Annotated in this window: 45 protein-coding genes and 1 pseudogene (1 of these 46 running past the window's edge); 19 read left to right on the top strand and 27 right to left on the bottom strand. The window is 69.2% G+C overall.

Going from position 1 to position 52,011, the window contains the following annotated elements; translation table 11 throughout:
* The 6 genes from tuf to FOZ76_RS19105 form a co-directional block, all read right to left on the bottom strand.
* Entirely contained in the window at positions 1-1,191 is a 1,191-nt protein-coding gene (gene tuf / locus FOZ76_RS19130) for an elongation factor Tu (RefSeq protein WP_143949884.1), read from the bottom strand.
* Positions 1,192-1,353: 162 nt separating this feature from the next.
* Entirely contained in the window at positions 1,354-3,459 is a 2,106-nt protein-coding gene (gene fusA, locus FOZ76_RS19125; protein WP_143949883.1) for an elongation factor G, read from the bottom strand.
* 147 nt (positions 3,460-3,606) lie between these two features.
* Positions 3,607-4,077 (bottom strand): 30S ribosomal protein S7, encoded by a 471-nt coding sequence (rpsG, locus tag FOZ76_RS19120; protein WP_143949882.1) that lies wholly within the window; start codon positions 4,075-4,077, stop codon positions 3,607-3,609.
* Positions 4,078-4,273: 196 nt separating this feature from the next.
* The gene (gene rpsL, locus FOZ76_RS19115; RefSeq protein ID WP_143949881.1) at positions 4,274-4,651 is read right to left on the bottom strand and encodes a 30S ribosomal protein S12; all 378 of its coding nucleotides are present in this window, start codon (positions 4,649-4,651) and stop codon (positions 4,274-4,276) included.
* Positions 4,652-5,202: 551 nt separating this feature from the next.
* Complete coding sequence (locus FOZ76_RS19110; protein ID WP_143949880.1) at positions 5,203-5,742, bottom strand: cob(I)yrinic acid a,c-diamide adenosyltransferase; 540 nt, start codon at positions 5,740-5,742, stop codon at positions 5,203-5,205.
* A 119-nt stretch (positions 5,743-5,861) separates the two neighbouring features.
* Positions 5,862-6,677: a GntR family transcriptional regulator gene (locus tag FOZ76_RS19105; RefSeq protein WP_143949879.1), complete on the bottom strand. Its 816-nt coding sequence runs from the start codon at positions 6,675-6,677 to the stop codon at positions 5,862-5,864.
* 136 nt (positions 6,678-6,813) lie between these two features.
* Between FOZ76_RS19105 and FOZ76_RS19100 the strand changes: the two genes are divergently transcribed.
* The 5 genes from FOZ76_RS19100 to FOZ76_RS19080 are packed head-to-tail and all read left to right on the top strand — an operon-like array spanning position 6,814 to position 11,853.
* Positions 6,814-7,677: an isocitrate lyase/PEP mutase family protein gene (locus FOZ76_RS19100; protein ID WP_143949878.1), complete on the top strand. Its 864-nt coding sequence runs from the start codon at positions 6,814-6,816 to the stop codon at positions 7,675-7,677.
* On the top strand, positions 7,674-9,077 hold the full coding sequence (leuC, locus tag FOZ76_RS19095) for a 3-isopropylmalate dehydratase large subunit (RefSeq protein WP_143949877.1): 1,404 nt from the start codon (positions 7,674-7,676) through the stop codon (positions 9,075-9,077). Before FOZ76_RS19100 ends, leuC begins: the two co-directional genes overlap by 4 nt.
* Positions 9,074-9,709, top strand: a complete 636-nt coding sequence (gene leuD / locus FOZ76_RS19090; RefSeq protein WP_143949876.1) for a 3-isopropylmalate dehydratase small subunit — start codon at positions 9,074-9,076, stop codon at positions 9,707-9,709. The genes leuC and leuD overlap by 4 nt, the downstream gene beginning before the upstream one ends.
* A 41-nt stretch (positions 9,710-9,750) precedes the next feature.
* Positions 9,751-10,728 (top strand): Bug family tripartite tricarboxylate transporter substrate binding protein, encoded by a 978-nt coding sequence (locus FOZ76_RS19085; RefSeq protein ID WP_143949875.1) that lies wholly within the window; start codon positions 9,751-9,753, stop codon positions 10,726-10,728.
* A 12-nt stretch (positions 10,729-10,740) separates the two neighbouring features.
* On the top strand, positions 10,741-11,853 hold the full coding sequence (locus tag FOZ76_RS19080) for a TauD/TfdA family dioxygenase (protein WP_143949874.1): 1,113 nt from the start codon (positions 10,741-10,743) through the stop codon (positions 11,851-11,853).
* A gap of 34 nt (positions 11,854-11,887) precedes the next feature.
* On the opposite strand, the gene FOZ76_RS19075 is transcribed toward FOZ76_RS19080, so the two are convergent.
* The 4 genes and pseudogenes from FOZ76_RS19075 to argS form a co-directional block, all read right to left on the bottom strand.
* Entirely contained in the window at positions 11,888-12,664 is a 777-nt protein-coding gene (locus tag FOZ76_RS19075; RefSeq protein ID WP_143949873.1) for an SDR family oxidoreductase, read from the bottom strand.
* Positions 12,665-12,701: 37 nt separating this feature from the next.
* Complete coding sequence (locus FOZ76_RS19070; protein ID WP_170235538.1) at positions 12,702-13,337, bottom strand: thiol:disulfide interchange protein DsbA/DsbL; 636 nt, start codon at positions 13,335-13,337, stop codon at positions 12,702-12,704.
* A gap of 107 nt (positions 13,338-13,444) precedes the next feature.
* The gene (locus FOZ76_RS19065) at positions 13,445-14,119 is read right to left on the bottom strand and encodes an SPOR domain-containing protein (protein WP_143949871.1); all 675 of its coding nucleotides are present in this window, start codon (positions 14,117-14,119) and stop codon (positions 13,445-13,447) included.
* 140 nt (positions 14,120-14,259) lie between these two features.
* Positions 14,260-15,942, bottom strand: a pseudogene (argS, locus tag FOZ76_RS19060) (arginine--tRNA ligase); the annotation flags it as partial.
* 149 nt (positions 15,943-16,091) lie between these two features.
* Between argS and FOZ76_RS19055 the strand changes: the two are divergent.
* The 3 genes from FOZ76_RS19055 to FOZ76_RS19045 all read left to right on the top strand — a co-directional run bounded on the left by FOZ76_RS19055 (position 16,092) and on the right by FOZ76_RS19045 (position 20,056).
* Positions 16,092-16,586 carry a sigma-70 family RNA polymerase sigma factor gene (locus FOZ76_RS19055; protein WP_143949869.1) on the top strand — a complete coding sequence of 165 codons (495 nt, stop codon included), beginning with the start codon at positions 16,092-16,094 and terminating at the stop codon, positions 16,584-16,586.
* Positions 16,573-17,532 carry a DUF4880 domain-containing protein gene (locus FOZ76_RS19050; RefSeq protein WP_143949868.1) on the top strand — a complete coding sequence of 320 codons (960 nt, stop codon included), beginning with the start codon at positions 16,573-16,575 and terminating at the stop codon, positions 17,530-17,532. Before FOZ76_RS19055 ends, FOZ76_RS19050 begins: the two co-directional genes overlap by 14 nt.
* A 79-nt stretch (positions 17,533-17,611) precedes the next feature.
* A complete protein-coding gene (locus FOZ76_RS19045) occupies positions 17,612-20,056 on the top strand; it encodes a TonB-dependent siderophore receptor (RefSeq protein ID WP_143949867.1) in 2,445 nt (814 codons plus the stop codon).
* A 63-nt stretch (positions 20,057-20,119) separates the two neighbouring features.
* Here the strand turns inward: FOZ76_RS19045 and FOZ76_RS19040 are convergent, their stop codons facing one another.
* Positions 20,120-24,046 (bottom strand): phospholipase effector Tle1 domain-containing protein, encoded by a 3,927-nt coding sequence (locus FOZ76_RS19040; protein WP_143949866.1) that lies wholly within the window; start codon positions 24,044-24,046, stop codon positions 20,120-20,122.
* 244 nt (positions 24,047-24,290) lie between these two features.
* Here FOZ76_RS19040 and FOZ76_RS19035 point away from each other — a divergent pair, with 244 nt between their 5' ends.
* The 9 genes from FOZ76_RS19035 to FOZ76_RS18995 all read left to right on the top strand — a co-directional run bounded on the left by FOZ76_RS19035 (position 24,291) and on the right by FOZ76_RS18995 (position 32,765).
* Positions 24,291-24,623, top strand: coding sequence for a DUF1840 domain-containing protein (locus FOZ76_RS19035; RefSeq protein WP_143949865.1), 333 nt, complete (start codon positions 24,291-24,293; stop codon positions 24,621-24,623).
* Positions 24,624-24,640: 17 nt separating this feature from the next.
* Positions 24,641-24,946: a hypothetical protein gene (locus tag FOZ76_RS19030; RefSeq protein ID WP_246129636.1), complete on the top strand. Its 306-nt coding sequence runs from the start codon at positions 24,641-24,643 to the stop codon at positions 24,944-24,946.
* A 55-nt stretch (positions 24,947-25,001) separates the two neighbouring features.
* Positions 25,002-25,385, top strand: coding sequence for a COG4315 family predicted lipoprotein (locus FOZ76_RS19025; RefSeq protein WP_143949864.1), 384 nt, complete (start codon positions 25,002-25,004; stop codon positions 25,383-25,385).
* Between the two features lie 602 nt (positions 25,386-25,987).
* Complete coding sequence (locus tag FOZ76_RS19020) at positions 25,988-27,028, top strand: LuxE/PaaK family acyltransferase (protein ID WP_246129639.1); 1,041 nt, start codon at positions 25,988-25,990, stop codon at positions 27,026-27,028.
* Complete coding sequence (locus FOZ76_RS19015; RefSeq protein ID WP_143949862.1) at positions 27,025-28,614, top strand: acyl-CoA reductase; 1,590 nt, start codon at positions 27,025-27,027, stop codon at positions 28,612-28,614. Before FOZ76_RS19020 ends, FOZ76_RS19015 begins: the two co-directional genes overlap by 4 nt.
* Positions 28,615-28,728: 114 nt before the next feature.
* Positions 28,729-29,502 carry an ABC transporter permease gene (locus FOZ76_RS19010; RefSeq protein WP_143949861.1) on the top strand — a complete coding sequence of 258 codons (774 nt, stop codon included), beginning with the start codon at positions 28,729-28,731 and terminating at the stop codon, positions 29,500-29,502.
* A complete protein-coding gene (locus tag FOZ76_RS19005; RefSeq protein WP_143949860.1) occupies positions 29,499-30,488 on the top strand; it encodes an ABC transporter substrate-binding protein in 990 nt (329 codons plus the stop codon). Before FOZ76_RS19010 ends, FOZ76_RS19005 begins: the two co-directional genes overlap by 4 nt.
* A 20-nt stretch (positions 30,489-30,508) precedes the next feature.
* Complete coding sequence (locus tag FOZ76_RS19000; protein WP_143949859.1) at positions 30,509-31,276, top strand: 3-oxoacyl-ACP reductase; 768 nt, start codon at positions 30,509-30,511, stop codon at positions 31,274-31,276.
* 214 nt (positions 31,277-31,490) lie between these two features.
* The gene (locus tag FOZ76_RS18995; protein WP_143949858.1) at positions 31,491-32,765 is read left to right on the top strand and encodes an acetyl-CoA hydrolase/transferase family protein; all 1,275 of its coding nucleotides are present in this window, start codon (positions 31,491-31,493) and stop codon (positions 32,763-32,765) included.
* 29 nt (positions 32,766-32,794) lie between these two features.
* Here FOZ76_RS18995 and FOZ76_RS18990 read toward each other — a convergent pair whose 3' ends face one another.
* From FOZ76_RS18990 to FOZ76_RS18945, 10 genes are all read right to left on the bottom strand, one after another.
* Positions 32,795-33,478 carry an SDR family NAD(P)-dependent oxidoreductase gene (locus FOZ76_RS18990; protein ID WP_143949857.1) on the bottom strand — a complete coding sequence of 228 codons (684 nt, stop codon included), beginning with the start codon at positions 33,476-33,478 and terminating at the stop codon, positions 32,795-32,797.
* A gap of 107 nt (positions 33,479-33,585) precedes the next feature.
* Entirely contained in the window at positions 33,586-34,377 is a 792-nt protein-coding gene (locus tag FOZ76_RS18985; RefSeq protein ID WP_143949856.1) for an IclR family transcriptional regulator, read from the bottom strand.
* Positions 34,377-35,192, bottom strand: a complete 816-nt coding sequence (locus FOZ76_RS18980; protein ID WP_211366324.1) for an IclR family transcriptional regulator — start codon at positions 35,190-35,192, stop codon at positions 34,377-34,379. Before FOZ76_RS18980 ends, FOZ76_RS18985 begins: the two co-directional genes overlap by 1 nt.
* 114 nt (positions 35,193-35,306) lie before the next feature.
* Positions 35,307-36,512, bottom strand: coding sequence for an acetyl-CoA C-acetyltransferase (locus FOZ76_RS18975; RefSeq protein ID WP_143949855.1), 1,206 nt, complete (start codon positions 36,510-36,512; stop codon positions 35,307-35,309).
* 310 nt (positions 36,513-36,822) lie between these two features.
* Positions 36,823-37,755, bottom strand: a complete 933-nt coding sequence (locus FOZ76_RS18970) for a fumarylacetoacetate hydrolase family protein (RefSeq protein WP_143949854.1) — start codon at positions 37,753-37,755, stop codon at positions 36,823-36,825.
* Between the two features lie 18 nt (positions 37,756-37,773).
* Positions 37,774-38,742 (bottom strand): Bug family tripartite tricarboxylate transporter substrate binding protein, encoded by a 969-nt coding sequence (locus tag FOZ76_RS18965; protein WP_143949853.1) that lies wholly within the window; start codon positions 38,740-38,742, stop codon positions 37,774-37,776.
* Positions 38,743-38,797: 55 nt separating this feature from the next.
* Positions 38,798-39,550 (bottom strand): SDR family oxidoreductase, encoded by a 753-nt coding sequence (locus FOZ76_RS18960; protein WP_143949852.1) that lies wholly within the window; start codon positions 39,548-39,550, stop codon positions 38,798-38,800.
* A 99-nt stretch (positions 39,551-39,649) separates the two neighbouring features.
* Positions 39,650-41,185, bottom strand: a complete 1,536-nt coding sequence (locus FOZ76_RS18955) for a class I adenylate-forming enzyme family protein (protein ID WP_143949851.1) — start codon at positions 41,183-41,185, stop codon at positions 39,650-39,652.
* A 7-nt stretch (positions 41,186-41,192) separates the two neighbouring features.
* Positions 41,193-42,362, bottom strand: coding sequence for a thiolase domain-containing protein (locus FOZ76_RS18950; RefSeq protein WP_143949850.1), 1,170 nt, complete (start codon positions 42,360-42,362; stop codon positions 41,193-41,195).
* A gap of 13 nt (positions 42,363-42,375) precedes the next feature.
* A complete protein-coding gene (locus FOZ76_RS18945) occupies positions 42,376-43,164 on the bottom strand; it encodes a 3-hydroxybutyrate dehydrogenase (protein ID WP_143949849.1) in 789 nt (262 codons plus the stop codon).
* Between the two features lie 116 nt (positions 43,165-43,280).
* Between FOZ76_RS18945 and FOZ76_RS18940 the strand changes: the two genes are divergently transcribed.
* On the top strand, positions 43,281-44,207 hold the full coding sequence (locus tag FOZ76_RS18940; protein WP_143949848.1) for a LysR family transcriptional regulator: 927 nt from the start codon (positions 43,281-43,283) through the stop codon (positions 44,205-44,207).
* 50 nt (positions 44,208-44,257) lie between these two features.
* Entirely contained in the window at positions 44,258-44,986 is a 729-nt protein-coding gene (locus FOZ76_RS18935; protein WP_143949847.1) for a TetR/AcrR family transcriptional regulator, read from the top strand.
* A 265-nt stretch (positions 44,987-45,251) separates the two neighbouring features.
* Here the strand turns inward: FOZ76_RS18935 and FOZ76_RS18930 are convergent, their stop codons facing one another.
* The 6 genes from FOZ76_RS18930 to FOZ76_RS18905 form a co-directional block, all read right to left on the bottom strand.
* On the bottom strand, positions 45,252-46,988 hold the full coding sequence (locus FOZ76_RS18930; protein ID WP_246129635.1) for a CocE/NonD family hydrolase: 1,737 nt from the start codon (positions 46,986-46,988) through the stop codon (positions 45,252-45,254).
* 83 nt (positions 46,989-47,071) lie between these two features.
* Positions 47,072-47,935, bottom strand: coding sequence for an NAD(P)-dependent oxidoreductase (locus FOZ76_RS18925; protein ID WP_143949846.1), 864 nt, complete (start codon positions 47,933-47,935; stop codon positions 47,072-47,074).
* Between the two features lie 11 nt (positions 47,936-47,946).
* Positions 47,947-48,906, bottom strand: a complete 960-nt coding sequence (locus tag FOZ76_RS18920; protein WP_143949845.1) for a Bug family tripartite tricarboxylate transporter substrate binding protein — start codon at positions 48,904-48,906, stop codon at positions 47,947-47,949.
* A gap of 18 nt (positions 48,907-48,924) precedes the next feature.
* Positions 48,925-50,073 (bottom strand): alpha/beta hydrolase family protein, encoded by a 1,149-nt coding sequence (locus FOZ76_RS18915; RefSeq protein ID WP_143949844.1) that lies wholly within the window; start codon positions 50,071-50,073, stop codon positions 48,925-48,927.
* Positions 50,074-50,076: 3 nt separating this feature from the next.
* Complete coding sequence (locus FOZ76_RS18910) at positions 50,077-51,081, bottom strand: Gfo/Idh/MocA family protein (protein ID WP_143949843.1); 1,005 nt, start codon at positions 51,079-51,081, stop codon at positions 50,077-50,079.
* A 19-nt stretch (positions 51,082-51,100) separates the two neighbouring features.
* On the bottom strand, positions 51,101-52,011 hold the 3' portion of the coding sequence (locus tag FOZ76_RS18905; protein ID WP_143949888.1) for a maleylacetate reductase. It continues 172 nt past the right edge of the window; the window shows 911 of its 1,083 coding nt (coding positions 173-1,083); its start codon lies off the right edge, out of view; the stop codon is at positions 51,101-51,103.

Raw genomic sequence — 52,011 nt, 5'->3', positions numbered from 1 at the left:
TTACGCGATGATCGTCGCGACGACACCGGCGCCGACGGTACGGCCGCCTTCGCGGATGGCGAAGCGCAGGCCTTCTTCCATGGCGATCGGGGCGATCAGTTGCACGGTGATCGAGACGTTGTCACCGGGCAGGACCATTTCCTTGTCCTTGGGCAGTTCGATCGAGCCGGTCACGTCCGTCGTACGGAAGTAGAACTGCGGACGATAGCCCTGGAAGAACGGGGTGTGGCGCCCGCCTTCTTCCTTGGACAGGATGTACACCTCGGCCGTGAAGTTCGTGTGCGGCTTGATCGAACCGGGCTTGCACAGCACCTGGCCGCGCTCGACGTCTTCGCGCTTGGTGCCGCGCAGCAGGATGCCGACGTTGTCGCCCGCCTGGCCCTGGTCCAGCAGCTTGCGGAACATTTCCACGCCGGTGCAGGTGGTCTTGACCGTGGGCTTGATGCCGACGATTTCGATTTCCTCGCCGACCTTGACCACGCCGCGCTCGATACGCCCGGTCACCACGGTGCCGCGGCCCGAGATCGAGAACACGTCTTCGACGGGCATCAGGAACGTGCCGTCCACGGCGCGCTCGGGCGTCGGGATGTACGTGTCCAGGGCTTCGGCCAGTTGCATGATCGCTTGCTTGCCCAGCGGGCCTTCGTCGCCTTCGAGCGCCAGACGGGCCGAACCCTTGACGATCGGGGTGTCGTCGCCCGGAAAGTCGTACTTGGACAGCAGCTCGCGAACTTCCATCTCGACCAGCTCGAGCAGCTCTTCGTCGTCGACCAGGTCAGCCTTGTTCAGAAACACGATGATGTACGGAACACCCACCTGGCGCGAGAGCAGGATGTGCTCGCGCGTCTGCGGCATCGGGCCGTCAGCGGCCGACACCACCAGGATCGCGCCGTCCATCTGCGCGGCGCCCGTGATCATGTTCTTGACGTAGTCAGCGTGGCCCGGGCAGTCGACGTGGGCGTAGTGACGGTTCTGCGTTTCGTACTCGACGTGCGCGGTGTTGATCGTGATGCCGCGCGCCTTTTCTTCGGGCGCCGCGTCGATCTGGTCGTAGCCCTTGGCTTCGCCGCCGAATGCCTTCGACAGAACCGTCGTGATCGCTGCCGTCAACGTGGTCTTGCCGTGATCGACGTGACCGATCGTGCCGACGTTCACGTGCGGCTTGGTACGTTCAAACTTGCCTTTTGCCATGATTCTTCCTTCAGGATTCGAAATCTCGAAAATCGTTGGTTCGCGCGTGGCAGGGGTGTTGCCGCCCGCCCGCTGCGCCTTGCTCGGCATGCCACCGGCATCGCGCCGGGGCACGCCGATCCCACGAACACCGGAGCCAGGCTCCGGCGCTCGGGACGGGTCCTACTTGGTGCGTGCGGTGATGATCGCGTCGGCGACGTTCTTCGGCGCTTCGGCGTACTGCTTGAACTCCATCGTGTACGTCGCACGGCCTTGCGTCATCGAACGCAGTTGGGTGGCATAGCCGAACATTTCCGACAGCGGGACTTCGGCCTTGATGGTCTTGCCGCCGCCCACGATGTCGTCCATGCCCTGGACCATGCCGCGCCGCGAGGACAGATCGCCCATCACGGTACCGGCGTAGTCTTCCGGCGTTTCCACTTCGACGGCCATCATCGGCTCGAGCAGGACGGGGTTCGCCTTGCGCATGCCATCCTTGAACGCCATCGAACCGGCCATCTTGAACGCGTTTTCGTTCGAGTCCACGTCGTGGTACGAACCGAAGAACAGCGTGACCTTCACGTCGACCACCGGGTAGCCCGCCAGCACGCCGGAACCCAGCGTGTCGCGGATGCCCTTCTCGACCGCGGGGATGTATTCGCGAGGAACCACACCGCCCTTGATCGCGTCGACGAATTCGAAGCCTTCGCCACCCGGCTCGAGCGGCTCGAGCTTGATGACCACGTGGCCGTACTGGCCGCGGCCGCCCGACTGCTTGACGAACTTGCCTTCGACTTCGTCGACCGTCTTGCGGATGGTTTCGCGGTAGGCCACCTGCGGCTTGCCGACGTTGGCTTCCACGTTGAACTCGCGCTTCATGCGGTCAACGAGGATTTCCAGGTGCAGCTCGCCCATGCCGGAGATGATGGTCTGGCCGGATTCTTCGTCGCTGCGCACGCGGAACGACGGATCTTCCTGGGCCAGGCGCGACAGCGCGATGCCCATCTTTTCCTGGTCGGCCTTGGACTTGGGTTCGACGGCCTGCGAGATCACGGGCTCGGGGAACTCCATGCGCTCCAGGGTGATGTGGGAATCCGCGTCGCACAGCGTCTCGCCGGTCGTGACGTCCTTCAGGCCCACCACCGCGGCGATGTCGCCCGCCAGAACTTCCTTGATTTCCTCGCGGTTGTTGGCGTGCATCTGCAAGATGCGGCCGATGCGCTCCTTCTTGCCCTTGACCGGGTTGTACACCGTGTCGCCGGAGTTCAGCACACCGGAGTACACACGCACGAAGGTCAATTGGCCGACGAACGGATCGGTCATCAGCTTGAACGCCAGCGCGGAGAACTTCTCCTTGTCGTCGGCCTTGCGGGACGCGGGGTTGCCGTCATCGTCCTCGCCTTCGACCGGGGGGATGTCCACGGGCGAGGGCAGGTAGTCGATGACCGCGTCGAGCATGCGCTGCACGCCCTTGTTCTTGAAGGCGGTGCCACACAGCATCGGCTGGATCTCGCCGGCGATGGTGCGCTGGCGCAGGGCCTTGTTGATTTCCTCTTCGGTGAGCTCGCCCTCTTCGAGGTACTTGTTCATCAGCTCTTCGGACGACTCGGCAGCCGTTTCGACCAGCTTCTCGCGCCACTCGGCGGCCTGGGCCTTGAGCTCTTCAGGGATGTCGATGTAGTCGAACTTCGTACCCTGGCTGGCCTCGTCCCAGACGATCGCCTTCATCTTGACGAGGTCGACCACGCCGCGGAAGCTGTCTTCTGCGCCGATGGGGATCACGATGGGCACGGGGTTCGCGCGCAGGCGGGTCTTCAGTTGGTCATAGACCTTGAAGAAGTTCGCGCCGGTGCGGTCCATCTTGTTCACGAAGGCAAGACGGGGCACACCGTACTTGTTGGCCTGGCGCCACACGGTTTCCGACTGCGGCTGCACACCACCCACGGCGCAATAGACCATGCACGCGCCGTCGAGCACGCGCATGGAGCGCTCGACTTCGATGGTGAAGTCCACGTGCCCCGGGGTGTCGATGATGTTGATGCGGTGCTCGGGGTAGTTGCCGGCCATGCCGCGCCAGAACGCAGTGGTGGCAGCCGAGGTGATGGTGATGCCGCGCTCTTGTTCCTGCGCCATCCAGTCCATGGTGGCGGCGCCATCGTGCACCTCGCCGATCTTGTGATTGACGCCGGTGTAGAACAGGATGCGTTCGGTCGTGGTGGTCTTCCCTGCGTCGATGTGCGCAGAGATACCGATATTGCGGTATCGCTCGATCGGGGTTTTGCGGGCCATGATGTGGGTTCCTTGAGACGGTGGCGTCCCCGCGCTTGCGGGCGACGCCCGGGCATCGCCGGGCACCGGCCGCGCCGCCACGGGCGCGGCAGGCTCGCCGTCAGGCGGCGAGCCATTCTGCGGCGGTACTGCGACGCCGCTATGAAATTACCAGCGGAAGTGGCTGAAGGCCTTGTTGGCTTCGGCCATCTTGTGGGTGTCCTCGCGCTTCTTCATCGCGCCGCCGCGGCCTTCGGCCGCGTCCATGAGCTCGCCGGCCAGGCGCAGGTCCATCGACTTCTCGCCGCGCTTCTTGGCGGCTTCGCGCACCCAGCGCATGGCCAGGGCGAGGCGACGGACCGGGCGCACTTCCACGGGCACCTGGTAGTTGGCGCCACCGACGCGGCGGCTCTTGACTTCGACGAGCGGCTTGACGTTGTTGATGGCGGCGGAGAACACCTCGACCGGCTCCTTGCCGGTCTTGGTCTGGATCTGGTCGAGCGCTCCGTAGACGATACGCTCGGCGACCGCCTTCTTGCCCGAGAGCATGACGACGTTCATGAATTTCGCGAGTTCGACATTGCCGAACTTGGGATCAGGGAGAATTTCGCGTTTGGGGACTTCGCGACGACGGGGCATTTCAGCTTCCTTTGTGTCTGTTCAGTTGAACCCAGCTTCTTGCGGGGCCACGGCCGCTCATCGGAGCGACCACTTACCTACCGCCCGGCCACTCGGCCTGACGGTCGCACCACCACGTCCGGGACGGGACGCAGTCGGACAAAACGGGTCTTGGATCGGATTACTGCGGTACTGCGGACTGCGCGCGTAGCGGCGATCAGCCCTTCTTCGGACGCTTGGCGCCGTACTTGGAACGGGCTTGCTTACGGTCCTTGACGCCTTGCAGGTCAAGCGAGCCGCGCACGATGTGGTAGCGCACACCGGGAAGATCCTTCACACGACCGCCGCGCACGAGCACGACCGAGTGTTCCTGGAGGTTGTGGCCTTCGCCGCCGATGTACGAAATGACTTCGTAGCCGTTGGTCAGGCGCACCTTGGCGACCTTACGCAGCGCGGAGTTCGGCTTCTTGGGCGTCGTCGTATAGACGCGGGTGCAGACGCCACGGCGCTGCGGGCAGTTTTCGAGCGCGGGGCTCTTGCTCTTGAGCTGGGCAACGACGCGCGGTTTGCGCGCGAGCTGGCTGATAGTAGGCATGACCTGTTGTGATCCCTGTTGTCGTCGGACCTTCGGTGGTGTCTACGTCACCGAGAGGCACGCGAGAGTTTTCGATTCCGGGCGACCCACGCAAGACCGCCCCGAATGCCCGGCAGGAACTGCCGGTCGAAAGAGCGGATCAATGCCAAAAGCTGGCTCGGCGCCCGTCCCGAAGTTCGGGACCGAACGCAAAACCAGCTACACCTACTTGCGTGGCACAACCTCTTCGGGGCAAGGCGAACTGCATGGCCTGCCCGGTGGGCCCCGAAGAGGGAGAAACCTTTGAAGAAACCTTGCGAGCCAGTGTCACTTCCTCTGTGTCACTTCCTCTGCGTCACTTCCTGAGCCTGGCGAGCCTTCCCGACGGCATGAACCGAACATAGGGATAGCCGCACGAATGAACCCGAAGCAAAACTGCAGCGCGACACTAAAGCGCAAAGATTTCGTAAAGCCCCTAAGTGTAGCAGCTCTTGAAAAGGACAGTCAATCGGGATGCCGGACTACCCATCGCCGCGACCACCGAGCGGCGCCAGGCTCAGTGCGTGAAACCCTCAGCGCCGCCACAGCACATCCCCCGCTCCCGCCTCCCGGTTGAGCCAGCGCGCAAGCACGAAGAGCAGGTCCGAGAGGCGGTTCAGATACAGCCGCACGGCGTCGCCGACCGGCTCCTCGGCGGCCACGGCCACGACGTCGCGCTCGGCGCGCCGCGCAACCGCGCGTGCGACGTGGCACAGGGCGGCGGCGCGCGTGCCGCCGGGCAGGATGAACTCGGCCAGGGGCGCGAGCTGGCCGTTGTAGTGCGCGAGGCGCTCGTCCAGCCAGGCGACCCGCGCCTCGGCCAGCAGCGTATGTCCGGGAATGCTCAGCTCGCCGCCCAGGTCAAAGAGGTCGTTCTGAATGCGCGCCAGGTCGTCCGCGGCAGGTTCCGCAATCGCCTCGACGCGCAGCACGCCCAGATGGCAGTTCAACTCGTCGACGCTGCCCAGGGCGTGCACGCGCAGCGCGTCCTTGCGCACGCGCGTACCGTCGCCCAGGCTGGTGCTGCCATCGTCCCCGGTGCGGGTGGTGATCACGGAAAGCCGGTTCGGCATGAAAAATATCCTAAGAAAAGAGAGGGGCGAACGCGCAAGGCCCGGCCATCGGGGCCGGACGCCAGGATGGGCGCCCGACGGCCGCCAGCCGGCATGCACGGCGAGCGCGGCGGGCAAGCTCAGCGCCGGGCGTCGATCTGCGTATCGTGCACGATGTGCCCGGCATCCAGCGTGTTGATCTTGTCGCCCGGAATGTCCATGAGGATGCGGCTGCGGTCCGGCGGCAGCAAGGAGGTGAGATGCTGGACGGGACGGGCATCGCGGTCGTGGATCAGGCGCACCAGCTTGATGAGCGGCGTTCCCATTTCGACCTGCAGATGCTCGGCCGCGTCCGGCGTGGCCGCCTGGGCCGTGATCTCCTGGACGACGCGGCCGAAAACCGCGCCCAGATCCTGCATCAGCTCATAAAGCGGTCGTTTGCGCATCGCGGCGGTGGTGATCCGCTTGCCCACCTCGCCCGGCACCCAGGCCTCGGTGTACATGATCGGCACGCCCCCGGCCGTGCGCACGCGAAACACGTGCAATGCCGGCTCGTCCGCCGCAAGCTGCATCAGCGCGGCCATGTCGGACGGCGGCGCCACGCGCTCGGCGCTCACCACGGACACCTCGGTCTCGCTGGCGACCTCGCGCAGCGAATCCAGAAAGCTCAGGCTGGGGGTGGGCCGCACCCGCGGGGGGCCGCCGGTAATGAATGTCCCGCGGCCATGACGCCGCTCGACCAGTCCCAGTGCGGCCAGGTCCGCCAACGCTCGGCGCACGGTGATGCGCGATACGTCGAAGCGCTCGCACAGGTCTTCTTCCTTGGGCAGCGCCCCGGCGCCCGCATACACACCCCGCGCGATTTCGTCGCGCAGCACCATGAAGAGCTGGCGATGCAGCGCGGTTCCGCTGGAACGTCTGATGAGCGCGGCGTTGGAAGGCTTGGCGGAATTCATGGTGCAACAACGGCAGGGAAAACGCGTAGCAGCTTAACAGGCGCCGCCAAGCAACTGTCGGAACCATCGCATCGTTGACGCAGCTTGGTGTTGTTAATAATATAACAAGAGGACAACAAACCCGACGCCCCTGCCCATGACTACCCTCCCCCTGCGCCAGTTGCTCGCATCCCCACGCATGCTGGTCGCCCCCGGCGCCTACGACGCCATCGGCGCCAGTCTGATCGAGCAGGCCGGCTTCGGCGCCGTCTACATGACCGGCGCAGGCACCTCGGCGGCCAGCGGCTTTCCCGACTTCGGCCTACTCGGCATGAGCGAAATGGCGGAAAACGCCGCGCGCATGGCGGCCGCCGTGAAAGTCCCGCTGATCGCCGACGCCGATACCGGCTACGGCAACGAGCTGAACGTCACCCGCACGGTGCGGGTCTACGAGAGCCGCGGCGTGGCGGCACTGCACATCGAGGACCAGGAATCGCCCAAGCGCTGCGGCCACCTCGACGGCAAGCTCGTCGTCCCGCGCGCAGCGTTCATCACCAAGATCCGCGCCGCCGTGCAGGCCCGCCGCTCGCCGGATTTCGTGCTCATCGCCCGCACCGATGCGCGTGCGACGCTCGGCCTGCAGGAGGCGATATGGCGTGCGAACGCCGCCCTGGACGCCGGGGCGGACGTGGCGTTCGTGGAAGCGACGCAATCCATGGAAGAAGCCGCGGCCGTCCCCAGGCAAGTGCCGGGGCCCTGCCTGCTGAACATGGTGCAGGGAGGCAAGACCCCGCCGATCAGTGTGGAGCAGGCGGAGGCAATGGGCTACAGGCTCGCCATCGTCCCCGGCCTGATGCTGATCGCGGCCGTGCAGGCCGGCGACGCCGCCCTGGCGCACTTGCGTTCGACCGGCCTGCCACCGGACCCGGACATGACGGTCAGCGAACTGTTTCGCCGCTTCGGCGCGGACGACTGGAACGCGCTGCGCGATCGATTCAACGCGGCGTCGGAGCCGACATGAGCGCGCGCACGCTCTTCGACAAGCTCTGGGACGCGCACGTCGTGCGCGAACTCGGCGATGGATGGGCGCTGCTGCACGTCGATCGGCATCTGCTGCACGATCTGGGCGGCGGCCCGGCATTCGACGAACTGAATGCGCGCGGCCTGCGGCTGCACAGCCCCGAACTCACCTTTGCCACGCCGGACCACGCGGTCGCGAGCACGCCGGCGCGCGACGGTACGACGTTCGCGCCCGGCGCCCGCCTGTACCAGGGATTGCGCAACGGCGCGCGGGCCGCCGGCGTGCGCTTCTTCGACATCGGCCGCCCCGGCCACGGCATCGTGCACGTCATGGCGCCGGAACAGGGCATCGTGCTGCCCGGGCTTTCCGTGGTCTGCACCGACAGCCACACCTGCACCAACGGCGGCATCGGCGCGCTGGCCTTCGGCATCGGCACGTCCGAGAGCGTGCATGTGCTCGCCACCCAGACGGTCCGCCAGCAGAAACCGGCCCGGATGCGCATCCGCTGCGACGGCCGCCTCGCGCCGGGCGTGACGGCCAAGGATCTCGTCCTGTACATCATCGCCCGCCTCGGCGCCTCGATAGGCACGGGCCATGCCATCGAGTTCGCCGGCAGCGCCGTGCAGGCGCTGGACGTCGAGGAACGGCTGACCCTGTGCAATCTCGCCATCGAAATGGGCGCGCGATTCGGGCTGGTCGCACCGGACGAACGCACCATCGACTGGCTGCGCGGCCGCCCGCAAGCGCCGGCGGGCCGGCTGTTCGACGAGGCGGCAACGTACTGGCGCACGCTGGCCACCGATGCGGACGCCACATTCGATCATGAGGAGGCCATCGACGCGAGCCAGGTCGCGCCCATGGTGACCTGGGGCACCAGCCCGCAGGATGCCATCCCGGTCGGCGCGCGCATCCCCGAACCGTCCGCGCCCCCGGCCAGCGCCGCGGCGCACCACGCTGCGCTCCAATACATGGGCCTGCATGCCGGCGCGCCCATTGCCGGGACGCCGATCGACTGGGTATTCATCGGCTCCTGTGCGAACTCGCGGTTGTCGGATCTGCGCGCGGCCGCGCGCATCGTCCGTGGCCGCCACGTCGCGCCGAACGTGACGGCATGGGTCGTGCCGGGCTCCGAGGCGGTGAAACGCGCGGCCGCGGCCGAAGGCCTGGACCGCGTCTTCACGGCGGCAGGCTTTCAGTGGCGCGAGCCGAGCTGCAGCATGTGCGTGGCGGCCAACGGCGAACAGGTGCCGCCCGGCCAGCGCTGCGTCTCCACCTCGAACCGCAACTTCGTCGGCCGCCAGGGGCCGCGGGCGCGCACGCACCTGGCCAGCCCGGCCACCGCGGCTGCCTCGGCCATTGCCGGGCACATCGCCGACCCTCGGACATTCTCGACACCATGACCCCATTCACCAGGCTCCACGGCCCCGCCGCGCCGCTGATGCTGGCCAACGTCGATACCGACGTGATCATCCGCATCGAGCGGCTGGCCACGCTGGCCCGCGACCAGCTTGGCCCGTATGCGCTGGAAGCGCTGCGCTTCGACGCCGACGGCAGCGAGGCGCCCGGCTTCGTCCTGAACCAGCCGCCGTTCCGCAACGCACCGATTCTGCTCGCCGGCGAGAACTTCGGCTGCGGCTCCTCACGGGAGGCCGCCGTCTGGGCGCTCATGGACATCGGCATCCGCTGCGTGATCGCGCCGAGCTTCGGCGACATCTTCTTCAACAACTGTTTTCAGAACGGGATGCTGCCGATCAGGCTCGACGCCCCTCGATTGCAGGCACTCGCCGCGGCGGCTGCCACCGGCGCTCCGGTCGGCGTGGACCTGGCGGCGTGCGTAATCGAGCCGCCGCATGGCGAGGCGATCCCGTTCACGGTCGATGTCCAGCGGCGCGAAGGCCTGTTGCTCGGCCTTGACGACATCCAGCTCACCCTGCGCGAGCGTGCGGACATCCTGGACTGGCAGCAGCAGGACCGGCGGCTCAGGCCGTGGGCGTGGCCGGCTTCGGACCCACCTCCCGGGCCGCAGGCCTGAACAACCCCTTCCAAAACAAACCTACATAACGGAGACAAACCATGATCGCATCGATCTATCGCCGAGCGGCGACGCTGCTCACGCTCGCTTTCGGCTTCTGCGCCGCACCGGCCCTCGCACAGCCACCCTGGCAGCCGGATCGGCCCGTGACGCTGATCGTGCCCTACAGCGTCGGCGGCGGCACCGACGCCCTGGCCAGGGCCGTGGCCAAAGACCTCTCCGACGTATGGCAGCAGTCGGTGATCGTGGAGAACGTGCCCGGCGCCGACGGCATGATCGGCACACGCAAGGTGATCGGCGCCCGGCCGGACGGCTACACGCTGCTGGTCCAGATCCACGCCATCACGCTGGCCCGGCACCTGCCTGCGTCCAACGGTTTCGATCCGCTGCCGCAGTTGGAGCCCATCACGGCGTACGCCGAACTCGCGGGCGTCTTCGTCGCTACGCCCAAGCTGCCGGGCGAGACCCTTGCCGAAACGTTCCAGGGCTGCAAGACGAACGCCCGGTCGTGTTCGTTCGGCACGACCGAGAGCGTGGCCCGCCTGCAGGGCCAGATGCTGCGCGCGGACGAGGGGATGGAGAACCTGGTGGTCGTGAACTACAAGGGCGGCGGCCAACTGATCACCGACCTCGTGGCGGGCACCGTGGACATGGCCGTCATGGGCATCACCGCCGCCATGCCGCACTACAAGAGCGGCGCGCTCAAGATCCTGGCGACGCTGGGCGACAAGCGCACGTCGATCACGCCGGACGTGCCGTCCGCGGCCGAGGCGGGGTTTCCCGGCCTGGACGCGATCACCTGGTATGGCCTGTTCGCGCCCAAGGGCACGCCGCAGGCCATCGTCGAGGGTGTGGCGGCGGCAACCGCGCGCGCCGTCCAGGGCCAGACGACGCAGCAGACCTTCGCCTCCCTCGGCGCGCAGGCCATCAGCCCGTCCCCGGCGGATTTCGCCGCCCGGATCGAGGCGGAAAGCGCGCGCATGACCGAACTCGTCCAACGGTTCCCCTTCACCCAGTAGGCACACACGACCATGACCACTGCCGCCCCGCCCGCCTCCACCGCCCAACCCCGGGCAGCCTGGAGCGCCGCCGATCTGGCCCGCGATACGAGTTGGTGCATCCGGCTCGAGCCCGCCGAGACCGCCGACATGCTGCGCGCCGTCCAGACCGCCCAGGTCCCCGGCAAACCACTGCTGGCCTATGCGCGCAGCGATTTCGCCTTCTCGGGCGCCACACTGGCGCGCATCCGCCGCGGCTTCGACGAGGCCCAGCACGGGCTCGGCGTCGCCTTGCTGAAGGGTTTGCCGCGCGAGGGCCTGTCGCCGGAAGCGTTCGAACTGCTCACCTGGGGCGTGGGCCTGCACTTCGGCGTGGCGCGTCCGCAGGACAAGCAGAGCCGCTACATGAACAAGGTGATGAACGTCGGCACCGTCTATCGCAGCGCGGGCGGGCGGGGCTATTCGTCCAACGCGGAACTCGACTTCCACGTGGACGGCAGCGACCTCGTCCTGCTGAGCTGCTACAACCAGGCGCCGGTGGGCGGCGACAGCCTGTGCAGCAGCGCGATCACGGCGCTGCTGCGGCTGCGCGAAGAGCGGCCGGACCTCGCCGCGGCACTGTTCCAGCCATTGCACTACAGCCGGCAGTCGGAGCAGGCCGAGAGCCAGTCGCCCGTCATGGTGCTGCCCGTGTATGGCGAGCGCGACGGCAGGCTCTTCTGCTTCTGGAACCGCAACCGGGTGGAGCAGGCGCAGAAGCTGCCCGGCGTGCCGGCGCTCACCGCCGAGCAACGCGAGGCCACCGCGCTGCTGGACGACATCCTGCGCCGGCCCGAGGTGATGTACCGCATGCGGCTGGAGCCCGGCGACCTGCAGATCATGAGCAACCATACGGCGCTGCACTCGCGCACGGAGTTCGAGGACGACGCCGACCCCGCGCGCAAGCGCACGCTGTACCGCCTCTGGATCGCCACGCCGGACGGCCCCGCCCTGCCGCCCCTGTGGGCGGACTTCTATGGCGCGACCGAATCAGGCACGGTACGCGGCGGCATCCATGGCCATGCCTACGACGAGCACTGCGTCGCGTTCGATGCGCGCCAGGCGCGGGACATGGGCATGCGCTTCGATCCCGGCCAGCGGCCCTGAGCGCTCCCGGACCTTGTGTTCGCCGCGCGGCGGCTCACGGCAGGCCATCCGTCGGCACGCCGCGCGGCTTGCGCGGCGCGCGCCGGGCGAAGAGATCGAACACGGGCGCCGGCACCCAGCGCAGCAGCCGCCCGACGATAGCCATCTGCCAGGGCACGATGGCATAGCGCCTGCCGGCGTCGATCGCTCGCGCGGCGCGGCGGGCGAACGTGTCCGCATCCAGCAGGAACGGCATCGGAAAGGGGTTTCGATCGGTCAACGGGGTGCGCACGTAGCCCGGCAGCAAAGTGACCACCCGGATGCCGTCGGCGGCAAGCTCGTTGCGCAGGCTCTCGCAGTAGCTGATGGCCGCAGCCTTCGACGCGCAATAGCCGGCAGCGCCAGGCAGCCCGCGGATGCCGGCCACGCTCGCCATGCCGACCAGCGTGCCTCGCCGCGCTGCGCGCATGGGTGCGACGAAAGGCTCGAAAGTGGCGACCATGGCCAGCATGTTGGTGGCGAGGATGTCCTCGAACGCGGCGAAATCGTCGGGCTCCTCGGTGAGCGTGCCGCGGCTGATGCCGGCATTGGCGACGACGACGTCGACCTGCCCGCCGGCCGCCCGGAGAAAGTCCAGCGCAGCCCCGTGCAGTGCCTGCCGGTCGCGCACGTCCACCTCGTAGCAGTGGTGCCGCCCGGGCAGGGTCGCAGCGAACGCCTGCAGTGCCGGCCCGCGACGGGCCAGCAGCCCCAGCACCGCGCCGCGCGCGGCGTAGTGCCGGGCCAGCGCCTGGCCGATGCCGCTGCTGGCCCCGGTGATGAAGACGTGCATGCGCAATCCTCCCGAGGCCGGCAAGCGGGCCGGCCGCTCAGCGCGCGGAGCGGGCCTTGGCGATGAGTTCGTCGACCTTGTCGAGCGACTCCTGGTAGCCGTTGGCCAGCGCCGGCGACGTCATGTAGCGGCCATCGACCACCAGGGTGGGCACGCTCTGCAGGCTGTAGCTCTTGATGAGCTGATTGGCGCGGTTGACCTTGGTGCCGACCCCGAAGGAGTCGTACATGGCGGCGAACTTGTCCTTGTCCAGGCCTTGCTTGGCGGCCCAGTCGATCACGCGCTCGCGCGAGTTGAGCGGGTTGCGCTCGGTCTGCACGGCCGAGAAAACGGCCTGCTGCAGCTCGAGCTTGTCCAGGCCTTCGAGGGTGTAATAGAGGCGCTGCCAGGGCTCCATGGCGGCGTTGAAGGCGACCGGCACCCGCTGCAGGGCGACGTCGTCCTGCTGCTTGTCCTGCCAGGCTTCGACCAGCGGCTCCATGGCGCGGCAGTGCGGGCAGCCGTACTGGAAGAACTCGAGCACTTCGACGCGCTCGCCGGTGGCGGTGGCGTGCGGCGGGTCGATCGCCACATAACCGTCAGCCGACTGGGCGGCGCCGGCCGAGCCGGCGGCGAACGCCCCGGCAAGGGCGAATACGGACAACAGACGGCGCAGAACGGAACAATTCGACATGGGAGACATTCCTGTGGATCGGGCGGGGCTGGCCCGCGATGGTACGCGGCGACATGGCCGACGCTGCGTTGAGACACCGCCAATCGCCAAAAGTTGACCGCCGCGGCTCATTGCCGCACGACAGTGGCTTCCACCTTGTTCTCGGCCAGGCGGGCGCGGGCGCGGTTCATATCGTCCAGGCGGGCGTAGGGGCCGACCTGCACGCGATTGACCAGCACCCCATTGACCTGGGCCTGCTGCAGGCGGACATCGAAGCCGAGAAACGCCAGGCGCGCCTTGAGCGCTTCGGCGTCCTCGAGCACGCGAAAGGCGCCGACCTGCAGCACATAGCGCCCGGCAGGCGCCGCGGCCGGCGGCTTGGCATTGGCGGGCGGCGCAACCGCCGGTGGCGGGCTCGTGTTCGTATTCGTGTTCGTGTTCGCACCCGGTTTCGACAGACTGGCCAGCAGATCACCCAGTTCGTCGCGCCTGGCCGGGGTGTCGCGCTGCGACACCTGGGGCACCGGGGCGGGCGCGATGGTGATCGGGCCGCTGGGCGCGAGCCCGCCCGGCGCGTCCCTGCCGTACAGACTGCGGTTGGGGTCGGGCGCGAAGCCCGGATCGGGCAGCGAGGGGTCGGGACCGCGCGAGGCGCGATCCACGAACGGTACGGGCGACTTGGTGACGTACACGGCCACCGCGGCAGCCACCACCAGGCCCAGCAGCAGGCCCGCGATCACGCCGAACATCGTGCCGCCGCGCTGCTTGCGCAGGGAAGTGCTGCCTCGTGCTTGCTTGCTCATGTGCGTCGCTCCGGCCTGAAGGCCGGAGCATCCTCGCTACCAGTTGAAGGCGCCTGCGGCGCGGGAGCGGGCTCGCCTTGCCCGACCTGGTCCTGGCCGGCGGCATCGGCGCCCGCCTCGGCAGGCGAACGTTCGCGATCCAGCCGTTGCGGGGCGCTCACACCGAGCAGCGCCAGCCCGTTGGCCAGGACCTGCCGGGTTGCCGCCAGCAGCGACAGGCGCGCCACCTTGAGGGCTTCGTCATCGACCAGAACCCGCTCGGCATTGTAGTAGGCATGGAAGTCCGCCGCGCAGTCCTTCAGCCAGTAGGCCACATGGTGCGGGGCAAGCTCCTGGGCCGCGCTCTGGATCATCGCGGGGAACTCGGCCAGGCGCTGCATCAGGGCGAACTCGCGCGGCGCGGCGAGCAGGGCCGTGTCGGCCTGCGCCAGGGCAGCCGCGTCGCCGCCCCATTGCTGGAGGATCGAGCAGATGCGGGCGTGCGCGTACTGGATGTAATAGACCGGGTTCTCGTCGGACTGCTTGAGCGCGAGATCGACGTCGAACACGAACTCGGTGTCGGCGCGGCGCTGGATCAGGAAGAAGCGCACGGCGTCGCGCCCGACCCAGTCGACCAGGTCGCGCAGCGTCACGTAGCTGCCGGCGCGCTTGGAGATCTTGACCTCCTCGCCGCCGCGCATCACCTTGACCATCTTGTGCAGGATGTAGTCGGGGTAGCCCTTGGGGATGCCGACGTCCAGCGCCTGCAGGCCCGAACGCACGCGGGCGATGGTGCCGTGGTGATCGCTGCCCTGGATGTTGATGGCGCGCCTGAAGCCGCGCTCCCACTTGGCGACGTGGTAGGCCACGTCCGGCACGAAGTAGGTGTAGCCACCCTCCTTCTTGCGCATGACGCGGTCCTTGTCGTCGCCTTCGCCGAGTTCGGTGGTGCGCAGCCACAGCGCACCGCCCTCCTCGTAGGTGTGGCCGCTGTCGATCAGGCGCTGCACCGTCTGCTCGACGCGCCCGGACGTGTAGAGCGAGCTTTCGAGGTAGTAGTTGTCGAACTTCAGGTCGAAGGCCTGGAGGTCCAGATCCTGCTCGCGGCGCAGGTAGGCCACGGCGAAAGCGCGGATCGCTTCCAGGTCGTCCGGATCGGCCGAAGCGGTGACCGGGTCGCCGTCGCTCGCCTGCACCGTCTTGCCGGCCATGAAGTCGGCCGCGATGTCGGCGATGTACTCGCCCTTGTAGCCGTCCGCCGGGAAGGCCGCGTCGTCGGGCCCGATGCCGCGCGCGCGCGCCTGCACGCTGATCGCCAGATTGTGGATCTGGTTGCCGGCGTCGTTGTAGTAGAACTCCCGTGTGACGGCGTTGCCGGTGGCCGTGAAGAGCCGGCACAGCGCGTCGCCCAGCGCGGCCTGGCGCGCATGGCCGACGTGCAGCGGGCCGGTCGGGTTGGCCGACACGAACTCGACGATCAGCGGCTCGCCGCCCGGCTCGGCATGGCCGAAGCGCTCGCCCTGAGCGAGGATGGCGTCCACCACGGCCTGCCGCGCCGCCGGCGTGACGCGCAGGTTGATGAAGCCCGGGCCGGCGATCTCGGCCGCCGCGAGCAGCGTGCCGGTTTCGGGCGCCGCCTGCAGCGCATCGACGATCGCCTGGGCCAGTTCGCGCGGGTTGCGCTTCATCGGCTTGGCAATCTGCATGGCGATGTTGGTGGCGAAGTCGCCGTGGGCGGCGACCTTGGGCCGTTCGAGCTGGACCGTGCCCTGAGCCCCGGGCGCGGCAGTCTCCACGGCCCGCTGGATCAGTTCGATGAGTTGGGTCTGTTGAGCGGGAAGCATGGCAAGGCCGAATTCTGGTTAACCGGGCATTTTACCAGTGGGGTCGCCCGTCGGCCTTCCAACACGCTTTGTAGAAAGATAACGATTATCATTAACCTTTTCACCGATCCCATTCCACGATTTCCTCGTTCCGCGTTCCGGATGCTCCCATGCCCGACCTGAACCTCGACGCCATCGAAGGCATGTATCGCGAGCATCACGGCTGGCTGCACGAATGGCTGCGACGCCGGCTGGGCAACCGCGACCGGGCGGCCGATCTCGCCCACGATACGTTCGTGCGCATTCTCGACCGACGCGAGCGTCTCTACGTCCTGGAAGCCCGCCGGCTGCTCGCCACCGTCGCCAAGGGCCTGCTCATCGACCACTATCGGCGCGCGGCGCTCGAGCAGGCGTGGCTGGATGCGCTGGCCGTGCTGCCACCCACGCACGCACCGTCGCCAGAGGCGCGCGTCGCGGCGCTGCAGTTGCTCGCGGAGCTGGACCGCGCGCTTGCCACGATTCCGCTGCGCGCGCGCCGTACTTTCCTGATGGCCCAGCTCGAGGGTTTGGGCTACGCCGCGATCGCCGAGCGGCACGGCGTCTCCGTGCGTTCCGTACAGAACGACATGACGCTTGCCTGGCGCGCCTGCTATGCCATCGCCTGAAGCCGCAGCGCAGCCACCGGCCGCAGGCACCGCGGCCGCCGAAGCGGCGATCGCCTGGATGGTCCGGCTGCACGGCGAACCGGCAGGGTCCGGGGCGTGGCGGGCGTTCACCGCCTGGCAGGAAGCGCACCCGGAGCACGCGGCTGCCTGGCGACACCTGCAGGCATGGCAGCTTCGCCTCGCCGGCCTGCCCGCCGGTGCCGCGCAAACGGCATTGGACGCTGCCCACGCCCGTGGACACAGCGGCCGGCGCCGCCTGCTGCTCAGCCTGGGCGCGGGCAGCGCGGGGCTGGCCGCCCTGCAGGGGCTGCCGCTCGCGAGGGCCATGCTGGCCGACGTGCGCACCGGGGTCGGCGAGCGACACGAGCTGCGGCTGCCGGACGGCAGCCAACTGAGCCTGAATACCGATACCGCAGTGGACGTCGGCGGCCAGGCGGGCAGCCTGGTGGTGCGCCTGCACCGGGGCGAGATCCTGGTGCGTGCGGGTGCACTGCTGACCGTGGCGGCGAGCGAAGGCCAGGTCCGGGCGACGCCGGACGGCGAGGCCCGCATCCAACGCCTCGACCACACCCTGGCCGTCACTGCCCACCGGGATCAGGTCGCCGTCCAACCCCGCATGGCGGTCCAGACAACGCCATTGCCGACCGGCCGCTGCGTGCACATCGACGCGCAGTCCGTGTCGGCCGAGTCGCCGGCCGATTTCGACCGGGCCGCCTGGGCCGAGGGCCTGCTGGTTGCACGCGGGCGGCGGCTGGACGCCTTCCTCGCGGACCTGGCGCGTTACCGGCACGGCTACCTCGGCGTGGCCCCCGAGATCGGCGGGTTGCGGATCAGCGGCGTCTTCCCGCTCGCCGACCCGGACCGGGTGTTGGCCGCACTTGCGCGCACGCTGGCCGTGCGCCTGCAATACCGCACGCGCTACTGGGTGCGCGTACTGCCCGCCTAGCGACAGGGCCGGCGGCGCGCATTGCCGGTTTGCCGACGCCGTTCGGTAAACGGAGCATCACCCTCTACGCGAGACCCACATGAAGCTGCGCCCCACCCTGTCCATTGCCGCCGGCCTGGTCGCCGCCCTCGGCGCCTGCCTGCCGCCCGTATCCGTCCATGCGCAGACGACTGCGCGCTCCATCGCGGCCGACATCCCGCCGGGCCCGCTCGAGGCTGCGCTGACCCAGTATGCCCGCGCGGCCGGGCTGCTGCTCTCGATCGACCCTGGCCTGGTGGCCGGCAAGCACAGCCCTGGCCTGCGCGGCACGCTGCCGCCGGACCGCGCGCTGGCCGCGCTGCTCCAGGGCACCGGGCTGGAGGCCGTGCGTGCCGCCGATGGCGGCTACACCCTGCGTCGACTGCCCGCGAGCGGCATCGCACAGCTCTCGGCCATCGAGGTGACGGCCGCTGCGCCCGGCGACGCCACCGAGGATACCCGCGCCTATACCACCGACAGTCTGTCGTTCGGCGGCGGCGCCAGCCTGAGCGCACTGCCTCAATCGGTGTCGGTGATGACCCACCAGCGGCTGCGCGAGCAGAATCTGGACACGCTCGAAGCGGTGATGAGCCAGACGCCCGGCGTCACCCGCACCCAGGGAACGACCTTCGACTCGAGCTATTACTCGCGCGGCATGCAGATCACCAATCTGCAGATCGACGGCGGCGCGCCGATGACACTGGGCCTGGCCAACCACGCCATGCTGCAGGATTTCGCGCAGTACGACCGCGTCGAGGTGCTGCGCGGGGCCGACGCCCTGTTCGGCGGCTCGGGCGAGGCCGGCGGCACGATCAACCTGGTACGCAAGCGCCCGACATCCACCTTCGCCGCCAGCGTCGAAGCGTCGGCAGGCAGTTGGGATCACTATCGCGTGGCCGCCGACATCGGCGGGCCGATCGCCTACGACGGCAAGATCCGTGCGCGCCTGGTCGCCGCCCACACCGATCGCCACTTCTTCTACGATGTCGTGCAGCAGCGCAACACCACGCTCTACGGCATCCTGGAGGCCGACCTCGGTCCGCGCACCGTCCTAGCGCTCGGCGGCACCGTGAGCCGCATGCAGGGCACGCCATGGTTCATGGGCCTGCCCCGATACCTGGACGGCAGCGATCTCGGGTTGCCGCGCAGCACCAGCCTCACCACGCGCTGGAGCCACCATGCCCACGACACCGACGAAGGCTTCCTGCGCCTGGACCACCAGTTCAACGACGACTGGAGCGTGCACCTGAGCGCCACGCACAACCGTCAGACCAAGGACTACACCTACGCCCGCGCCAACGGCGGCATCGATCCGGTCACGCAGCAGGGGCAGGTGTCATGGTTCCGCACCTACTTCGAGCCCGAGCAGACCGTCGCCGATGCGCACCTGCAAGGTGCTTTCGAGATGTTCGGCCGCCGCCACGAAGTGCGCGTGGGCGCCGCATGGCAGAACACCAAGGGCAACTTCGCCAATGCCTCGGGCGCGATGCAGACGTACACGCTCGGCGCCTTCGACCCTGACGGCTATTGGGACCCGACCAGCCTGGTAACCCAGAACGCCGCCTGGGGGCAGCGCCAGTCGGGCATCTACGGTTCACTGCGCCTGCAGCTCACCGACCCGATGGCCCTCACCCTGGGCGCACGGGTGAGCCGCTACCGTTTCGAGCAACTCGACGCCAGCGGCAGCGGCACCACGTACGAAGAAAACGGCATCTTCACACCTTTTGCCGGACTGAGCTACGACCTGTCGCCGGCATGGACGGCCTACGGCAGCATTGCCGAAACCTACAAGTCGCAGGCCAACCGCCTGGCGGGGCCGCTGCCCGGCAACTCGCTGGACCCGGTCACCGGCCGCAACTACGAAGTCGGCCTGAAGGGCAGCCATGCCGGCGGCCGCTACGCCAGCGCCATTGCCTTGTACCGGATCGAGCGCAGCGGCGAAGCCGTCCTCGACCCGGACTACCCGTCCAACACCACCGACGCGAGCGGCGGAACGTGCTGCTACCTGCCCCTGGGCGACGTGGTGAGCCAGGGCGTGGACCTCGAACTCACCGGCGAACTGCTGCCCGGCTGGCAGTTCATCGCGGGCTACACCTACAACAGCAACCAGAACAAGGAGGCCGATTCGGTGCGCTACAGCACGGTGACGCCGCGCCACCTGCTCAAACTGTGGACCATGGTGCAGTTGCCCCGCGCGGCATCGGCGTGGCGGGTGGGCGGCGGCGTCAACGTGCAGAGCGCGATCTACGTCAGCGGCACCGCCAGGACCTATCAGCCGGCGACCGGCCAGTACGACGGGCCGAGCATACCGTTCTCCTTCAGTCAGGGTGGTTACGCCGTCTGGGGCGCACGCGTCGAATACCGTGTCGATCGGAACTGGACGGCCGCGCTCAACGTCGACAACATCTTCGACAAGCGCTACTACCAGACGGTCGGGCCGGTCGGATACTGGAACTGGTACGGCGAACCGCGCAGTTTCATGCTCAGCCTGCGCGGCACCTTCTGAGGCGACGCGGGCAGGCGGGTGAGCATGCGGCCCACCGAGGCGGCTTTGGCGGGCGGCATGCGCTCAACGCTGCGCGAGCCAGGCGGCGTAATCGGGCAGGCTCACGACGCCGGCCGCCTCGTCGGACGAGGACAGCCAGGCGTGGGCACGCTGGATGAAGGCCTCCGTACGGCGCCGCTCCTGCACACCGTAACGGGCGTGGCCACGCTGGTGCTCGGCGAGCACGCTGCCGTCGGCCGCCAGCACGGCGCGGTCCGGATACAGCAGCCCGGGCAGCGCACTGTTCGCAGCGCCGCCGGCATCCCCCCACACGCCGTCGACCAGGGCCTGGTTGCTGCGCTCGAGGGCATTGCGGAAATCGTGCAGCACCGGGTCGCTGACGGTTTGCTGCACAAGCGAGAGCCCGCGCAGGCTGACGCCGGCGCGCGCGGCCATGTCCGTCATCCATTGCAGCGCGACATCGGACAGGTCGTGGCGCTCGGTGCCATCCGCCTCGGTCCAGCCCAACCCGCCGCCGATGTCGGCGTGCGCGCCGACGAAGGGCAGCTCGACGACATTGAGCGGCAACACGCCGTTGGCGTCGGCCAGCGAGAGCAGCGGAAACAGCCGGCGCTGCTCGTGCAGCGCGACGGCGTGGGCCACGGCCGACCAGGCCGGCGACACGCGGAAATCGAACAGATCGTTGGCGGAGCCGAACAGGCCGAACTGGGCCACGCTGTCGAAAAGGCCGACGAAGCGCAGGTCCACGCATCCGGTCACGGCGCCGATGCCGTCCTGCCATTCCCAGAAGCGTCGCTCGCGCACCATCCCGGCCACCATGTTTGAAAAATGCCGCGCCAGCGCCGCCCCGCGCGAATAGCCGATGAGGTCGATCGGCGTGGGCTCCTGCGCGCCCGCCGCCTCCTGCAGCCGCGCGATCAGGTGCGCCCACTGCGCATCGAGGATGCGTTGCGCCGTCAGCGCGAAAGCCGCATCCGCCGCGCCCTGCGGACCCGGCCCGCCCGGGCCGGCCGCGTAGTGCACCGCGCTGCCCGGCGCGGCCTGCGGGTCACCTTCGTAAAGCTCGGCGAACTGGTGCACGTTGGCATGGGTCAGCGCGTCGTTGCTGGTCCCGTCGAACGCCAGCAGCACCAGCCCGGCGGGGTCGGCATAGCGCCGGGGCTGCTGCGCGGCGTAGCCGAAGGCGGAGGTGCGCAATGCCACGCCGGGCGGCAGGGCGTGGGCGTGAAGTGCAGGCGGACCGAAGGGGTCGGGTTCCAGGTACTGGCCGCGACCGGGCTCGTAGGTGCGCTGGTAGTTGTCGTGCCAGCCGGTGAGCGGATCGACCACCTGCCCGGGCAGGCGCAGCAGCGGCATCAACCGCGGCTCGCCTGCCATCCCGGTCAGTTCGCCGAACGGCGAGTACGTCCCTTCCCAGCGCACGGCGCCCTGCCCGTCGGTGACGGCACGCGGCAGACCGATGGCATCCGCATGCAGGAAGTAGAGCGTGGGCGCTCTGCCCGTGTAATCGATCATGGCCACCGGCACCGCGCCTGCGTGCAGGTAGCGCCGCCATGGGCGGGCCTGCCCTTGGCCACCGCGCCATACGGCCGCCAGGCGCTGCCCTTCGTACACGAACTCCCAGGTACCGGCCGTCGCGTCGTTGCCGTAGGTGGCGGACACGCGCTCGCCGTACGCATTGTGGCGATAGCGCGCCACGCGTTCGCCCCGGCTGACCTGCGCCAGGCGGCGCAGGCCGCTGTATTGCAGCCGCCACCCGTCCACATGGCGCGGCAAGCCGCTGGCGTCCCGCTCGCGGATCTCGCCGGGTCCGGCCCGGCCACCATCGGCCTGCCAGGCGAGACCGGCCTCGCCATGCGAAACGCCGGGCCCCTCGACACGCGCCAACCGCCCCTGTTCGTCATAGCCATAGCGCCAGTGCTCCGCAGGCAGGCCGTGGCTGCGCAGCACCTCGCCGGCGATCCTGCCCGCCGCATCGAAGACGAGCTGTTGCGCCCAGACGGGCCGCGCGCGCTGCGTGCGCCTGCCGACGCGGCCGTGTGCGAGCCCGGCCAGCCGTCCATGCCGGAACCACGGCACCAGGCGCACCCCGTTGCCATAGCGATAGCCGGCTTCGCCGGGGGCAGCGTCGATCACCTCGCGCCGCGCCCCGTCGGCATCCTCCCAGACGATGGCCGCCAGCCGCCCATCGGCACGCCAGCGATAGTGCAGCGCGCCGCCTTCCGCCAGGTCATGGCGCACCAGACGGCCCTGGTCGTCGTGCATATAGCGATCCACCGCGGACCACCGTTCGGGGCCGTCGGCCGGGCGCCGGCGCTCGCGCACGCTGAGCCGGCCCTGGGCGTCGTATTGCCGCCGCTCCCGTTCCTCCGCCTGCCGGATTTCCACGGCCTGCCCCTCTTGCCAGGCCACGTCCACCTGCACACCCTCGGCCGCCAAACCGAGCAGACGCCCCTGGGTATCGCGCCGATACGTCCAGGCCCGACCATCCGCGAAATGCCGGGCGAGCACCGCGCCCGACGCCGCAAGCTCGTGACGCTCCCGGCCGGACGCGGCGGACGACCAGGCCAGCACGGCGCCGAAGTCGTCGCGTTCCACACGCAGGCCTGGCCAACCGGCGGCCGAATCCGGCGCCGCTGCGGGCCAGCCGACGAGCGCATCCGCTTCGGCTGCATCTGCCGGCGCCCGCGCCCCGGCCAGGCGGAACCCACCCGCCTGCCAGATCCAGTTCAGCGTCCAGGCGCGCGCCAGCCGCTGCGGCGCCGGCGTCGCGGGCCGCCATCCCGTCTCTATGATCGCAACCGGCAAGCGCACCGCAGTCTCGCCGTCGGCCACGGTGTCCCAGACCAGGCGCAGCCGGCGGGAGCGTCCCGCCAGCACGCTCGGCCGCTGGACTTCGAGCAGCCTGCCCTCCTCGTCGTGCACGAGCGTCGCGGCCCCGGCCACCGGGAGGGCTGCCCCCCGGCTCGCGCCCGACGCCAGGGGCGGGCAACCAACGCAGCCGTCGCCCTCGGCGGCCACCACCACGTAGCGACTGCCCTGGGGCGCGAGCACGAAGCGGGTGCGGCCACCCGCGTCGTCGCTCACGCGCGTGATCCGCTCGCCATGCCCACCCTCTTCATACTGAAAGCGCAGGCGCCCGCGCGCGCCGATGCCCAGGTCGCTCGCCACGACCCGGGTGGCATCGTCGTACTGCCACGCCCCTAGCTGCGTGCGCCCCCCGTCGGGCCGGCGCACGCCGAGCGACGCGAGCGCCGCACGCAGACCGGGCGCGTAGCGATACTCCCGCCGGTGCCCGTCGGGAAAGCGCACATCGACGAGCCGGCCGGCGTCGTCATAGGCATACTCGAGCACGCCGGCCGGTGTGCTGACGCGCTGTATTCTGCCTTGCGCATCGTGCTGCACCTGAAGCATGCGGCCGGCCGGATCGACGACGCGCAGCACCTGGCCATACAGCGGCTGCCCCGGCACCAGGCCGCGCTGAATGCGCAGGCGGTGGCCGGTCGGCGCGCAGATCTCCACCAGCAGGCCGCCATGGTCGAAGACGAGCGTGCGCCCGTCCGGCCAGCGCCACCGATAGCCCCCACCCGGCAGCCGAATCAGTTCGCCATGCGCGGGATCGTCCGACGCGCAGCGTTCGGCGTCGCCCGGCAGGACCCGAAAATCGATGCGGCTGCCGTCGGCCTGCACGATCTGCAACATGCCGCCTGCGCGCACGATGCGCGTGTCGTAGACATGGGCCCAGGCCGGGCCGAAGGCGCCGGCCCGCGGGTCTTGCGCGTTGTACTGCCGGCCCCACGTCAGCCCCAGCACGCCGGGCAGTGCGGGAAGATCGATCTCGCGCTGGTGCTTGTTGCCGGTAGCCAGGTGGACGGGGTTGCCGGCCCCCGCGCCCGCCCCCGGCACGGCGAGCGTGGCCGGCCCTGCCTCGCCGCAGGGCGAACCGAGCTGCGAGGGCCCGCACGAGAAATCGTCGGCGGCTTTCGCCATGAGCGGCGCGAGCCCCAGACAGGCCGCCACCACGCATACCCCGAGCCACCACCCACGCTGCCGCATCGCGCCGCCCTCATTTCGGTCCGGTCGCCATGATGGCGCGGCGGCGGACCCGGTGGCGCCCAGGTGCGATGCCGGCAGCACCTGTCAACAACCCGTAGCAATCGCGCGCGCTGCCGGCTGGCGCGGTGAGGTACAGTATTTGCGGCGCTCGTCGCCCCATAGGGACAAGGACAACGACATGATCTATACCTTCCGCTCCAAGGCGACCGGCGAATTCATCATGCTGGGCGAACATGCCAAGCCACTGCTGAAAGCCGCCGGCAAGAGCGGCGACACCGTGGCCGAGGCGCGCGGGGTGTTCACGCCCGAGCAGCTCCCGGCGGCGATCGCCGGCATCGAGCGCGCGATCGGCCAGAGCAGCGAACCCGCCTTCGACGAAGACGATCCCAAGGAACGCGCCCAGGCGCAGCAGTACGTCAGCCTGCGCCAGCGCGCGCAGCCCCTGCTAGACATGCTGCGCAAGGCGCTCGACAAGGGCGTGGACGTGATGTGGGAGGTGAGCGGGCGCTGACCTGCGTCGGCGCCGGCATGGACATGGAAAGCGGCAACGGCTTCTTTGCCTGGCTGGGCGAGCTCGTCGGCGGGGCGATTCGCTTCGTGGTCGACGCGCTGCGCAGCCTGTTCGGCGGCCTGGCCGGCGCCGTGGACGACTTCCTGAGCGGGGTCGCCGGGGCGTTCGGCATGAGCCCGGGGCTGTTCAATTATGTCTGGCTCATTCTCGGCGTGCTGATGCTGATCGCCGCGATCCGGGCCGTCATGCGCCGCGCCATCGTCGCGGCGGTGGTGTGGGCCGTGCTCGGCGTCTTCGTGCTCGGCATGCTGGTTGGCGGCTGACCTGACCCAGGCCGGCCCATGATCCGGGAATCACCCCGTCCCCAAGGAGGACACCATGCGTTGCGCTCGCCACTTCTTCCCTGCACTCGCGCTGGCCGCCAGCGTTCTGATCGGCCCCGCGGCCCTGGCCGCCCCGCCCCTGAAAACCGCCGACGGCATCCTCGTGGACGCCAAGGGCATGACGGTCTATACCTTCGACAAGGACGCCCCCGGCAGCGGCAAGAGCGCCTGCAACGGCCCGTGCGCCCAGGCCTGGCCGCCCGTCGCTGCGCAAGCGTCGGACCAGGACGAAGGCGATTATGCCGTCATCACACGCGACGACGGCACCCGCCAATGGGCCTACAAGGGCCAGCCGCTCTACCTGTTCGACAAGGACGCCAACCCCGGCGACAAGAACGGCGACAACTTCAAGGAAGTCTGGCACGTCGTCAAGCCGTGAGGCCCATCCCTTTCAAGACCTTTTCCCCACGGCTTGATTGACAAGGAACGATCGACGGCGCTGTTGTCCCGGTTGCCACCGTCGGTGGCGGGTGAGCAGCAGCGGACCGACCTTGGGCTTTTCTCACGCGGGAACGAGCGAGAGAGCCATCGATATAGCCTTTGGCCTGGGCAGCCTTGGGCTTGCGCTGGAGGTGTTTTCAGCTCCCAGGTAGCACGGAAATTCCCGGGCAATCTGCAACTTGAATGATCAAGCTCGAAAGACCTTGAAAGGGATGGCATCGAGGCCATGAGGCCGCGCGGCGGACTCCGCCGCGCCACCTCACGCGTATAATCGATCTCGCTCCGGGGTGTGTCCTGCCTGACGGCGGACGCTGAGATGACGCCAATCGAACCCGTGAACTTGACTCGGATCATGCCGACGTAAGGAGAGCTGCCTGCCGCATCGCGCCCTGCGCCATGCGTGCGGGGTTGCCGCCCTCAGCGGGCCCGTTTGCCATCCCGTCCGGAGCATGCCAGCCGGCAGCCGCCGGCCCCACCCAGGATGCGGCAAACGTGACCACTCCCGACGCCCAGGCCCTAGCAGCCGAGCTGCTGGCCTTCATGCAGCGCACCGACGCCACCGACGCGCAGTTCGGCGCGTTCGCCCTGCGCGCCTACGCCCGCCAGTTCCAGCACAACCCGGCCTTCCAGCGCTACTGCGTGCAGCAGGGCCGCACCCCGCGCACCGTGCGCCATTGGCACGACATTCCGGCCGTACCCATCGATGGCTTCAAGGACCTCACCCTGAGCTGCGTGCCGGCCGAGCAGTGCGAGCGGGTGTTCATGACCAGCGGCACGACACGGGCCGATGCGCGCGGGCGCCACTTCCATCCGGACCTGCGCGTGTACGACGCCTCCATGACACTGAACTTCGCGCCGCGCTTCATGCGCGGCGACGCGAAGATCCGCATGGGCGTGCTCTTTCCGACCGAAGCGATGATGCCCAATTCCTCGCTCGCGCACTATCTCGCGCTGGCGCTCGAACATTTCGGCGCGCCCGGCAGCCGCTATCTCGTCGGCCCCGACGGCCTGGACGTGGACGGGCTGTGCGCCATGCTGGACGAGGCATGCGTCGGCGGCGCGCCGTTTGCGCTGCTGGGCGCGAGCTACGGCTTCGTCCACGCCATGGACGCCCTGCGCGAGCGCGGCCGGCGCTGCGTGCTGCCCCCGGGCAGCCGCGTGCTCGATACCGGCGGCTTCAAGGGGCAGTCGCGCGAGATGCCCGCCAGCGAGTTCTATCGCGCGCTGGGCGACACGTTCGGGGTCGCCGCTCACGACTGCATCAACATGTACGGCATGACGGAGCTGAGCACCCAGTTCTACGATGAGGGCAATGCCAGCCAGCCCGCCGTGAAGTCCGGCCCGCACTGGATACGCTCGCGCGTCGTGGACCCGATGACCGGGCAGGACGTTGCCCCGGGCGAGCGCGGCATCCTGGCGCACACCGATCTCGCCAACCTCAATTCCGTCGTGACCATCCTGACCGAGGACGTGGGCGTCGCAGTCGACGGCGGCTTTCGCCTGCTCGGCCGCGCCGAGGGCGCGCAGGCCAAGGGCTGCTCGCTGGCCATGGACGCGTTTCTCGCCGCGGCCCGGGCATGAACGCCCGGCCGCCCAGCAGCCCGCCCGCAGTGCCGGCCACGCGCGCCGTGGCGGCGCGGACCGACGCAGACCCGACGCCGCCCGCGGCCGACGGGCCTGCACCGCCGCCGCAAGGCGCTGCCGCGGCCCTCGAAGCCATGGGCGGCTACGTCGCGGACCCGGCGCTGCTGGGCGAATCCGCCGCCGTCGTGCGCGAGTTCGGCGCGCACGGCCAGCGCGCCGCCATTCGACTCGCGCGCGCCAACGCCGGGCAGGTGAGCGCCGCCGCAGCCGCCGTGCGCGCTGCGGCGCGCCGCAGTCTGGCGCACATGCCGGTACTGGACATCGTCGCGGTGATCGACCGGGTGATCGCGCGCATGCTCGACCCCGACGACCCCGGCCGCCGCGAGGCCGAGCGCCTGCTGCCCGTCATCACCGGCTTCGATCCGGAGATGGTGCGCCTGGGCCTGAACGCTGCGCTCAAGGCCTTTCGCCGGCCACAACTGCTGCGCTGGCTGGCCGAGGACTTCGGCGAACCCGGCCTGCTCGACGACTTCCGTCCGCGTCCGCGCGGCGGGTGGTCGCGCGCCTACGGGCCGCGCCTGCTCGGACATGTCTGGGCCGGCAACGTACCGGCCCTGCCACTGTGGACGCTCGTCGCCGGCCTGCTCACCAAGACCGGCACCGTCGGCAAGCTTCCGAGCGACGAGCCCTGGTTCGCCGGCTGGTTCGCCCGCACGCTGGCCGCCGTCGAACCGCGGCTGGCCGATACCGTCGCCGTTCTCTGGTGGCCGGGCGACGATCTCGCGGCGAACCGCGCCCTCGCCGCCGAGGCCGAGGTGCTGATCGTCTATGGCGGCGATACGGCGATCGCGTCCTGGCATGCCCTGGCCCCTGCCGGCACGCGCGTGCTCGCGCACGGCCACAGGATCAGCGCCGGCCTGGTCGCCGCGGCGGCGCTGGACACCCGGCAGGCGCAGTCCACCGCCCGCCTCGCCGCGCTGGACCTGGCGCGCTGGGACCAACAGGGCTGCTATTCGCCGCAGTGCTTCTATGTGGAACGCGGCGGCCCGGTGGCACCCGAAGCCTTCGCGCAGTTGTTGGCCGGCGAACTGGCCGCCCTGGCCCACCGCTACACGCAGCGCAAGCTCACGCTGGAGGAGGCGCAGGCCGCCGCCCGCTGGCGCCAGGGGCTGGAACGGCGGGCCCTCGGCGGCGAGGGGCGCGTGAGCGTGCTGGGTTCGCCGCACTCGCCCTGGGGCGTCGCCTATCTGGACGCTGCCGGCCTCGCGCCCGGCAGCGCCCTGAACCGTACCGCCTGCGTGGTGGCGGTCGACCGGCTGGAGGACGCCATCGATGCGCTCGCCGTGCACGGCGCCCATCTGCAGACAGTCGGCATCGCCGCCGACCCTGCGCGCCTGTTCGCCCTCGCCCCCCGGCTGGGCGAGGCGGGCTTCACCCGCATCTGCGCCCTGGGCGCCACCGCCCAGCCGGAGCCGGGCTGGCACCACGACGGCCGCTACAGCCTGCTCGACCTCGTACGCGTGGTCGACATCGACATGTCCGCCGAACAAGCGGCCGAGGCCCATGCGCCCTACCGCGACTGACCACGGGCCGAAGCGCAAGCCTCGTCCACCTCGCGGCCTGCATGCCGCTCGGCCGGCAATGCGGCTTGCCGCCCGGACAGCGGCCGGCGACGCCGGCCGAGGGCTGCGCCGGCCATGACCAGCACCCGCCTCTGGTCGGCCCTGCTGCTGGCCGGCGCGCTGCTCGCCTGGGAAGCCGGTGCGCGCGCCTTCGCCTGGTCGGCCCTGGTCCTGCCGGCACCGTCGGCGGTCGGCGCAGCGCTGTGGCGCGGCATCGCGTCCGGCTACTTCTGGCCCCACATCGCACAGACCACACTGGAAGTGCTGCTGGGGCTGCTGGCGGGCGGCCTGGTCGGCTTCGCCTGCGGCCTGCTGCTGGGCGAATCCGCCTGGCTGCACCGGCTCGCCATGCCCTACGTGGTCGCGAGCCAGGTCGTGCCCAAGCTCGCCCTGGCGCCGCTGCTGACCGTGTGGCTGGGCTTCGGCACGCTGCCCATGGTGGTCATCACCGCGCTGGTCTGCTTCTTTCCCCTGCTGGAGAACACCTGCACCGCCATCGGCCAAGTCGACGCCACCCATCGCGACCTGTTCCGCACGCTGCGCGCCACGCGCTGGCAGACGCTCTGGCAGCTCAAGGTGCCGGCCGGCCTGCCGGGCATCCTGGCCGGGCTGCGCATGGCGGCGGTCCTGGCGCTGGTCGGCGCCGTCGTCGGCGAGTTCATCGGTGCCACCCACGGCCTGGGCGCGCTCATCATCGCGGCCCAGGGCTCGATGGACACTCCGCTGATGTTCGCCGTGCTCATCCTCATCACTGTGCTCGGCCTGATCGTCTATCAGGCCGTTGTCTGGCTGCAGCGCCACCTGCTGCGCCGCTACGCTCCCTCCCACCACGAAGGCACATCGCCATGAGACGCACCTTCCTGCGCCGCGCCGCCTGCGGCGCGCTCGCCACCCTGGCCCTGCCGCACCTCGCGCTGCGCGCGGCCGAGCCGCGCCGGCTCGCCCTCGCCGGCTGGAGCAAGCCCATCACCGAAGTCGTCAACTTGCTCGCCGAACCCGACAAGGGCTTCTTCCGCGCCGAGGGCCTGGACCTGGCCTACCTACCCGGCGCGGGCGGCGGGGATGCCGTGCGCAACCTGCTCAGCGGCCAGGCCGAGGTGGCCTTCACCGATCCGGGTTCGTTCTTCGCCGCGCTGGACCAGGGCGCGCCCCTGCGTGCGTTCTACGACATCTATCCGCAGAACGTATTCAACGTCGTCAGCCTGCCCGCCAGCGGCATCGACACGCCGGCGGACCTCAAGGGCAAGCGCATCGGCGTGTACAGCCTGGCGAGCGGCACCCGGCAGAACCTGCAGATCCTCCTGCAGCAGGCCGGCTTGAGCGAACAGGACGTGGAGATCGTCGTGACCGGCGTGCTCAACTTCGTGCCCCTCATGCAAGGCCGCGTGGACGCCACCGCGGCCACCGACACGGGGCTGGCGCTGGCGCGCCGGCGCGGCCTGGGCGAGGCGCGGGTGATCGCCGTGGCCGACCACCTGAACTATTCGAGCGACCTGCTGGTGGCGCGCGAAGCCACCTACCAGGAACAGCCGGACCTGTTGCGCCGCGCCGGCCTCGCGTTCCGCCGCAGCACCGCCTGGATGATCGAGCACCAGGACGAAGCCGCGCAACTGGCTGTGCGCCGCGCCATCGACGGGCAGGATGTCGAGCTCAACCGCGACATCATCGCCTTGCGCGCCCGCGCCAGCGTTTCCGAACTGACCCGCCGCGAGGGCCTGGGCACGCTCGACCCCGCCTCCCTCCAGGCGGCCGCGGACGCCTACCACGCGCTCGGCCTCGTCAAACAGCCGATCGGCGTGCGCAGCGTCCTCGCGCCCGAACTGCTGCGCGGCTGATCGCGCCCGCGGAGACCACCATGGACTTCAAGGACAAAGTCATCCTCGTGACCGGCGCGAGCCGCGGCCTGGGCGCGGCCATCGCCGGGGCCTTCGCGCGCGAAGGCGCTCTGGTCGCCGTCAACTACCGGGAGAACACGGCGGCGGCCCAGGCCACCGTGGCGCGCTGCATCGCCGCGGGCGGCGACGCGTGGGCCGTGCGCGCCGACGTCACGCGGCGCGACGAGGTCGACGCCATGGTCGCCGAGATCCTGCGCGAAGCCGGCCGCATCGATGCCGTCGTCAACAATGCCTTTCATCCCTACCGCTTCGATCCGGACCGCCGGCCGCGCTTCGCCGACCTCGGCTGGGACGCCTTCCAGGCCCAGTTCGACGGCGCGGTGCAGAGCGCCTACCACGTGTGCCAGGCCGTACTGCCCGGCATGCGCCAGCGTGCCGGCGGCAGCATCGTCAACATCCTCACCGACCTTGCCGATCAGCCCCTGGTGCCCTACCCCGACTACGCCACCGCCAAGGCGGCCCTGGCCGGCTTCACCCGCCAGCTCGCCGCCGACCTCGGCCCGCACGGCATCCGCGTCAACGGCATCGCGCCCGGCCTGGTCTGGCCCACCGACGCCAGCCGCGCCACCCGCGAGAGCGTGCGCGAGCAGCTCGCCGCGCAGACCCCGCTGCGCCGCGTCGCCACGCCCGAGGACGTGGCCGGCCCCGTGCTGTTCCTGGCCTCGGACTGGGCGCGCTTCGTGACCGGGCAGGTGGTGCTGGTGGATGGCGGGCTGGTGATGCGGTGAACGTCGATTCAGCCCGCCGCCGTGCCTTCGATGGAGTGCGCACGGCACGGCCAGGCATCGGGACCGAGACCCGCACGCCTCTCGAGCAAGCCGCACCGGCAGACGCATCCGCGCTGCACTATGATTCCGGCGTACGGAACAATCTCTGGCCGCTGATTGACGTCCGGCCTCGGGTCGACCAATCTCGCGCCACATTCACGCAGGCATCCGGCCCATGGCGCAAGCAGCAACCATCGAACTGGCGCAGTACATCCGTCCGGGCGACACCGTAACGTTCGGCCAGGCCGACGCCCATCCACGCACCCTGCTGCGCGCGCTAGCAGCGCAACGGCACCAGATCGGACGCACGCGCTTGTTCCTCGGTATCGGCCAGGGGCTGGAGACGATCCTGCAGCCCGAATATGCCGACGCCTTCGATTATCTGGCCTATTGCGGCAGCGGCTCGAACCGCGCGCTCGCGCAGGCCGGCGTGCTCGACATCGTCACGGACAACTACTCCGCCCTGCCCGGGTTGCTCAGCCGCGGGGCGCTGCGCGTGGACGTCGTGCTGCTGCAGGTCTCACCGCCGGACGAACAGGGCCGATACAGTCTGGGCATGGCGCGCGAATACCTGGTGCCGGCCCTGGAAGGCGCGCGCGCCATCCTCGCCGAAGTCTGCCCCTGCGTGCCCTGGACGCATGGCGGCCCGTACCTGCGCGAGAGCGATATCGACCTGCTCATCCAGACGCAGGACGACGACCCCGGCACGGATGCGCGCGAGCCCGGGCCGATCGAACAGGCGATCGGCCGCAACGTCGCGTCGATCGTGCCGGACGGCGCGACCCTGCAGACCGGCATCGGGGCCATCCCGGATGCCGTGCTGGCCGCCCTGGCCGGGCACCGGGATCTCGGCCTGCATTCGGGCAGCCTGGGCGAAGGCATCATCGGCTTGGCCGAATCCGGCGCACTGACCAATGCCCGCAAGGGCGTGGACACCGGCTTGACGATAGGCGGCGTGCTCATCGGCGGCCCGCGCCTGAGGCGCTTCGCGCACCGCAACCCGCGCCTGGCGCTGCGCAGCACGGCCTACACGCACGATGCGCGCGTGCTCGCCGGCCTGAACCGCTTCACCGCCATCAACTCGGCGGTGGAGGTCGACTTGACCGGTCAGGTGAACTCCGAGGCCGCCGGCGGCGCCTATGTGGGCGCGGTCGGCGGCGTGGTGGATTTCCTGCGCGGTGCCCATGCCAGCAAGAACGGCGTCCCCATCATCGCCCTGCCGTCCATGGCCCGCGGCCAAAGCCGCGTGGTCGCCTCGCTGAGCGGCCCGGTGACCGTGCCGCGCAGTTGCTCGTGCGTCATCGTCACCGAACACGGCATCGCCGATTTGCGCGGCCTGACGCTGTCCCAGCGCATCGACAGGATGCTGGGCGTCGCCCATCCCGAGCAGCGCGACGCGCTGGAGCGCGAGATCGCCGCCCAGCGCCCGCTGGGCTGGAAGATCCGCTAGGGGTCGACGCTCGGCTCACCGGCGCCGGCTCACACCCGGCCGGTGACGGGCAGCAATGCCCCGGTGACGCCCTGGCCAGCGTCGGACAGCAGGAAACCGATGGCCGACGCCACCTCGTCCGCCGTCACCCATGCGCTGAAATCCGCATCGGGCATGTCGGCGCGGTTCCTGGGCGTGTCGATGATGCTGGGCAGGACCGCGTTCACGGTGATCCGCTCGGCTTTCAACTCGTCGGCCAACGCCTCCGTGAAGCGCGCCACGCCCGCTTTCGAGGCCGCGTACGCGCCCATGCCGGCTGCCGCCTTGAGGCTGCCGGCAGCGCTGATATTGACGATGCGCCCGCTCCCGCGGCGCTGCAGATGCGGCAGAACGGCTTTGGACGCGTTCACGCACGTCACGACGTTCATGGAGAACATCTGCCCCCACTCCGCCAGGTCGGCGCTGCCCTGCAGCGTCTGCCAGGTGAATCCGCCCGCCACATTCACCAGCCCGTCGATGCCGCCGACATGCTGCGCGATGTCCTGCATGACCCGCTCGGCATCCGGCAGCGAGGCCAGGTCGGCCTGCCACGCCGGGCCGGCGTCCGGCGCGTTGCCGGGCACCACGTCCACCAGCGCGGCCCGGCCGCCCGCGCGTGTGACCATCCGTGCGACGGCACTGCCCAGTTGCCCGAATGCGCCAGTGATGACGATAACTTTCTCGTTGAGCTCCATCGGTAACCTTCCAGGGTGAATGATGGCTCATGATAAACGCCCGATGCCGGTCCAGACAGGGTCCCGGGCTCTGCCCGACTGCCGCATCGGCCCCTGCCGGTGCCGCCTCACAGCTCGCCGTCGAAATCGGCGAGCTGATCCTGGAACCGCTCGGCCGCCCTGCGCAGCACCGGTACGATGAGCTTGCTCTCCGCAGCGAGGTCCGGGAGCATCCGCGCGCGCCCGCAGCTCATGCTCATCACGATGCGCCTGCGGCCCACCACTACAGGCAGCGCGATGCCGTACGCATCGCGCTGATAGCCCGCCAGCACCGAGCAGACTCCGGTCCGCCGCAATTCATCGAAACTCTGCTCGATGCCGCGCATCAGGTCCGGCGCCGAATCGCCCGCGTTGCGGCGCAATTGCTCGAGCAAATCCTCGCGCTCGTCCAGCGGCAGGCCCCACAGGTAGGCGCGGCCGATGGACGTGGTGCCCAGCGGCAGCAGAGAGCCGACCCCCAGGCGCAAGGTGCGCACGCGATGGCTGGCCCGGTAGCCGACATAGAGCATTTCCAGGTCGTTGCGGATGCTGAGCGCAACCGACACGTCGAGCTCGTCGGCCAGCGCCTGCAGGAACGGGTTGGCGATACGCAGCAGCTCGCTGCCGGCGAGATAGGCATGGCCGATGCCGACGGGCGCGGCGCCCAGCTCGAACTCGCGCCCGCCCGGCACGTGCCGCAGAAACCCCAGGTGCAGCAGGGTGCTGGTCAAACGCGACACCGTGGCCTTGGACAGGCCGGTGCGTCGCACCAGTTCGGCGTTCGACAGCGGCGCGCGCTCGGAGCGGAAGGCGCGCAGGACCTGCATGCCTCGCTGCACGGTCTGCACGGACACGCCGGCGCACTCACTCTTGTCGTTCATCAAGACGCCACCTTCTGCTGGATGGAGAAAACGGTGGCGAGCAACTGCGGCCCGATCTCGCGCTCCACCCGCGCACGCGTCATCTGCTGACTCGTACCCACGCAGGCCAGCACCAGCGGCGCGTGCCCTTCCACCAGCAAGGGTGCGGCCACGATGCCGATTTCGCTCTCCCATTCCCCCAGCGACGAGCAGAAGCCGACCCGGCTCATCTGGGCCAGCGCCTCGCTGGTGCGACGGCGCAGCCGGGGCCAGTCGCGGGGCGTGCGCCGCTCGACGTTCTCCAGCAGGTAGTAGCGCTCGAGCTCGGGCAGCGCGGCCAGGAACGCCCAGCCCATCGGCGAGGACGCGATGCCCAGCCGCACGCCCACGTACAGGTTGAGCGCCAGCGCCGATTGGACGCTGCGGCAGCTCTCCAGCACGATCATGTCCAGGCGATCACGCGAACTCAGGTTCACATGCAGCCGGTGGCGTTCGGCGAAGGCCTGCATGCATGCACAGGCCAGGCGCTGCACGTCGGAATTGGCCGTGGCGCCATAGCCCAGCGCCAGCGCCGACGGCGCCAGACGATACTTGCGCCCTTCGTCATCGCGAAAGAGATAGCCCAGCACAACGAGGGTCTGGGCGATGCGCGTCACGGTCGAGGCGGGCAGGCCCGTGCGCACGGACAGATCGCGGTTGCCCAGCCACGTTTCTCCGGGCACGAAGGCCGCCAGCACCGCCAGCGCGCGGGCGAACGGCGCAACGACGGGCCGCGAGGCGACGGCGGCGAACGGCGCGCCGCCCGGCATGCCGGGGCTATCGGTCTTCGCGTCCATCGCTCCTGCTCGCGTCCATCCGCGTTACCTCGATCGTGCCGCGCCATCGCGCCGGGTCGCATCGGACAGCACGGCCAGCCTCCGCGGCCCCCCCGCGCGCAGCGCAGACGCCGCTTACGCGCGCTCGAAGATCGCCGCGATGCCCTGGCCGCCGCCGATGCACATGGTTTCGAGCCCGTAGCGCTGCTTGCGTCGCTCCAGCTCGTGCAGCAGCGTGGTCATGATGCGCACGCCGGTCGCCCCGACGGGATGGCCCAGCGAGATCCCGGAGCCGTTGACGTTGAGGCGGTCCGCCAGTTCGTCCATCGAGCTGCCCCAGCCCTTGACGCAGGCCAGCGCCTGGCAGGCGAAGGCCTCGTTGAGCTCGACCAGGTCCATCTGGTCGAACGTCAGGCCCGTGCGCGCCAGCAGCTTCTGCACGGCGGGCACCGGGCCGATGCCCATGCGCGAAGGCTCGCAGCCCGCGGCCGCCCAGCCGACCAGCCACGCCGACGGCTCCAGGCCGAGCTCGGCCAGTTTATCCTCGGCCACCACCAGGCAGGCCGACGCGGCGTCGTTCTGCTGACATGCATTGGCGGCCGTCACCACGCCGTCGCGCATGATGGGCTTGAGGCCGGCGAAGGATTCGATCGTCGAATCGGCGCGCACGCCCTCGTCGCGGTCGATGATCAGGGGATCGCCCCGGCGCTGCGGAACCTGCACCGGCACCACTTCGTCCGCGAAGTACCCGGCTTCCCACGCCGCGGCCGCCCGATGATGGCTGCGCACCGCGAAGGCGTCGGACGCTTCGCGCGTGATGCCGTAGTCGCGCGCCAGGTTCTCCGCCGTCTCGATCATGCCGCTGATGCGGCCGAACCGCGATTCCGGCTGGGAACGCTCGCGCCCGCGGTCCAGGCGGTCGTGCAGGACGGCGGAACCGGCGCGGCTGCCCCAGCGCATGGCCGTGGTGTAGTACTCCACATTGCTCATGCTCTCCACGCCGCCAGCCATGACGACGTCGGCCGCACCCGTCTGCACCATCATCGCCGCGGTGGCGATCGCCTGCAGCCCGCCGCCGCAGCGACGGTCGAGCTGCATGCCCGACACCTCGATCGGAAAGCCCGCCTGCAACGCCACCCAGCGGCCGGTGCAGGGCGTCTCGCCGTTCATGTAGCTCTGCGCGAAGACCACGTCGTCGATGCGCGCGGGGTCCAGGCCCGTGCGCTCGACGATAGCGCGGGCCACGATCGCGCCCAGCTCTTCCACCGGAACGCCCTTGAGCCCGCCCCCGAACTTTCCTACCGGCGTACGCAACGCGGAAACAATGGCAGCTCGCTTCATCGACATTTCTCCCGGCGGCGCCTGCCGCCCTTTCAACATGATCAGAAAACAGACCCGTGCCGCAGCGGGCGCAGGGAATCCGCATCTCGTGCCTGGGATGATTCGTCAGTCGCGGGGCCGCGGTCAATCGGATCGACAAAACGTTCCGTACATCGGAAATTGGCTGCGGGCTCGTATGCGGGCTGCACCGGCTTCACCCTATGATTATCGCCCTTTCCCTTGTTTCCAATGCACGGAACAGCGGCGGCCACGCGCGGACCGCTGCCCAGCCTGCCCAGCCCGCCCGGCAGGCTCAAACGCTCAAACGCCATTACGGCGCCGGGCGGTGCACCCGGTTGCGCAGCCTGCCGAGCCCTTCGACTTCCAGTTCGACGATGTCGCCGTCGGCCAGGAAGCGGCCAAGTTCCAGGCCGCAGCCGTTGCCCACCGTGCCCGAGCCGAACACCTCGCCGGGCAGGATGGTCTCGTCCGACGAGACGTGGTGCAGGATGCTGTCGAAACGGTGGTACATGGTCGAGCTGCTGCCTTCGGACCAGAGCTCGCCGTTCACCCAGGCCCGCATGCGCATACCGTAAGGGTCGGGGATCTCGTCCGCGGTGACGAGCCAGGGCCCGAGCACGTTGCCGGTATCGAAGTCCTTGCTCTTGGCCGGCCCCAGGCCGCCGGCCATTTCGCGATACTGCTCGTCGCGCGCGCTGAAATCGTTGTAGATGCAATAGCCGAAGATGTGGCGGGATGCGTCCTGCCTGGCAATGTTCTTGCCTGCGACGCCCGTCACCATGGCGAACTCCAGCTCGTAATCCAGGGTGTCGGCATAACGCGGCCACTGCACGACGGCATCATGGCCGGCCACCGAATGCACGTTGCACTTGTAGTACAGCGGGCGCTCGTACCAGATCGCCGGCAGCTCGACCTTGTCGGGATCGGTCGGAAAGCCCTGCACGCCGAACAGGTGGCGTTTGGTGCGCGCCTGCTTGGCATGCTGCTCGAAGCTGTAGCAATCGCGCATCTGCCGGGGCCGCGGCAGCGGCGCCAGCAGGCGCGCCTGCGCGAGATCGACCGTGCGCACGGGACGGCGGGCGAGCTGCCGCGCATGTTCCAGTGCGTCCGCGCCGCCGTCGATCAGCGCCAGCATGTCGGCGAAATAGGGTGAGTGCGACGGCTCGAAAACGCTGATGGTGTGCTCATCCACCAAGGCGCCGATGTGGCGCGAGCCATGGATATCGAAAGTGCTCAGTTTCATGCCGGTGTACCGTCCGCGTCACTGCTTGAACGTAATCTGGTTCTCGCGCACCAGCGCTTCCCAGGCCTTCGGTTCTTCGACCAGCGTCCGGTCCAGATCCGCCGCGCTCGAGTACTTCGGCTGGAAACCGCGTTCGCGCAGCGCCTGCGCGGTCTGCGGATCGGCCAGCGCCTGCTTCAGGGCGTCGTTGAGCGTCGCGATCGTCTCGTCCGGCGTGCCGGCCGGCACGGCGATGCCGTACCAGGCCTCCAGCATGACATCGGGCATGCCGGCCTCGGCCACGGTCGGCACGTCCGGCAGCATCGGTAGCCGCGTGGCGCCGGCCACGGCGTAGCCGCGCACCTTGCCCGAGGCCACCATGGGCGCCGCGCTGGAGCCGGAGAACACGCCGAGCTGGATGTTGCCGCCGATCAGGTCGGTCAGGATGGCGGAGTCTCCCTGATAGTGCGCGATGACCGGGTGCGCTTTGGCCGCGGCGAGGAACTTCTCGGCCGAGAAGTGGGCGACCGAACCGGTGGACGGCACACCGATGGCAATCCTGTCGCCGTTCTCGCGCAGGTACGGAACCAGCTCGGCCAGCGATGTCGCGGGCAGGCCGACGTTGCCCACCAGGGCCAGCGGCAGCGTGACGAACGTGCCGACGGCCCGGAAGTCCTTGACCGGGTCGTAGGGCAGCGTCTTGCCGGTCACCCCGGGCAGGGTGTGCGTGGCCGAGGCGATCATCACCATGGTGTAACCGTCCGGCTTGGCGCGGGCGGCCGCGAAGGCGCCGATCTGCCCGGATGCGCCGGCCCGGTTCTCGACGACGATGGGCTGGCCCAGGATGCCGGCCATCTTTTCGGCCACGATGCGCGACGGCGTGTCCGTGCTGCCGCCCGGCGGAAACGGCACGATGAAGGTGATGGGCCGCTCGGGAAAGGCGGCATGGGCCGAGGCAGTCAGGGCGAAGGCGCCGAGAAGCGCGGCCAGGCGTGGGTGTCCGATCATGATTGTCTCCGGTGTTCTAGGTAGGGCGAAAGGTGTGTGGGGGGATGCCGGTTTTCTATGTCATGAACGCGCCGCCGTTCACATCCAGGCAGGCTCCCGTGACATAGCCGGCGCCGTCGGAGGCGAGGAATGCCACTGCCGCGGCGATCTCGGCGGGTTGGCCGGTGCGGGCCATGGGTATGCGGCTGCAGATGGCCGCGTACATGTCTTCCGACAACTGCCGCGTCATGTGCGTGGACACCAGGCCCGGCGCCACGGCGTTGGCCGTCACTCCCCGGTTCGCGAATTCGCTGGCGATGGACCGGGTAAGGCCGAGTATGGCGGCCTTGGATGTCATGTAGGACGGCCCCGCGGCATTGGCCTGCGAGCGGCCGGCGCGCGACGAAATGTTGACGACGCGGCCCCAGCCACGTCGCGCCATCGACGGCACCCAATGGCGCGCGAGCAGCATGGGCACCGTCGTGTTCACGAGCAGTACCTCGTTCCACTCCTGCAGGCTGAGTTCGGCCAGGCCGCTGGTCTTGCCGTTCTGCTTGGGCGAGATCGCCGCGTTGTTGACCAGGATGTCCACACCGGCCCAGCCGGACGGGACGGCCGAGTCGATGCGTTGCGCCGCGTCCGCCTCGCCCAGGTCGATGCAGCACGTGCGCACCGCATCGCCGGCGACGCCCGCAAAAGCCTCGTCCAGCGCGTCGGCGCTCCGGTCGACCGCGACGACGCGATGCCCGCCGGAAAGCAGCGCGGCACAGATGGCCCGGCCTATCTCTCCCGCCGCGCCGGTGACGACTGCCGTGCGTGGTGTATCCATGTTCGTTCTCCTCCCGGCCGGCGGCGAGGCCGGCCTCAATGATGGGCTTGCCTCGCTAGCCCTCGCCCTGAAGAGCGAGGCTTGCGCTTTGGCCCGTGGTCATTCGAGTTCGCAGCCAGCGGTGGCCGCCAGCGCGTCCAGCCGCTGCCTGAGGTCCGTCTTGAGGACCTTGCCGTAGTGGTTCTTGGGCAGCTCCGGCAGGACGTAGTAGGCCTTGGGACGCTTGAACGACGCCACGTGGTCGCGGCAGAGCTGGTCCAGTTGCCGCCGGCTGGGCCGCTCGCCCGCCGCCGGCACCAGACAGGCGACGACCCGTTCACCCCACTCCGGGTCCGGGCTGCCCAGCACCGAGACTTCGGCAACCGCGGGGTGGCGCAGCAGCACCTCTTCGACCTCGCGCGGATAGATGTTGCTGCCGCCGCTGATGATCACGTCCTTGGCCCGGTCCTTCAGCGTCAGGAAGCCATCGCCATCGAGCACGCCCACGTCGCCGGTGCGCAGCCAGCCGTCCTGCAACGTGGCGCGCGTCGCCTCCGGGTTGCGCCAGTAGCCGGCCATCACGGTATCGCCGCGCGCCAGGACTTCGCCCGGTGCGTGCGCCGGGTCGTCGCTGTCGATTCTGATCGCCATGCCGGTCTGGGCCACGCCCACGGAGGCGATGCGGGCCGCATGGGCCGGGTGGCCGGTGTCGGCGATCACCTTGCGGGGCAGCACCGAGATGCCCATGGGGCATTCGCCCTGTCCGTAGATCTGCACGAAGCGTTGGCCGAAGACGTCGATGGCTTCGTGCAGATCCTCCACATACATCGGGCCGCCGCCATAGACGATCGTCTTGAGCCCGGCGCCGCAGAGACGGCGGCTGTGGGCATGGCGGGTCAGCCGGCGCACCATGGTCGGGGCCGCGAACAGGCTGAGCGGGCCCTGGCGGGCCGCCAGATCCAGGATCTCCGCCTCGTCGAAGCCGCTGGACTCGGGAACGACATGGCGGGCGCCGGCCAGCGTGTGCGCAAACTGGTACATGCCGGCGCCATGCGACATGGGCGCGGCATAGAGCGTGGCGTCGTCGGCATGGACGGGGTCGACGTCGGCCAGGTAGGCCAGCGTCATGGCGTACAGATTGCGGTGCGTCTGCATGACGCCCTTGGGATTGCCGGTGGTGCCGGATGTATAGAACAGCCAGGCCGTGTCGGCGGCGGGCCTGGCGGTGGCCGGCGCGCTGGCGCAGGCCTGCGCGTATGCCGGGCCGGCCACGTCCAGCACGGGCAGCGAAGCGGCGCCCGCCAGCGCCGGTTCCAGGCCGTGCGCGTGGTCGCGGTGCATGAACAGCGCGCTTGCGCCGCTGTCCTGCAGGATGTAGCCGAGCTCGCGAGGATGCAGCTTGAAGTTGACCGGCACGACGGTCATGCCGGCGAACCAGCAGGCGTACTGGATCTCCAGATACTCGATGCGATTGGGCATCCACACGGCGATACGAGCGCCGGCGTCGAGCTTCAGGCGATCGAGCAGGAACCCGGCCAGCGCGGCTGCACGCTGCGCCAGTTGGGCGTAGCTGTGCACCACGTGCTCGCCGAGCAGAACGGCGGGACGGTGCGGATACAGCGCCGCAGTACGGCGCAACAGGTCAGCGACGTTCATGGCAGCCTCATCGCAATCGTTGCAGAATGCTCACGTAGTTGGCGACGGCAGTGCCGCCCATGTTGAAGACCGCGCCCAGATCGGGCGCCACCAACTGCATCTCGCCGGCTTCGCCGCATAGCTGCATGGCCGCCATGACGTGCATGGAAACCCCGGTGGCGCCGATGGGATGGCCCTTGGCCTTCAGTCCGCCCGATACGTTGACCGGCAGCCGGCCGTCGCGCTGGACGGTTCCGTCCTCCAGGCAGCGGTGCCCTTGCCCGGGCGCGGCCAGGCCCATCGCCTCGTAGCTCATCAGTTCGGCGATGGTGAAGCAGTCGTGGACCTCGGCGAACGACAGATCGGCCAGCGTGATGCCCGCATCGGCACAGGCCTGCCGCCACGCCAGCCCGGGCGCCTCGAACCACAGCGGCGGGCGCAGCGACAGCGGCAGATAGTCGTTGACCTGGCGCGCCGCCCGGAAACCGACCGCGCGCGGCACCCCTGCCAGATGTTCCCGGTGGCCCAGCACCAGTGCGGCCGCGCCGTCCGAGACCAGACTGCAGTCGGTACGCCGCAGCGGCGGCGCCACCAGCGGATTCGCCTCGCTCACGGTGTGGCAGAAGTCGAAGTCGAGCGGGCGACGCAGATGGGCGAGCGGGTTGAGCGCGCCGTGAGCATGGTTCTTGGCCGCGATCCGGGCCATGGCCGCGCCGGGATCGCCGTAGGCCGCCGCGTAGGCCTGGGCAAGCCCCGCGAACAGCGCCGGGAAGCTCGTGCCGCGCGAGCCTTCCTCCGGCCAGTAGCTTGCCCTTGCCAGCGATTGCGTGACATCCGGCGCGGCGGCCGCTGTCATCTTCTCGGCGCCCACCACGAGCACATGGCGCGCCTGATCCGCCGCGATGCGCTGCATGCCGGCATACAGCGCCGCCGAGCCGGACGCGCACGCGTTCTCCAGCCGCGTCGCCGGTACGTGCCGAAGCGCGGGGCAGGCCAGCGCGGGCAGGCCGGCCACGAAGGCATCGTCCACCAGACCGCCGTTGTAGTGCGCCACGTAGACGGCGTCGATGGCTTCGGCGGGAACCCGGGCGTGGGCGAGCGCCTGGGCCACGGCCTCGGCGAGCAGGGACTGCAGGGTGTGCCCCGTGTGCCGCCCGAACGGCGTGTGGCCCCAGCCCAGAATGCAAGCGGAGTGCATGGCCGGCGTCCGGTCAGGCGGCGGTGGTGCCGCCGTCCATGGTCCAGGCAGCGCCGCGGACTTCGTCCGCGTCGGCCGAGCACAGGAAGGCGGCCATCGCGGCCAGTTGCTCGACCTTGACGAGCTTGCCCGACGGCTGGCGCAGGCTGATGAGCCTGTGCGTGGCCGTGGCGTCGTCGAGCTGTTCGCGCGCGGCGAGAGCATCCACCTGCTTCTGCACGATGGGCGTCAGCGCCCACCCCGGGCAGATGGCGTTGCAGGTGATGCCCGTCGTCGCGGTCTCAAGAGCGATCGACTTGGTGAACCCTATCAGGCCGTGCTTGGTGGCGTTGTAGGCCGACTTGCCCGAGCGTCCGCGCAGCCCGCTGATCGAGGCGATGTTGATGATCCGGCCCCAGTCGCGCGCGCGCATGCTCGGCAGGCACAGACGCACCGTGTGGAAAGCGGCGCTGAGGTTGACCGCCAGCATGTCGTTCCAGATCTCCGGTGCAAACGCCTCGACCGGGCTGACATGCTGCATGCCGGCGTTGTTGACCAGAATGTCGACGCCGCCGGTGTCGCCAAGGACCCGCCGCATGGCCGCTTCGAGCGCAGCGGCGTTCCGCAGGTCGGCCTGGAAGTACGCCGCCTCGACGTCGTACCGCCGGGCCAGCTCCTGGCACAGCGCGTCGCCCTCCGCCGCGTCGGGCAACCCATGCAGCGCCAGCCGCGCGCCCGCCTGGGCAAGCCGGTGCGCGATGGCCAGCCCGATACCCGACGTCGCGCCGGTGATGAAAGCGACTTTGCCTTGCAGGTACTTCATGCCCCCTCCGGAGATGTCTTGATTCTGGAAGGCGACTCTACGCGCTCGCATTTAGCTCGTCTAATATATATCTATCGATGAATTAATATTTCTGACGTATATATCCCGAGCCGATCATGGAACTGCGTCACCTGCGTAGCTTTCTCACCGTGGCCCGCGAACGGAACTTCACCCGTGCCGCGGCCCTGCTGCACATTGCCCAGCCTCCGCTGAGCCTGCGCATACGCGAACTGGAGGAAGACATCGGCGTGCGGCTCTTCGAGCGCTCCACGCGGCATGTCGATCTCACCCCGGCGGGCGTCGCCTTCCAGCAGCGGGTGACGGAGCTGCTCATGCTGCTGGACCGCGCGGTGGAAGACGCGCGCCGGGCGCACGATGGGCTCACCGGCACGCTGCGCATCGGCTACACCGGGCGCGCAAGCCATGCCGTGCTGCCGCAGTTGATCGGCGAACTGCGCCTCAAGCTGCCGGACGTCAGGCTGGATCTGGTCGGCCCGGGCTCGAGCGGCCCGCTGGCGGCAGAACTGCTGCGCGGCAACGTCGACGTCGCCCTGTGTTTTCTGCCGGTGCAGGGCGAGTCGGTGCGCACGCGCTCGCTCAGCGAAGTCGAATTCGTGGTTGCGCTGCCCGCCACGCATCGGCTGGCCAGCCGGGCCAAGGTACCGATCAAGGTGCTGCGCGAGGAGCCCTTCGTCGCGTATCCGGCAGACCAGGGCCTGCGCCTGCGCGAAGCCGTCGACGACGAGTGTGAACGGGCCGGCTTTCTGCCCAGAGTCGTCAAGGAGGCCTCGACCTCCCAGGTGCTGCTATGCCTGGTCGCCGCCGGCACCGGCGTGGCCATCATCCCCAGGGAGATCCAGGACCTGGACGCGATCGAGGGCGTGGTCTGCCGCGAGATCGAGCCGCAGCCGCGGCGCCTGGCGCACGGCATCGCCTGGCGCGAAGACAATCCGAACCCCGCACTGCGCAGGCTGCTGGAACTGGACGCGGTGTCCGTGGGCATCCGCCCCGCTGGCGGTAGACTTCCCCCAGGGACAGACTGAACAGACGAACAGGCCATGTTAGACATCCTCCGATCCGGGCGGCTCGCCGTATGGCGGTAAAAGCCGGCCAGCCGGCGCGCACCGCCACGCGAACGAAAGCCGCCCCGCGCCAGCCCGGCATTGCGCGCGCGAACTCGCGGCGCGACGGCGACGAAACCCGTGAGCGGCTACTGGATGCGGCGGAGGAACTGTTTGCCGCCCATGGCTTTCACGGAACCTCCATGCGCGACGTGGCTGGCGCGATGGGATGCAGCATTGCGCTGGCGACCTATCACTTCGGCACCAAGGACGTGCTGTTCAGCACGGTGGTCAAACGGCGGGCGGCCTACATGGCGCAGGCGCGAATTCTCGCCCTGGATACGGCGCTGGCCAGGACGCAAGGCCGACCCCTGCCCGTAGAGGACCTCGTCTCCGGCTACGTGTGGCCTTTCGTCGAGAGAAGCGTCACCGGCGGCAAGGGGTGGAAGAACTACTCGCTCTTCGTTGCCCGACATGCGAACTCGCCGGAATTCTCGAAAGTCATCGGCGAGCACTACGACCCCGTCGCCAGGCAGTACCTGAACGAGTTCGAGCGCACGTTCCCGGGCATGCCTCAGAAAGACCTCTACTACGCATTCAGCTTCATGGTGGGAACCATGGTTTCGACGGTGGCAGAACCTGGCCGCGTGGAGCACTTGTCGTTCGGCCAGATCAAAGCGAACGACGTGGAAGAGGTCTTCAAGCGGATGCTCCCGTTTCTCTGCGCCGGCTTCACGTCGCTCCTCCCACCGTCCTCGTAGTCTTGCGAAGCCGGTCCGCAGCCTCGCGGGCGAGCGGCCACAGGCCCCTCTGGAGCCCCGCGCGGGTGTCGCAGGAAGCGCCAGCGTTGGAGCAAGGGGTTTCCCCTGGGCTCGGCCCAGACGGAACCGGCCTTGCGCATCGGTTTGTACGCGTCCGTCCGCCAGCAGCTCGTCCAGATGCCTGCCGCGAGACCGTGCGCCGCTCCGCATCGCTCACCCATGGGCTGTCGTGGCCGGGAGGGATAGTGCCGAGGGCGAGGTCTCGCTATCGCGGCGGGATGACCGGCACCAGGAGATACGGCAACCTCTGCGCGTCCGAGTGCAACGTCGTCCGGCCGCCGAAAACCGAGGGGGGCCGATCATCCGGGTCGTCATGCAGGAAAGGGCCGCAGCCCTTCATCGGAAATTTCACGTTCGACAAACGGGCCGCGGCGCCTTCGTACTCGTAGTCCTTGCCGCGCACGGTCAAGCCTATCGTCCAGCCGGCCGGCACGACGATGCTGGTCGGCCAGATCTCGACGTCCAGTTCGACAGGCTTGCCGGGCTCCAGCGGCTGCTGGCGCTGGTGCGCGTGGAACGGGCGCCACGGCGCGGAACGCGCCGGGTCCAGTTCGCGGTGAGAGGCGCGCAGCCAACCCTGGGCCACGGGGGTATGCGGGTCAAGAGCCCCCTGGAAAACCACTTCTCTGCCCTGCGGATCGTACAGGCCGAGCACCAGAAAGATGTCCGCGTCGTTCGTGGATGAGGACACGAACAGCTTGCAGGCCAGCGGGCCCGTGATCTCCGTCTCGCGCTCGAAGGGCGCCGACATGAAGCGCATGCCCTCGCCCATCGCGTCGAAAGCCGCCGTTGCTGGTGCCTGACCTGCCTCGCCGGCCAGCGCCCGGCGCGCCAGATCCAGGTGCATCCTGGTCCATTGCGTGCGTGCGAGCGGCCATTCGCTTTCCGCACGCTCGACGAACTTGTCGACATGGCGCACGTTCAGCAGCACGGGCGGGCGCTGACCCCAGCCGTTGTCCTCTCCCTTGAGGTAATGGCCGAAGAACTGCTTTTGCAGGTTCACGCCGTAGCGGGCGTAGAACAAGGTCCAGTGCTCTCCGCCGTGAAGCTCCAGCCACTTCTGACGCGACCCGGCCTGCACGAAGCCTTCCACGTTCCCACGCAGGTGCAGCCCCTGGCCACCCCAGTTGGCGGCGGACAGGACCGGTACCGTCACCTGGTCCAGCCGAGCCCGGCGCTGCGCGTAGAAGTCGTCGTCGAAGCGATGGTCGGTGGCGCGGCCCGATATCTCTGCCCGGTTGGCTTTGAGCTGGGCTTCGCCGAGCGTCTCGTCGCCGCACACCCGCTTGCCCGTCACCCTGCTGCGGGGCGCTCCCTCGCCACGCCCGTGCTGGACGCTCTTCACCTGGATCTCCTGCCAGTTCTTGCCGAAGGTGCACAAGATTCCGCCGTGGAACGTCGATTCCCGATAACCGTCGCTGAAGCCTTCCCAGGGGCAGATCGCGGCCAGATGCGGCGGCTGCATTGCCGCGACCAGCCATTGATTGGCCCCGTAGTACGAGATGCCGTTCAAGCCCACCTTGCCGTTGGACCAGGGCTGTACGCCGGCCCATTCGATGCACTGGTAGTAGTCGAGCGTTTCACGCTGCGAGAAGTGGTCGATCACGCCGGGCGAGCGGCCTGCGCCGCGCGAATCCACCCGGACGACGACGTAGCCGTCCGGCACCCACTTCTCCGGGTCAGCGACTTCCCAGGCCTGATAGAGGTTCGACGACCCCTCCAGCGCGTCCGGATAGCGCGCGGCCATGAGTTCCCAGGCCGTCTGGTAGCCCTCCTGGAAGGACAGCCCTTTGCCGTAAGGGCCGTAGGTCATGATGACGGGATACCTGCCTGAGGCGAGCGGCCTGTAGACGTCGGCCCGCAGCACGATGCCATCGTCCATCTCGATCGGTACGTCCCATTCAATGGCCATGTTGTCCCTGGTTTCCGTTGCCTGGGTCATGTAGCGCTCCTCGTTCTCGATATCGTGGATGGCGGGGTCATTCCATGGAGATGCCCGGCGACGATCTGATTTTTCCTGTGTATTCAGGCCAGCCCCGCCGCACGCTCGGCGCAGCGGATCACCGCCGCGTAATCCGCGTCGGCATCGCCGTTGGCCGCGGCTGCATGCAGCAGTTGCAAGGTCAGCGCCGTCTGCGGCAGTGACACCGCCAGGCGCTCTGCCTCGCCCAGGATCAGCCTGACGTCCTTGGCCATCTGGGCAACCGTGAAAGTGGGCGTGAAATCCCGCAGCACGAGCTGCGCGGACTTCGCCTTGACGATGGGCGATGCGACGGCGCTGTGCGTCAGCACCTCCCACATGTCCTCCCAGCGCAACCCGCCCTTCGTGCCCAGCGTGAGGGACTCGGCCAGCATGGCGCTGGTCTGCGCGATCATCAGGTTCACGACCAGCTTCATGAGCCGCGATTGCTCTTCCTCGCCCAGCCAGTACTGGCTGGGGCCGAACAGGCCCAGCAGCGGCAGCATGCGCTCGTAGACGTCCCTGGGGCCCGAAACCAGCAAGGTCAGTTGCGCCGCGTCGGCCATCATGTTGTTGCCCGAGACCGTTGCCCTCAGGTAGGGGATCTGCCGCGCCTGCAGCAGCCCGGCCACACGGCCGGACATCGCAGGGGACACCGTGCTGGTGTCGATGTAGACCGTGCCCGGCCGCGCATGGCGGCCGACCTCCTGGGCGACATGCCACAAGGCATCGTCGTTCGGCAGGGAGGACAGCACCACCTCCGCGGCCCCGAGCCCGGCCGGCCCCTGCGCCACCGCCATGCCCACGGCGGCGGCCACCGCCAGACGGTCCTCGTGCAGATCGTCGACCGTCACGCCATGACCGCCTGCGACCAAGTGCCGCCCCATGGGCAAACCCATCTTGCCCGCGCCGATCAGATGCACATTCATGGGTACCTCCCTCAGTCGCCCTTGATGCCCAGTTCGGGCAGCACCTTGCGGAAACGCGCTACGTCGGCCTCCAGCGCCTGGCCGAAGGCCTGCGGCGGCATCAGCACGAGCTTGGCCTGGCTGAGCTTCAGGTAGTCCTGGAACGCGGGCTGTTTCGCAGCTTCGGAAACCTGTTCGAACAAGGCCTGCGCCTTGTCCGCCGGCATGTCACGCGGGGCGAGCAAGCCGGACCAGGCCGGCACGTCGACGTCCTGGTAGCCCAGCTCGCGGAACGTCGGCACGCCAGGGAAGTCCGGGTCGGGCTGCTCCGACGAGATCGCCAGCGCCCGCACCCGCCCGTCCTTGATCAGCGGCAGCGCCGTCGATGCTCCCATGAACACCATGTTCACGTGCCCGCCCAGGAAATCCGTGACCGGCGACTTGTACGGCACATGCACCAGGTCGATGTCGGCCGCACGGGCGAACATGGCGCCGATGACGTGCGTGGTGTTGCCGTTGCCGAAGGAGCCGTAGCTCAGGTGATCGGGCTTCGCCTTGGCGGCCGCGATCAGGTCCTGGATGGTCTTGAACGGCGAATCGGCCTGGACCAGCAACGCGAAACCGGATGAGCGGCTCACGATGCCGATCGGCGTGAAGTCGTCGACCGGGTCGTAGGGCAGATTGCTGTACAGCCCGGCATTGGTGGCGTGGCCTGCCGTAGTGAACAACAGTACCGACCCGTCGGGCTTGGCCCGGGCCACTTCCGACGTGGCGATCCGCCCGCCCGCGCCCGCCTTGTTCTCGACGATGACGTTCTTGCCGCTGACCTTGGACAGGCCTTCGGCCAGCGCCCGGGCCGAGGCATCGAAGGGGTTGCCCGGCCCGATGGGCACGATGAGACGCACGAGGTCGGACTGAGCCAACGCGGCGCCAGGCACCAGGGCGGCCACGAGCGCCGCGCGAAAGAGTACGGAAGCGATAGTTCTGAACATGGGATCCTCCTTGATGGACTACGCTGTTTTCAGGACATCGGCGATCCAGTCGGCCATGGCGTTCGTCGCCAGGCTCATGTTGCCGATGCTGCAATGCTGTTCGCCACCCTCCTCGGCCGAGAAGATGCGCAGCGCCTTGCTCGGCGCATTCACGCATTCTTCGTAGGTCCGGGTGGCATCCGTGACGGGAATCTGGCGGTCGTCCTCGCCGTGGGTGATGTAGATCGGCACGCGGATGCGATCCAGCACGCCTTCGAGGGTGAAACGATCCGTGACCTTCACGCAGTCCTCGACGCTCTCCTGCCCGAGCACCCATTTGATGTGCTCGAAGTAGTGGGGTACGGACTTCTGGGCGGCATAGGTGCCCGCCAGGCGGGCGCGCATGCGCTTGCCCCAGTCGTAGTTGGCGCCCCAGGCCACGCAGCAGGCGAAGCGGGGCTCGAAGGCCGTGGCCCGGGGCGCGTGGTAGCCGCCCAGGCTCAGGGCCATCATGCCGATGCGCCGCGTGTCCACGTCCACGCGGGTCGACAGGTAGTCGATGCAGGCGCCGGCCGGGATCTCGGCCTCCGGCGCGTTGTGCAGGCCGTTCTTGCGCAGCGCTTCGCCCACGCCGGGGTTGTCGACCAGCAGGATCGAGACGCCGCGCTGCGCGAGCATGCCGGGCAGGCCGCACAGGTACAGATATTCCTTGACCCCATCCAGCCCGTTGAAGTGCACGATGCAAGGCGCAGGCGCCTTCCCGGTGCCGACGGACACCATCAGCGCCGGCAGGAAGGACTCGCCGAAGGGGACAGCCACCTTCTCGCAGTTCGCGCCCGAGCACGCCACGTACTTGGCGAAGGTCCTGAGCAGTTCGTCGTAGGCGGCGAGGCGCGGCGGATGGTCGTGCGCGGGAATGCGCTCGGCCGTGATGTACATGACGCAGGCGCGGCGGTACTTCTCCGCCGCCGACAGCCGGTGCCCGGCCTGCTCGTCCTCGGCGGCCGAACGCGCCAGCCTGGCGGCCCCGTGCTCCCAGGCCTGGAAGAAAGCGTTCGCATGCGCCTGGTCGTCCTCCAGGTCGCGCAAGACCCGGCAGGCGCGGTCGACTTCGTCCATGTTGGCGCCTGCGTCGAGCGCCATCGAAAGTGCCAGATTCCAGGAATAGACCTTGAAGTAGTTGAACATCGTTCATGCCTCCAGTTCGACGGATTCACCTGCCTTCGCCCCCGAAACGACGACGGCCTCGAAGAGCTTGATGTTCTCCAGGAGTTCGACGGGGGTGAAGGGATAGGCGCTGCCGTGCGTCACGGCATCGGCCCAGGCCTCGAAATTGGCCAGTACCGCGTCCGTGGCTTCGTAGCTGCGCTGGATTCGCGGCGCACCGGTTGCCGCGCAGTGCGTGAGGATCGTCGGCAGGCCCTGGTCCACGTTGCCCAACGACACCAGCTCGACCCAACCCTGGTCTCCGAACACGGCGATGCGGCCATGGAACGGCGTGGCCGACATGAAGGTGATCGTGCCGCGCGCTCCGGAGCGGAACCTGATGGAAGCCGAGACATAATCCTGCGCGGGCGGCGTGAAGACCATCGAGTCGGTCACGCAGCGCACGCTTTCGGCCGGCCCGGCCAGCGCGATGAAGATGTCGGTGATGTGTATTCCGACGGCGGTCATCATGCCGGCAGGCGCATGCTTCTGGTCGAGCCGCCAGTTCGACGTGTCCAGCTTGCGGAACAGATCGTGGCTCACGTTGGTCTCGACGTGCAGCAACCGGCCCAGCTCGCCCGCGCGCACCATGCGCATCAGCTCGGCCACGGCGGGTTCGAAGCGCCGCTCATGGCCCATGCCGAGCACGCGGCCATTGCGTGCCGCGGCATCGAGCATCCGGCGCGCACCGGCACTGCTCATTGCCAACGGCTTCTCGCAGAACACCTCCTTGCCGGCCGCCAGCGCGGCCAGCACCTGCTCCTCGTGCAGCGAATGCGGCGTGGCGAGGATGACCCCGTCGATGTCGGCGCGAGCCAGCACCTGCGCCAACTCCGTGGCGAATTCGACGCCGGCGGCCTCCAGGAATGCCTGGGCCTGTTCGCTGGGAGAGGGATCGATGCCGACACGAACCTCGAACTTCCGGCTCGCGCCCAGCGAGCGGATGATCTCCTTGCCCCACCATCCCAGGCCCGCGACCGCGACCCTCATTGCGTGTGCTGCTGCCACCTCATGTGCTCCTTGGAAAAGATGAATCCTGCGGGCGCACGCCCGCCCAGGCGTCGTCGAGCAACCTGGCCAGCGCGTCGGCCTGCAGCGGACGGGGGTTCCAATATGGGTTGGCCAGCGCAAGCTCCAGCGCCCGCTGCAAGCCTTCCCTGGGCATGCCGATCTCGCGCAGCGCGGTGGGCGCACCCAGCTCGCGCGCCAAGTCGAACAGCCCGGTGGCTGCATCCGGCGCGCCGACGGCGGCGGCGATCCGCACCATTGCCTGCGGCGCGGCGGCCGCGTTGTAGGCCAGCGCATGGGGCAGCACCACGGTATGCGTCTGCGCGTGGGGCAGCTCGAAGCTGCCGCCCAGGGTGTGGCAGAGCTTGTGGTGCAGCGCCATGCCGACGTGGCCCAGTACCGAACCGCACAACCATGCGCCGTACAGGCAGTCGCTGCGCGCGGCCATGTCCCCCGGGCTGCGCCGGACCGCGCGCAGGCCCTGCGCCAACGCGCGAATGCCCTCTTGCGCCATCATCGACATGACCGGGTTGCCGTCCTGGGCATAGAGCCCTTCGGCGGCATGTGCGATGGCGTTGATGCCGCTGACCACCGACATCGGCACCGGCAAGTGCTGCGAGAGTTCCGGGTCGTACAGCACCGTTCGGGGCAGCACGCGCAGCTCGCGCCCGGTTTTCTTCACACCGGCCTCGGTGATGCCATAGATCGGCGTCATCTCCGAGCCCGCGTAAGTGGTCGGCACCGCGATGATCGGCAGCCCCGACTCGAGCGCGATGGCCTTGCCCAGGCCGACCGTGGAACCGCCGCCGATCGCCACGGCGCAGTCCGCGCCAACCTCGCTGGCGTGCTGGCGCGCCCGCCGCGCCGCTTCGATCGGCACATGCATCTCGGCGCCGCTGAAGACGCCCGCGC

It is taken from the genome of Verticiella sediminum, assembly GCF_007558815.1.
In the GTDB taxonomy this organism is placed as follows: domain Bacteria; phylum Pseudomonadota; class Gammaproteobacteria; order Burkholderiales; family Burkholderiaceae_B; genus Verticiella; species Verticiella sediminum.
This window is presented reverse-complemented; position numbering and strand designations above follow the sequence as displayed.

Bases quoted from the DNA above. Each gene is read 5' to 3' on its own strand.
- tuf (WP_143949884.1), bottom strand. From the start codon at position 1,191: ATGGCAAAAGGCAAGTTTGAACGTACCAAGCCGCACGTGAACGTCGGC.
- fusA (WP_143949883.1), bottom strand. From the start codon at position 3,459: ATGGCCCGCAAAACCCCGATCGAGCGATACCGCAATATCGGTATCTCT.
- rpsG (WP_143949882.1), bottom strand. From the start codon at position 4,077: ATGCCCCGTCGTCGCGAAGTCCCCAAACGCGAAATTCTCCCTGATCCC.
- rpsL (WP_143949881.1), bottom strand. From the start codon at position 4,651: ATGCCTACTATCAGCCAGCTCGCGCGCAAACCGCGCGTCGTTGCCCAG.
- FOZ76_RS19110 (WP_143949880.1), bottom strand. From the start codon at position 5,742: ATGCCGAACCGGCTTTCCGTGATCACCACCCGCACCGGGGACGATGGC.
- FOZ76_RS19105 (WP_143949879.1), bottom strand. From the start codon at position 6,677: ATGAATTCCGCCAAGCCTTCCAACGCCGCGCTCATCAGACGTTCCAGC.
- FOZ76_RS19100 (WP_143949878.1), top strand. From the start codon at position 6,814: ATGACTACCCTCCCCCTGCGCCAGTTGCTCGCATCCCCACGCATGCTG.
- leuC (WP_143949877.1), top strand. From the start codon at position 7,674: ATGAGCGCGCGCACGCTCTTCGACAAGCTCTGGGACGCGCACGTCGTG.
- leuD (WP_143949876.1), top strand. From the start codon at position 9,074: ATGACCCCATTCACCAGGCTCCACGGCCCCGCCGCGCCGCTGATGCTG.
- FOZ76_RS19085 (WP_143949875.1), top strand. From the start codon at position 9,751: ATGATCGCATCGATCTATCGCCGAGCGGCGACGCTGCTCACGCTCGCT.
- FOZ76_RS19080 (WP_143949874.1), top strand. From the start codon at position 10,741: ATGACCACTGCCGCCCCGCCCGCCTCCACCGCCCAACCCCGGGCAGCC.
- FOZ76_RS19075 (WP_143949873.1), bottom strand. From the start codon at position 12,664: ATGCACGTCTTCATCACCGGGGCCAGCAGCGGCATCGGCCAGGCGCTG.
- FOZ76_RS19070 (WP_170235538.1), bottom strand. From the start codon at position 13,337: ATGTCGAATTGTTCCGTTCTGCGCCGTCTGTTGTCCGTATTCGCCCTT.
- FOZ76_RS19065 (WP_143949871.1), bottom strand. From the start codon at position 14,119: ATGAGCAAGCAAGCACGAGGCAGCACTTCCCTGCGCAAGCAGCGCGGC.
- FOZ76_RS19055 (WP_143949869.1), top strand. From the start codon at position 16,092: ATGCCCGACCTGAACCTCGACGCCATCGAAGGCATGTATCGCGAGCAT.
- FOZ76_RS19050 (WP_143949868.1), top strand. From the start codon at position 16,573: ATGCCATCGCCTGAAGCCGCAGCGCAGCCACCGGCCGCAGGCACCGCG.
- FOZ76_RS19045 (WP_143949867.1), top strand. From the start codon at position 17,612: ATGAAGCTGCGCCCCACCCTGTCCATTGCCGCCGGCCTGGTCGCCGCC.
- FOZ76_RS19040 (WP_143949866.1), bottom strand. From the start codon at position 24,046: ATGGCGAAAGCCGCCGACGATTTCTCGTGCGGGCCCTCGCAGCTCGGT.
- FOZ76_RS19035 (WP_143949865.1), top strand. From the start codon at position 24,291: ATGATCTATACCTTCCGCTCCAAGGCGACCGGCGAATTCATCATGCTG.
- FOZ76_RS19030 (WP_246129636.1), top strand. From the start codon at position 24,641: ATGGACATGGAAAGCGGCAACGGCTTCTTTGCCTGGCTGGGCGAGCTC.
- FOZ76_RS19025 (WP_143949864.1), top strand. From the start codon at position 25,002: ATGCGTTGCGCTCGCCACTTCTTCCCTGCACTCGCGCTGGCCGCCAGC.
- FOZ76_RS19020 (WP_246129639.1), top strand. From the start codon at position 25,988: ATGCAGCGCACCGACGCCACCGACGCGCAGTTCGGCGCGTTCGCCCTG.
- FOZ76_RS19015 (WP_143949862.1), top strand. From the start codon at position 27,025: ATGAACGCCCGGCCGCCCAGCAGCCCGCCCGCAGTGCCGGCCACGCGC.
- FOZ76_RS19010 (WP_143949861.1), top strand. From the start codon at position 28,729: ATGACCAGCACCCGCCTCTGGTCGGCCCTGCTGCTGGCCGGCGCGCTG.
- FOZ76_RS19005 (WP_143949860.1), top strand. From the start codon at position 29,499: ATGAGACGCACCTTCCTGCGCCGCGCCGCCTGCGGCGCGCTCGCCACC.
- FOZ76_RS19000 (WP_143949859.1), top strand. From the start codon at position 30,509: ATGGACTTCAAGGACAAAGTCATCCTCGTGACCGGCGCGAGCCGCGGC.
- FOZ76_RS18995 (WP_143949858.1), top strand. From the start codon at position 31,491: ATGGCGCAAGCAGCAACCATCGAACTGGCGCAGTACATCCGTCCGGGC.
- FOZ76_RS18990 (WP_143949857.1), bottom strand. From the start codon at position 33,478: ATGGAGCTCAACGAGAAAGTTATCGTCATCACTGGCGCATTCGGGCAA.
- FOZ76_RS18985 (WP_143949856.1), bottom strand. From the start codon at position 34,377: ATGAACGACAAGAGTGAGTGCGCCGGCGTGTCCGTGCAGACCGTGCAG.
- FOZ76_RS18980 (WP_211366324.1), bottom strand. From the start codon at position 35,192: ATGGACGCGAAGACCGATAGCCCCGGCATGCCGGGCGGCGCGCCGTTC.
- FOZ76_RS18975 (WP_143949855.1), bottom strand. From the start codon at position 36,512: ATGAAGCGAGCTGCCATTGTTTCCGCGTTGCGTACGCCGGTAGGAAAG.
- FOZ76_RS18970 (WP_143949854.1), bottom strand. From the start codon at position 37,755: ATGAAACTGAGCACTTTCGATATCCATGGCTCGCGCCACATCGGCGCC.
- FOZ76_RS18965 (WP_143949853.1), bottom strand. From the start codon at position 38,742: ATGATCGGACACCCACGCCTGGCCGCGCTTCTCGGCGCCTTCGCCCTG.
- FOZ76_RS18960 (WP_143949852.1), bottom strand. From the start codon at position 39,550: ATGGATACACCACGCACGGCAGTCGTCACCGGCGCGGCGGGAGAGATA.
- FOZ76_RS18955 (WP_143949851.1), bottom strand. From the start codon at position 41,185: ATGAACGTCGCTGACCTGTTGCGCCGTACTGCGGCGCTGTATCCGCAC.
- FOZ76_RS18950 (WP_143949850.1), bottom strand. From the start codon at position 42,362: ATGCACTCCGCTTGCATTCTGGGCTGGGGCCACACGCCGTTCGGGCGG.
- FOZ76_RS18945 (WP_143949849.1), bottom strand. From the start codon at position 43,164: ATGAAGTACCTGCAAGGCAAAGTCGCTTTCATCACCGGCGCGACGTCG.
- FOZ76_RS18940 (WP_143949848.1), top strand. From the start codon at position 43,281: ATGGAACTGCGTCACCTGCGTAGCTTTCTCACCGTGGCCCGCGAACGG.
- FOZ76_RS18935 (WP_143949847.1), top strand. From the start codon at position 44,258: ATGGCGGTAAAAGCCGGCCAGCCGGCGCGCACCGCCACGCGAACGAAA.
- FOZ76_RS18930 (WP_246129635.1), bottom strand. From the start codon at position 46,988: ATGACCCAGGCAACGGAAACCAGGGACAACATGGCCATTGAATGGGAC.
- FOZ76_RS18925 (WP_143949846.1), bottom strand. From the start codon at position 47,935: ATGAATGTGCATCTGATCGGCGCGGGCAAGATGGGTTTGCCCATGGGG.
- FOZ76_RS18920 (WP_143949845.1), bottom strand. From the start codon at position 48,906: ATGTTCAGAACTATCGCTTCCGTACTCTTTCGCGCGGCGCTCGTGGCC.
- FOZ76_RS18915 (WP_143949844.1), bottom strand. From the start codon at position 50,073: ATGTTCAACTACTTCAAGGTCTATTCCTGGAATCTGGCACTTTCGATG.
- FOZ76_RS18910 (WP_143949843.1), bottom strand. From the start codon at position 51,081: ATGAGGGTCGCGGTCGCGGGCCTGGGATGGTGGGGCAAGGAGATCATC.